This is a genomic window from Jeotgalibacillus sp. R-1-5s-1, from assembly GCF_004405105.1.
Lineage (GTDB): Bacteria > Bacillota > Bacilli > Bacillales > Jeotgalibacillaceae > Jeotgalibacillus.
Window position 1 is genome coordinate 55,170 of record NZ_SORW01000009.1, and the last position, 41,970, is coordinate 97,139.

The window sequence follows — 41,970 nt, forward strand, 5'->3', positions numbered from 1 at the left end:
GAGTACTCTTTATTTTTCATGTTACGCAGCACTTCTTTCAGTGTGGTGTCCTCATGAAAGGTCACAACGTCCTTGATAAATCGCTCCACTGTTGGCGGCACAACTAGCCGGCTGCGAATTTCTTCAATCAATTCAACCACATAATCGGTCGGCTCTGCCAGTACTTCCTCTGTGTATGTATGGACAATCGCATTTCGGAGCTCCGCAATTTCCTTCAAATCCTGCAAATAACGCTTTACGATTCTGTCATTACGCTGTGAGGCTTTATCAAGCAGCGCATGAAAGCTCATATAATTCCCTTTATTGTGCTTGTTCTTAAGGTAATTTTCAATTTCGTTAAAGTCTTTGAGAAATGCTCTTGAATTTGAAGAATCCATCCCGTCACTCCTTCTTTTTGTAAACGTGCGGTTTTCGGAGCCATTTAATAAAGAAGTACGCTGCGATCATATAGATTGAAAAACCGATCGACTCCATGATGTCCGATTCATCAGAAAGGATCGCACGAACCAGAATAATAGCAATAAAAGCAAAGATATAAAAGCTTATCGTTTGTGCACGAGATTTTTCTCTCACGATAAGATCCCCCTTCGTTTGTAAAATTATTTCAAAAAATGCTTTACTTTAAAAGTATAAAGATTTATTATATCTTTAAGATATATAACTAAAAGATATAGGTGGTGTTCATTTGGCCAAAGAGAATCATACCCCTTACGTGTTGCTTGGCATGATGACAACCGGCTGCAACACCGGATATTCAATGAAACAAATGATTGATAACAGCCTGAGCCATTTCTGGAAAATCAGCTATGGTCAGATTTATCCCTCTTTAAAAAAGTTGACAGATGAAGGCTTAGCCATTTCAAAAAAGGAACCGCAGACTGATAAACCGGACAAGATTATTTATGAAATTACTGATAAAGGACGTCAGGCATTGGAGGCGTGGCTTGTTTCACCGGTTGACAGCGGATTGCCTGTACAGAAAAATGAATGGCTGCTGAAGCTGTTTTTCAGTCGTCACGAGCCGGCCCAAACAGCGATTGCAAAGATCAAGCAGTACGAAACTCAACTTCAGGAACGGCTCTCTGTTTATCAGCAGATTGAACAAATGATTAAACGTTCATCCATTCGCTCTGAGGATGAACAATTCTGGTTATTCACTCTCCGTCACGGCTTTAAAACAACGAATGCAGCGATCGAATGGTGCCGGGAAGTCACAGAAGAACTTCAAAATGAGGAGGAATAACAATGGGTAAAAAGCTTGAGCAGGCGCGGTTTATGGCCACACATGGACAGGAAATGACCGTTTTTATGGTGGGAATGCGTATTAATAAATTCTGGGCAGTTCACAAATGGTTTCCGGTATTTATGGCAATGGGCCCAATGCTGCGCGAGCTTTATACACATAAGGAACTGGGCTTTTTATCAACAGAAACGTTGATGGGCTGGAGAACGGTCACGCTGATTCAGTACTGGAACTCTAAAGATCAGCTGTACGCTTACGCTAAAGGACAGGAACATATGAAAGCCTGGAAAAACTTTTACCAGAAAGCCGCCAAATCGGAGGCAGTTGGCATTTTTCATGAAACCTACGCAGTCGCGCCGGGAACATACGAAACAATCTACAACCGCATGCCGGCTTTTGGATTATCGAAAGCGATTGGGGTTCAGCCAGTTGGAAAGAAGATGGAGACCGCATCTGATCGATTAAAAGCACAGTAAATAGAAAAGCACCGCATCTGGACGCGGTGCTTTTTTGGTGCGACGTCACTACATCCAATTCACACCCCATAAACTTTGTATAACAGCCATATAAACGACCATCACAATACTCAATCCGAGAAATAGTGCAATTAATCCTTTGAATCGATCTGTTTTTTTCAAAGCCAATATGAATGTGATTAAAACGACTGCTGCTACAGCATAAAACACAAAAAACATGCTATAAATACTGAACGGGCCAAGAAATAAGCTAAGCACTGCGAGCTGCATCAAAAAAGCCGCCATTGACGTCGCAGCCCATTTAGAAGGACCTTTCGTAATGGTCGTATTCCAAACGGCGAAAATAAACAATGCTGAAATTAGCGTCCAATAACCCCATTCAAATAGACCAAATAAGCTTTCCTCGTAAACGGCGAGCATATATCCTGTAACAAACAGCGGAATAAATAACAACATAAGCCAGGCGTTTGTTTGAATTCTTTTCGTTTCGGTCATAATGATTGTACCCCCCTGCTAATAGAGGCCGGCTTTTCGATAAAGCCGGTTGTTTTATTTTGTAAGAGTCGATCCATAATAAAGGTGGCGTAACACATTGGAAACAAGCAGTGCCGGATCCTCTGTCCCATCAAGCACAAGATCAGCTGTTGGCATGACCTGCTCTTCCATATACACATAGGCCCTACGGCTTTTTGATAAATAATGCGCAAGCTCTTCCACGATACGCTTCTGTCCCCGCTGATCCCGAATGATCCTTCTGGCCATCGCAACATCCAGTGGTGTATGTACATAAATCGAGATATCAATGCGGGCTGAGATGTCAGGGTGAAGGTAACTGAATGGATAATCAAGAATGAGATAAGAAGGCGGGTGGTCTCCTGCGATTAGCTGTTCAATCTGATCAGACAGCGGGCTGAGATCCCATGCATGTGGATCAGCTCCGTCATCTACCCACTTCGTTAAATCTTCAGGAGCGTGCTTGAAATCAATATCATCAAAATGTATCGCCTCAGAATGAGGAAGTGCCTGCATCAAACGCTCTGTCAGTGTCGTTTTCCCTCCACCTGATACGGTCGCAATTGATATAATTTTCGTCATTTGTCACACCCCCTTTTACGGATTTGAACGATAAATATCTTTAATTTTGGAGGTTGTCAGCTGTGTAAGAAAAACAAGGATCACTACTATTAAAATCGAAAGACCTAAATTAGCAAAACCGCTAAAGACAAACCACCTGCCGATCGACAACTGCATAACCGAAAAATACAAAAAGAAAATAGCCCCGAACTGAAGAACGAGAAAAGCTTTTCTCAAAAAATACTCCATGGTTTACACCTCCTATTTTTGTAAAGCAACGTCTGTCCCAGGTTTAATCTTTCTCTGCAGCATCTGCAAATAAAATTCCCTGTCTTCCGGAAATGCCAGTGACAGCTGTACAATTTCATCGGCCGATTTCCAGGCGATATCATAAATAAGTTCATCCGGATCCTGAATGACAGCACTCCCTCCTGTACATTTAACAGTGTAGTAATGAACAAGAACATCAATATCATCCAGCGTAGTTTCTTTTGTGTGTAAAAAGGATTGTATCTTTGTCGTATAGCCCGTTTCTTCGAAAATCTCTCTTACACAGCATTCCTCAAAGGTTTCCATTTTCTCTTTCCCACCAGATGGAATTGTCCACTTCTGATCCTCACCTGGTGCCGCCTGTAACACCATTAACAGTTCATTTTTACCATTCACACAAACACCTGCAGCCCCTTGCCAGATCTTCATCATGCCCCTCATTTCTATATAGGTAATATCTAACATTATATCAGTTTTCTGAAAATTCATCTTATTTTTTCTCAAGTTTTCCAAAACAAAAAGACCAGGGTCACCCTAGTCTTTTCGCTTTGCCCACTCATTCGCTTTTTTCGCCAGCTCACTTACAAAAGGCTGCTTTCTGGTTTGATATTCCTCGTGCTGATCCGGGAATTCTTGTAGCAATTGAAGTTTCAACTCACCATATGCTTTCGCGTCAGTTGGATGCTCCAACAGGTAACGTTTAAAATTCAGGTGAATATCAATTTGCTCATTGCCCTTTTCATAAAGGTGCACATGATGCGTCCGCTCATTTCCACCCTTCGTAAAAAAGCGGCGTCCCGGGATCCCGTTCTCCCCGCATACCTCATAGCCAAGCCTCTCCATGTCAGCACTCAACCGGTCTGCTTCTGAAATATCCTCCAGCACACCTAAAATATCAATGACAGGCTTCGCATAACCAATCGCCGGAACCGAAGTGCTGCCCATATGATACAGAACAGCTCTTTCAAAAATATTCTTAATTGCATCCGACTCCCGCTCAAACTCCTCCGCCCATAACTCCGTATAAGGCATAATCGTTGTTTTTCTCACGTCATAATCCTCCTCTTATCGACAGTGTAGACAAGAGGCCTGTTCCTGAAGTCTACAGTAGACCTGGCGACAGACCCTGCCTCTACACTACCTTGCAACTGTACCCTGATGAAAAATCATCTGCCATTGATCTTTTTCTTTTTTCCAGATGGAGCAGCGGTTGGCTTTTTCGTTTGTTTGGTTATTTTTTGATTGATAGATTGCCTGCACGGTATCAGAAGTAAGGACCCGGATATCAAAGCCTTCTATTGTCACGTCAATATGTCCGGCTCCTTCTTCTCCCATCAGATCTTCTTTTCTCCAGGTCCCGCCTGACTTGCCGAACTCCAGAAAATCTTTATGGATCAGCCGATCGAGATCCTCATGAGATGTTCGAATTTCATTGTTTAACAGCTCTTGTTCATGAAATAATATCACTTGTTTTAATTCATCCATGCGCTCCATCTCCCTTTAAGTTCCAGCATATATAAAACCTGAATCTGTTTACTCCTGGCCCTGCAGCCACTGATCATATAATGCTTCCAGTTCACGCTCTGCACGCTGTTTGTCATTTAACAGCTGTTCATATGCCTCCCAGTCATCCTGAATGACCTGGATGTCGGCCTCCAGCTTCTGAATCTCTTTTTCAAGCTCATGAATGCTCGCTTCAATGTCTATCTCCTGCTTTTCCTGCTGTCTGGGCTTTTCCTGAGCAGGCTTTTTCTCAACTGAAGGTGCATCTCTGAGCTCAGGCCGCTTGGACTTCGCCCAGTCATAGTTACCGTTGTATAAAGTCAGTTCTCCATTTTCCAACCAGGCAGTTTTGTGGAACAGTGCATTTAAAAAATACCGGTCGTGTGAGATCGCTAAAATGGTGCCTTCAAACTGCTGAAGCGTATCCTCAAGCACCTCACGTGATTCAATATCCAGATGATTAGTGGGTTCATCCAGCACAAGCAAGTTGATTTCATCATGCATCAGCTGGGCAAGACGCAGCCTCATGCGTTCGCCACCACTCAAACTCTCAACTTTTTTAAATACGTCATAGCCGTAGAATAAGAACCTGGCCAGAACGTGGCGCGCTTCCCCTTCTGTCATCGATACATGCTCTCTGAAAACGTCAATGACGCGCATGGACGGATCACGGTAGGAGAATAGCTGTGACAGATAACCGACTTTTACATTACTGCCAATCCGGCAGCGCCCTTCATCCGGCTGGACATCACCTGTAATCATTTTGATCAGCGTCGACTTCCCTGTACCATTCCCACCAACGATGCCGATATGATCCTGCCATTTAACAGACAGATTTACGTCACGGAAAAGCCAGTGCTCATATCGCTTCCCAACATGCTCAAAGGTCACAACGTCTTTCCCGCTGCGATCACCTGTATCGAGCGAAAGATTCATCTTTTTAACCGTCACCGGCTTCTTAACACGCTCCATCCGCTCAAGTGCCTTCTCCATTGATTTTGCTTTTTTAAACAGCTTCGGATTTGGCGGATTCGCTTCGTTCGCCCACTGACGCAGACGACGGATCGCCTCTTTCATTTTCTTGATTTTTTTCTGCTGCTCCTCATACTCGTGGAACTCCTGCATGATGCGCGCTTCCTTCTCTTTTACATAGGCATCATAATTTCCTTTGTAGCTGTAGGTTTCACCATCCTCAATTTCAACGATGCGTGTCGCTGTCTGATTGAGAAAATGGCGGTCATGCGAGACCATCAGGATGGCTCCATGATGCGCCTTCACAAATACCTCGAGCCATTCAATCGCGTCCATATCCAAATGGTTGGTCGGCTCATCAAGCAGCAGTAAATCCGGGTTTTTCAATAAAAGGAAGCCAAGCATGACCTTCGTCTGCTCCCCGCCGCTTAACTGACGAAATGGCTGGTCAATAAAGCGGCTCAGCTTTAGTCCCTGGATAACAGCCTGAATCTTGGCATCACGTTCATATCCGCCTAGAGCGGTGAATTGTTCCTGCAAATCACCGTATTTCACAAGCAAACGTTCAAGTTGAACAGGATCAGCCTGACCCATTTCCTGCTCCAGCTCCTTCATCTGCTTTTCCATCGAGACAACTTGTTCGAACGCGGTTAATAACACATCCTGACCGGTCCAGTGTGACGGAAAGGAAGGAATCTGATGGAGGTAGCCAACTGACAGCCCTTTTTTCCGGATGATACGGCCTGCATCGACCGGCTCATGTTCAGCCATCAGCTTTAATAACGTTGTTTTGCCACAGCCATTCGGACCGACAAGCCCCACGACCTCGTTCTCTTTCACTTCAATCGTCAATGATTCAAATATTTTTGTACCGCCCATCATTTTGGCGATTTGTTCTGCTTTCATATACATACCCGGTTCCTCCAGTACAGCTGAAAGAACAATCTTTTCAAGACAAAAAAGGACTGCCTGATCAACAGACAGTCCTTTTGCGCACGGCGAAAAAGAATGGTTCATCAGCTGGATTTTATTCGTATTTTGCTAAAAAAGGGCAGACGTGTCCCGTTGTTCGCAAAATCATGAATTTGAGCATGTGTAAAATATAAGAAACTAACCTGTTTTTCACATGCTAATCCAGCAGACTTATTCATTCCTTTTCACCTCCGATCATATAAGTTGTCAAAATTATAGCACAACGCCATTCTTCAAATCAATACTGTAGATATAGGGGACAGACCCCATTTCTACAGTAGTTCCTTTGCTAGGCGTTTTTGGTCTCCCTGATTCTTAATGGTGATCAAGCGGCACTGAAGGTCCCCGCAAATCCGAATCACATTCGGCTTCCCGTTCTCTTCGAAGTAGCGGTCCCATTTGAACATTTTTTTATAAATTGTCCAGGTTGGATCGTAATGAACGGCTTCGAGCTTTAAGCGCTGTTTGATAAATCGTTTTGTAATTCTCCATTTCCGCACATTTCGCGGCGGATCCAGAAACACAATGGCATCGGCTTTTTCAAATGTGCTGTGTGTCCACTCTTCAGAATGTACACCCTCGACAATCCAGGAAGAACGATCCAGAATCTCACTTAAAACCAATTCCCTTTCCTCTTCCGTTCTCCTTCTATCCTCAAGCCCTTCCTTATTACGCTCCCACACTACCTGATCGAGCTCAACAAACGGCGTCCCGGATTGCTCAGATAGCCATCTTGCCAAAGTTGTCTTCCCACTGCCAACTGACCCGACAATACGGATTTTCATACGATCACTCCTTCAACTAGAAGCGGGCCTGTTCCTCTTCTCGACTGTAGACTTCAGGGACAGACCCATCTCTACACTCCCTGCCAGCTCTTCACATAAAATATTTAATGTGGCCTCTAAAAATTGTTCCCGTTCTATTCCGGTTTTCTTTACACCAGGTTCAATCCTGTCAAAGCGGAAGGCTCTTGTTAGCTGATAGAGAGGGACGATGAACGATTGTTCCAGCGCTGAAAGCTTCCGTACTTTCTGATAAGCAGCAAGAAAATGTAAGAAGCGATCATGTGATGATTCTTCTCCTGTGTATGGCATGATCCAGCTATGATAAATGCCGACTGCTACACATTCATTCACCAGCACTTCGTCTCCTGCAAGGTTCAGGTCATAAATGCCTGAGATGTCACCATTCTCATCAAACGTCATATTGTAATAACAAAAGTCGCCCTGCACCGGTCCTGTGGGAAGTTCAGGCCAATGCTTATTTAGCAACTGGCGTTTTTCATGCGCCAGCTGCAACACACGCTGACTCATCTCATGATCATACATTTTTTCCTCAAAGAGCTGGATCATCTGTTCATTTTCGTCATAGTCTCCAAGATTATCTGTTTGGTTCCCTCCAAACAATGACCAGGTCGTCCCGGTGTTAAACCTGAATGAAACGGACTCAGAAATCAGATGCTGCTTTGCGAGCGCTTTAGCAATTTTTTGAACGATCTCAATGGATCCTGATGATTTCTCATTTCCTGCGCATTTCTTTTCAAGCGTGAAGACCACACCCTTTTTCTCTATCGTCCATCCTGATTCGGACTGATGATAAGTCGGAAATGGAATACCTTTTCCAAGGAACATGTCAGCAAATTCACAGGCCCGCTCCACAAATGCCTGCCCTGATGCTTCCCCCTTCAGAAAATAAACAGTCTGACCTGATTCCACCTCAGCCAGTACTTTTACTTCCTTTCTAAAAACAGAGATTCTCTTAATGTTCTTCAGACCAAATTCATTCAGTACGTCTCTCAACTCTTCTTCAGACCAGCTCTTATGCCCCATATTCTGTGGCCTTCCCAAGCTCCTCAAACACCTTTACCGTCACTTCGATCGCCTGTTTCAATCCTTTTTCCTGATGGGATCCCATGACTGCTGCCTGAATCCAGTTGCGTTTCAACAGGTACTCACTCTCATAGCTGATCAGGACCCCCTGTTGTTTGCAGCGATCTCCAAATGCTCTGCTTGAAATGGCTGATGGCAACAGTGCAGTAACGATTCCCTGTGAATACGTATCATCCCCTAAAACAGCCAGGCCAGCTTCCTTCCACGCAGCTCTTACGTCGTAAACATTAGCGTTGTCCAGATTTAAGGCAGTACACAAAGCACTCACCAGGTTTGAAGAATGCGTATAAGGCGTTTCCTGTCCGCTGTACATGCCTAGATCGAGGTAACGCGGCAGTCCTGTATTCTGTTTTATTTCCTCACGATGCAACACAAACGCGAGACCCGGATAGGAGCCAAGCCCTTTCCCACTGACAGTCGAAGCTAAAAGTACTTCACTGTAATCTTCCTCCATTACACCCACACTGCTGCAGGCGTCCAGACATACATCCACATCAAAAGATCTGCAAACCCTTATCAGCTCCTGTAGATCCGTCGCATAACCGGTCGATGTTTCACAATGGACCGTCCACAGCCAGGTAATTGATGGATCCTCAGCCAGCTTTTCTGATACCTTTTTCAGGTCGAAAGGCACATTCCAATCTTCACGAATCCAAACCACATTTAAATCAAAACGTTCAGCATGATCCACCAGCCGCTCACCGAACTCACCATTGGACAGAATGAGCCCTCTTCCTTCCTTTAGAGAAAGCTGTGCAGCGACCAGATCGTTGGCCAGCGTTCCCGTCCCTACTGCAACAGCGGCAAACTTCGCCTGGGTTTTGTCACATAAGAGCTGCTTTACCTCACTAAGCTGCGCGCTGAATTCCTTACTCCGGTGAGAAATCGGCATCTGATTAAATGCTTTAACTACAGAAGGATCAAGCTGCACGGGTCCCGGAAGAAGAGAGGTTGGCTCCTTATGTTTGCGGATCATCAGACGTTCAAACGCTTTCGTTGACCGCTCAAAGCTCGCCTTCGTTAAATACATCGGCTGATAAAGTGCATCCTCCGTACCTACAAGATCAGCAAACGGTTCAAAGCCAATTCTTTTGTAAAGCTTCAGCTGCCTCACCGTTCCTGAAATCAGAGCAATCGTGAACCCCTTTTCCAGACAGTACGCCAAAAGCTGTTCACACAGACGGTAAAAAACCTGAGTGCTCCTCCACTCCTTGCGAATCGACAACAAACGAATCTCACAAGGTCTGGCTCCTTCAGGCAAATACGCATCAAGATCCCCAAGCTTCGCATCCAGCGAAAAAGGCCGCTTCGAACGAACCGCAATCATGCCAACCACCTGCGGCCCTTCCTTCGCAATCATATATGTATTTTCCTCGTGAAACCGATCCACCAGCAGCCTCTGTTCATTCGCATCATGCTGTGGAATCTCCTCCACAAACGTCTCATAATTCAGCGAATGAATCTGCTTCAATTCATTCGCATCCGTTGCCACCTTATACACCAGCGACCGCATCCAACTCCTCCTTACTGTAGACTTGGGATCTGTCCCCCAAGCCTGCACATTTCTATTTGTTATAAACCAGCAGCATGTATAGAAACATACCGCTCATACCGAGTGATACGACGGATATACCAAATTCGTAAAACAGGAAGCCGAGAACTGCGCCAATGGCGATGAAGCCTGAGATGGTGTAGCGTCTCGACAGCCCATAGACAACGGCCATGACGCCAGCCAGTACAGCCAGGATCAGCGGCTGCAGCCAGAATGCGCCTGCGAGAAAGACGACGATCCCTTTACCACCTCTGAATTGAAGATGGGCAGGGTATAGGTGACCTAATAATACGAAAGCAATTGCCACAACCTGCGGCCACAGCAGCCCATCAAACCAGACCGTAACCAGCCATAATGCCAGCCACGTTTTCACCGCATCAATCAATAAGGTCAACAGAAACCCCGTCTTCCCCATCACTCTCCCGGCATTCGTCGCGCCCGCATTTCCACTTTCAAGCTCCCGAATATCCTGCTTTTTCAGCCATTTTGTTAAATAATACGCACCATTGATGCATCCAAAAAGATAAGGAATCACAGCTGCCATTAAAATTGTCATTCAAACATCCTCTTTATCTATGTATTTCCAATAACTTCATTATATCGGACGGACCACCTTTGCGGATAGGTCGATTCTTTAAAATCGTATTCTTTCTCCATTTAAAAAAGCACCTCTTCTATGAGATGCTTTGATCACCTATGCAGGCACCACAATATAATAAATACTCGCCAGAAACACAAAAGCAAGCGCAACCGTCAGATACGCTTTTTTCGCATCAAACCCTTGAGTTGCTTTGACAACCTGAACACTGATCAAGTACATCCAGATCAGACCTGCCACTAAAAGCGCAATCATCAATCCATTTGCCGTTCCTGTTAGAAAAGGAACACTTAAAATACCCGGCAGCAGTGACACAGAGGTCGCTTTGCTGATCTCCCCGAGCACTCCCCTGCCTCCGAGACCGCGGGATGAAGCCCATAATAACAGCGACAAACCAAACCTTGTTAAGATCGCCATCAGCAATCCGAACAATAAAAAGATGCCCGGCACAACCACCCATCTGAGCGCCTGTGAGTCAAAATCACTGACATAAGCCCAGTTCGCCACAATCGAAATCAATCCATATCCCAGACCCACTGCAATCAGAAGCAGCCGGCTCCATACCGTTACTTTCGGAGACTGCAAAAAGGTCTTAAACGCTGTCTCATCTAACATCATCATTCTTGCGACCACTTTTCCATCCCCCATACAATCAGGCTGATGCGTTCGCACCAGCCCTTTTTTATTTACACGTTACATTCCCCAAGGCATCAATGCCCATACCGCAACCGCAAAACAGACAACAACGGTAACACCTGCACCGATTTTGCTGTTATAGCGATAAGGCTGAACATCCTTCCAGCCGTGAATCTGTTCGATCAGCTCGCTGTCCTGCTTTTTCGTTAAACGGCTGTCGAGTGAAGGAATCCGATTCGTGATATAAGACACGACAATCAGCAGAATGAAACTGATCGGAACCGCCAGCAGCGCGCCCGAAATCCCCATTCCATCTGTGACGCTGTGGCCTGTCAGTACAATATTCGGGAAGACAAACGGTGATACGATAATATAGATTGCTCCACCCACCACGGCAGCAGCCATCGCACCGTACTTGTTCGCTTCCTTCCACCACACACCTACAATAATCAGCGGTGCATTCGTCACACCTGCAAGACCGAATGCCCATAAAATACTGACCACGAGAAATGCCGGAGGTTCAACCGCTAAAATAATACTGATCACCCCACCAACAAAAATCGCGATATAGCCTAAACGAAGACTCGCTTTCTGAGAAATATTCGGCTTTAATGTTGCCACGATATCCTGAGAGAGAAGAGCACCAATCGCAAGCAGATTTCCACTAAGCGTAGATAATCCCGCTGAAATCGCACCTGCAATCACAAGTGCCGTCACCCACTCAGGGTTATACACAAGATTTAAAATAATCGTCAGCTTATCCGCATCTGCAGCTGAAACTTCAAGTCCCTGCGTGGCAGTTGCAAATACACCTACGAAGCCCATCGCATAAGTCGCTGAGAATACAAGTCCAAGAATAAATGCAAACCAGACCATCGCAGAGCGCGCACTTTTCAGACTTGAAGCCGTGTAAACACGCATTGCGAGGTGAGGCAATCCAAGTGCACCGATTGTCAGCGCTGGAATAATGGCAAAGTACCATTTAGGTGAAAATTGATAGTCAAAAAACGTTGGTACAGCTTCAAGCATTGCCGGCACCATATCCGCATACAGTAGCGGCGGGAAATACCATCCGTTGCCACCAACAGCCTTCATAATCGCAGCAAGCGGAACGATAAACATCAGTGCCATGATCACCATCTGAATCGCTGCATTATTCGTCGCTCCGGCCATTCCCCCAATGGTCACGTAACCGACAATAATCAATCCACCGACAATCAGACCCGTCATATACGGAATACCAAGCAGCGTCTCAAACGTAACCGCAATCCCAATCATCTGACCAAGCGCATACATAATCGATACAAGAATCATGAACAACGCTGCAATAATTGACGCCTTCACGCCATAACGATTACGGATGAAATGCGTTGGCGAGAAAGCACCCATCCGGCGAAGACTTGTTCCATAAATGATCGTAATTAGCGGAATCGCCAGGATCAGCTGAATCCACAATAAAATAAATGGTGCCTGAAGATTTAAGATAAGTGCAGTAATGCCTAAGAACGTAGCTAAACTCATATACGTTGAAGCCATTGCAAGCCCGTTTGTAATCGGCCCTACATTGGATTTACCAACGTACAATTCCTGAGCAGAAGCGCTTTTTCTGTTTGATATGTAACTGACCGCATAAAATAATACAAACGTTGCGACTACAACGATAATACCCATGACTGGATTAGATAGCTGCCATTGCATCCCTTACGCCCCCTTTGCTTCCTTAGATGACTCTTGCGCTTCATTTTCACGCTCAATTTCATCATCAATCCGATTTCCAATCTTTCCGGCAACAATCGTTAAGAAAAACACGCCGAACCACCCCATCAGAATCGGCACGATGTATTTCACCGGAAAACCGAACATCATCGCCTCTGTTGGAAAAATCGAAAAGATCAATCCAACATTCCCCACGAGGACAAATGCCGCTGTCATCCAGATCGTAAACTGAACTTCTTTTTTATAGGCTTTCATGTCATCCCTCCGTTGTAAAAATTTCTCCCATTTTGTTCGTTTGATGACTGAGCGTTCGTTCGATTGTTGCGACCGAGCGTTCGCTCATTTTTTAAATACAAACAACCCTCCTTCACATTTCTGTAACAAGTTGATTGTAAGCGCTACCATATTTTTGCGTCAACAATATTTTTAAATTTTCCGAAAACTTATTTTTGGATGTTATTTCAATAAAACATCATCTTGCTTCTGCGTTCTGAAATTGGTCTGACCAGTCTGCTTGTTATATGTCTCATGCAACAAAAGTCCGTTAATCATCATATTCAATTTCATTATGCTGGAAATCTTTTATTCAAAAGGTTTTTATGGCAATGAAAATGCCACCCTTTAGCAGGATGGCTTTGTTAGATGGCTTGTATGGTTTAAATAGTGAACAGCAATCTTACCAGACTCATCTTTCTCGAGAAGGTGAATGCCTGTATCCCCTGTTCTGAAATAAGCCGGATGACTGAATGGCATATTCAGCATGGATTCGATCAATCTTGAAATAACACCTCCATGAGCAACAATCATGACGGTCTCCTCCTGCTTCGAGCTGGCGAATATTTGGCTCAGCACCTGCTCACAACGTGCTCTGAATTCTATCTCACTTTCTCCCGTCACACCCCACTTTTCATGACGGTCATAACTGAAAGGAAAAGGAATTTCATCCAGCGGCTTACCTGCAATGTCACCATTTTTATGCTCCTGCAGATCCTCAAGGACTTCTATCGGCCAGCCTGTTATGTCTGCAATTTTCTGAGCGGTTTGTCTGGCACGTTTCAGTGAACTAACCCAAATTCGCTCTGGATTGAATTCCTTTGCCACGCGTTGTGCCATTTGTTCAGCCTGCCAATGTCCCATCTCGGTCAAGTTAAAATCTGCACTACCCTCATGGACATGCAAAAGATCCCCTTCAGATTCTCCGTGTCTGATCAGTACAATTTTCACTCTCTCATTCCTCCTTTTTTTGACAGAAGATCATTATACACAAAAAAACTTCCAGAAACGATTCATTTCTGGAAGCTTTTGAGCTTTATCATGATGGTAAGAGCCTGTTTGTTTAAAAGTGGTGTAGCTCATTATATTACTGGTGCCGTGAACGTTGTATCGGTATAGTACATAAGTAACTGAACTCACGAATTCTGCGAGAAGCTCACGAATCCGCTGCCGGAACTCACAAACCCTTCGGCTAACCTCACGAACTTTACCCGCAAACTCACAAACTCTCATTCCAACCTCACGTTCCCCGCACCTTACCTTAACGAATCCGGGAACGATGTCAGCTCAATGCCAAACACTAGTGGAAGCAACAGTGTAACAAATCCAACAAGCGCAATCGTTGCAAAAATATTCATCCAGATTCCCGCTTTTACCATATCCATCATTTTCAAGTAGCCTGATCCGAACACAACGGCATTTGGCGGTGTGGCTACCGGCAGCATAAACGCACATGATGCGGCAACGGCAGCTGGAACCATGACGGCAAATGGGTGCACATCCACAGCGAGCGCCAATGCAGCCATAATCGGCATGAGCATCGTGGCGGAAGCCGTGTTGGATGTGATTTCAGTTAAAAACACAACAACAAGTGATACAACAGTGATAATCACAATAAACTGGACACCATCAAGGACGGTTAAGCGTTCCCCGATCCACACATCCAGACCTGATGAACCGAATCCGCCTGCAATCGCAAGACCTCCACCAAATAATAAAAGGATGCCCCACGGTACATTTTTTGCAGTATCCCAGTTCATCAGTTTGACTCCCTGATATTGAAAAGAAGGAATTAAAAACAGTACAAGTGCTCCGGCAATGGCTATCATCGTATCATCAATCGCCGGGCTGATGTATTCCTGTAATACAAACGAACGTAAAATCCAGGCAAGAGCAGTCGCGCTGAACACAACTGCGACCATCTTTTCATCCGCACTCATTTTACCAAGTGCGTCACGCTCTCTTTTAATGACTTCTTTTCCACCAGGAATGTTTTTCAGCGTCATTGGGAAAGCAAATTTCACTAAATACACCCATGCAAACAAAATCATAATGACGGCAAATGGAACACCAAACAGCATCCACTGGGCAAATGACAGGTCAATGCCGTAAATGGCACGGAGCTGGGCTGCCAGGATCGTATTTGGCGGCGTTCCGATAATCGTTGCGATCCCACCAATTGAAGCAGAAAATGCAATTGCGATCATTAACCCTTTTGCGAAAAGGCTTTTTTGATGCTCTGCATCCTTTACAGAACCATCATCAATTAGTGATGACATTTGAAAAATGATGGCCGTTCCAATCGGCACCATCATCATTGCCGTTGCCGTGTTTGAAATCCACATGGACAAGAAGCCTGTTGCGGCCATAAAGCCAAGCATGATGCCACTTGTGCTTGTACCGACAAATGAGATAATGCCAAGCGCAATCCGTTTATGAAGATTCCACCGCTCCAGAGCCAGAGCAATAATAAATCCACCCAGGAATAAAAATACAAGCGGATCCCCATAGCTTGGTGTTACGTCACCAACACCAACACCCGCGACCAGCGGAAATAGAATAATTGGCAGCAGTGACGTTGCCGGAATTGGAATCGCTTCTGTGATCCACCACGTTGCGATCCATACTGTTGCAGCTAAAACACCAAGTGCTTCAGCCGATAATCCCTCTGCCCGGAAAAACAGCAACAAAATAATAAACAGGGCAGGTCCAAGAAAAAGACCAACTTTCTGTTTCGCAGAATAATCCCTTCCCTCAGGTGATGGCTGTCTAAAGGTACCAGTCAGCTTACCTGACGCCTTCGCCATACGATCCGGATCATCACTTTTCGGACCACCCGGGTTCATATTCATTCTAAATAAAAGCAGTTCTTTAATCCGGTCATGACTATCCCATGACCTTTCCCACAATCTCTTAACCGTATCCAAATCCTCACTCCCCTTCATTAAAGCGCTTTCATAATTATGCATTATAACAGTATTTTTTAGGAGAGCGAAAGGAAAGTGCCGCACAATTCTAAAAATAGGCTTTTTTCCTATGTAGAAAAAGGGTCTGTCCCTAAAGTCTACGGGAGACTTATAGACAGACCCTTTTCTTTCCTTCCTCACTTATTCAAATGGGATAAATCTCGCTTTTTCAAGCATGGATGGCGGCAGCAGCGGCTTGACGATGTATGTGCAGTCGGGCTGAAAGCGGAGGATATTTAAGAGTTGAGAAGCCATCTGAGCCGGTGTTTTCTGATAGTTCGTTTGGATCCAGTGTGTGATGAGTCCTGTGATGGCTGTTGAATGATAAATGGAATAGAGCTGCTGATCAATGTCGATTGCCTGCAGCTGATAATCAGATAAAATCATGGATTGAATAGCTTCTGAGAGTTTTTGCTGAAAGACTGGAAGGAGAGATGAGTAAACAACGTTAGTGAAAAAATCCCGACGTTCATAGATTGATCGAAACAAAGTTATTTCTGAAGATGATAAATCCTTTAATTGAAAGGATGGAAGGTTCGCATAAGGTTCGCGATAGGCTTTAACAAAGCGGGTTAACTCATACGATAAAGTCTGTTCAATCAAATGATCCAGGCTATCATAATGGTGATAAAATGTACTGCGATCAACGCCTGCAAGTTTAGTCAGACGGGTCACTGTTAACTCATCAAAAGTCAGATCCTGCATCGTCAGTAAAAGAGCATCCATCATCTTTTGACGCGTCCGCACGACACGTTTATCCGGATAAAGATTGTTCATCAGTGCGCCTCCTGTTATTTTATTCGACAAAATACGCCAAACTGTAGAATAACAAATGACAGGCCTATCGTCCCCACCCTTATTTCTTATTATACTATAAGTACACAGCATTTCTGCATTCGACAAATTTCGGCAGGCATGCTGTAAAAAAAGCGAATACATTAAGGGAGGGTTTCAAAAAATGGGACGTCTTGATGGAAAAGTCGCGTTAATTACAGGTGGTGCCCGCGGAATGGGTGCTTCACATGCCAAAGCCTTTGTTGCAGAAGGTGCGAAGGTCGTGATTACAGATGTACTGACAGAAGAAGGCGAAAAAACAGCACAGGCACTTGGCGATCATTGTGTATTTTTCAAGCACGATGTGACAAGTGAGGAAGAATGGAAGGATATCGTTCATAAAACCGAGGAACATTTCGGACCGATCAGTGTTCTGGTGAACAATGCCGGAATCGTGATCCAGGAGCCGCTTGAAAGTCTGAGCCTTGAAAACTACCGGAAAGTGATCGACATCAATCAGGTGGGCGTATTTTTAGGGATGAAATCAGTGCTCCCGTCCATGAAGAAGGCTGACAAAGGCTCCATCATAAACATTTCATCGATTTCCGGTATGGTCGGTCAGGCGATGACGCTTGCTTACAACGCCTCTAAGTTCGCCGTGCGTGGCATGACCAAATCAGCAGCCGTTGAACTCGGACCACTCGGCATTCGCGTCAACTCCATCCATCCGGGTATTATTAAAACACCTATGACCCAGACACCGGAGCTTGAAGCCGTGCTTGAGCAAATGCTTGCCACCATCCCGCTCGGCAGGCAAGCCGAACCCGAAGAAGTATCCGCTCTTTGCGTATTCTTAGCCTCTGATGAATCCAGCTACTCATCAGGATCTGAGTTTATTATTGATGGTGGAATGATTGCAGGATAACAATATGAATGGGGTCTGCCTTAGATAGAGACGGACCCCAATTTCTTTTAGTGGGACATGTTAGCGGAATTCCTTCACTCGGGGGAGTTATTCGATCGTTTGAAATTTTTATTCACTCGTTTCAAAAATGATTTCATTCTTATGGAAAATTAATTCCATCAAAACCTCTTGGCCGGACTCTTTTCCCTTCACAAGGCCCGGTGATTCCTTCATTCCACTCCACGAATTCCTTCATTCACACTCACTTTTCCATCACATCCAAATGAGCGTACTTCTCCACCTCCAAGCCACCTTTTCCAGATCATATGATGAGCACCCTGCCCCCAGTAGTCCCTCAGCAACACATCTGCATTCCCAAAACGACTCACCCAGTATTGCTGAGAGCTTTTAAACCCGGCATCGAGATAATAAAAGTCGTGCCCGAGACGTAAAAGCTCATCTTCTGCAAATGCCAGTAAGGATTGAGCGACTCCTTGCCTCTGGTGATCAGGGTGAATATATACACCCCCCACTTCTAAACAGCCGGGTTCAGGAGTCAGCCCGCATCTCACGAGATCACCCGGTTCAAACAGCGCAATCGTTCCTACAACTGAATCCCCTGTAAAAGCCGCATAAAATCTGATCCGGTCATCTGTCAAAGACTCTCGCACCATTCGCTCCAGCCGCCTAACCTCCTCATCAAAAAGCTGCTGATCATGACTTAACCCCTCGCGTTTCAAAAGATCACGGAGGCATTTCTCAAAAAGTTTATCGGTTTCTTCAAGGTGACTACTTTTTAGTTCTCTTATCTCTATCTTCATGACCTTTATTCCCACTCCCTCAATACCTTCTCCAACTCTCTTAAATCCATTATCACATCATCCGCATCTTCATCCTGTTGAATTACACTCTGGACCAAAACAGCCTTCATCCCAACCCGCTTCGCTGCCTGAATATCATTTTCAGGATGATCCCCAACAAACACAGCCTCTTTAGCTTCTACATCAAGCTTTTGAAGTGCCCGCAGAAAAATCCGGCTATCAGGCTTTCGGAGCTTTTCCCATTCAGATATCAGAATGACATCAAAGGCTTCCTCAATCCCAAGGGCACGAATATTCGCCGTTTGAAAATCCCCAAATCCGTTTGTAATCATACCGATTTTATACGCGTTTCTTTTTAAATGTTCCAGCATTTCATATAACCCTTTTACAGGAATACAGTGATTCGGAAACTCATGCAGATAATCCTGTAACAATTCTTCTGCAGTCATGTTAATCTGTAATTCCTCCACAAGTTGCGCATAAACCCGGTCTTTCCACACATATCCATGAGCATCCAGCTCAATAAAACGATTCACATATGTATCCCGATCAACGTTTACATTCACTTGCTTCAAACGCGCATACTGATCAGCAATAAACGCTGCAACAGAAGCATCACGATCCAAAAGTGTTCCATCAAAATCAAACAACACTGCCCTCATCCGATCACATCCTTTGGATAATTGTACCATAGAGTGTAGAAATGGGGTTTGTCCCTGAAGTCTGCGATAGACTTTAGGAACAAACCCCAACCCTACAGAAAAACACCGCCGCGGCGGTGTTTTTTTAAAATGTATAGATTTCTCCGTCTTCAGGAACCAGGAGTTTTTCGTCCGGAATGTGTGCTTTTAGTTCATCACGTGTGAGGACGCAATGGTTAAGGGCCTCAAGGTGAACGGCGATTACGGTTGCCGTTGTTGCTGTGTCGAGTACTTTTTTTACATCATGCTGATCCATGATGATCGGACCGCCTTCAAGGAACTGTGCTGCTCCAGCATTTAATACAATAACGTCAGGCTGCTCATCTTTCAGCACCGCTTCTACTTCATCGCACCAGATCGTATCACCTGCGATGTAGAGCGTCTGTTCATCCTGATGTTTGAACACTACACCACATACGGCTCCCATTCGCTCTTCAATCTCACCTTTTCCGTGATGTCCTGCAGTTTTACTCAGCTGAATTCCTTCAAAATCTGAACGTTCTCCCAGAACAGAAACGTGCTGAAAACCGGCTTCCTGAATTACTTTGGCATCTGCTTCATTTTGCGCGAAAACAGGTGTTGCTTTTGGCAGTGCCTGTTTAGCCGCTTCATCAAAATGATCGGCATGCAGGTGAGTGACGATCACCGCATCAGCTTTTGAAAGATCATCAACCTTTACCGGCAATTCAACCGTTGGATTGGATAAACCCTGATTCGGCGTGTTCGGAAACGGCGGCAGTGAACCTTTTTCAGCAAAAAACGGATCTACTAAAATCGTTTTACCTGCATATTCCACTACCATCGTTGCGTTACGAATATGTGTCAGCTTCATCTCATCACTTCTCCTTTTCGGATTGTTCCTGTTTAGGATAAACTTTAAAGAAGGATGATGTACATAATCTAAATCAAGTAATGTGTTGATTTCACTTGATTTTTGAAAGGATGTTATCGAATGGATCAGACAGACTACCTCATTTTACAAGAGCTTGAACAGAATAGCCGGATCACCATGAAGGAACTCGGTCGAAAAGTCCATCTGACCGGACAGGCGGCAACAGCACGTGTACAAAAACTTGAGGATCAGGGCATTATCGATAAATATACAGTGCGAAAAAGCTACGAGAAGCTCGGCTTTCCCGTTCATGCCTTCATCCAGGTATTTACCCAAAGCCCTGATCACGCTAAATATCTTGCCTTTATCGAAAAGCAGTCAACAAACATTGTTCAGCATGTCAAAACCACCGGTGAAGCCTGTTATATGCTTGAAACAAGATTCACAAGCCACGATGATCTGAATACTTTTTTGGAAAACCTGAGCAGCTATGCTCAATATAAGACTGCGACTGTTATTAAAGCATTACTGTAAACCCGGGTCTGTCCCGGTACTGCGGTAGAAGATGGTCTGACCCTCTTCTGCCCTGCGCAGTGATGCAGTCAGGACAACAGCGCCAGCTACCATGATGGCACCGATCCATGGTGTGTGGATGAGGCCGATTCCGTCTACGATGAGGCCTCCAACGAAGGAACCGATGGCGATCCCAACGTTAAATGCGGCGATGTTAAGTGCTGAAGCAACATTGACCGCTGATGGTACATATTTTTCAGCCAGATTTACAACGAGTACCTGAAGTCCCGGTACATTCATGAATGCAAATAATCCCATCAGAAAAATCATGATTAGGCCTGCTGCTTTAAATGGTGCTGCCAAGCTTAGCAGTACGAGTACGATTGCCTGAAATATGAACATCCACATTAATGCTTTAAGCGGATTACGATTGGCCGCTTTTCCGCCAATCATATTTCCAACAGCGACAGCTACGCCATACACAAGTAGAATCACGCTGACCCATTTAGCGCTGAATCCTGTGACATTTTCTAAAAGCGGTGTTAAATACGTAAAGGCAACGAATGTTCCACCATATCCGAGTGCAGTGATAGCGAAAGCAAGCATTAAACGCCCATTATTTAAAATTGCAAGTTGATCTTTAAATGAGGATGGTGGTGCTTCCTTCAGATTTTTCGGTACAAGCAGGGCACTGGCAACCATCCCGATCAGTCCAAGAATGGCCACACCCCAAAATGTCGCTCTCCAACCAAAAGCCTGACCAATAAACGTTCCAAGCGGCACACCTGTCACCGTGGCAACGGTTAAACCTGTAAACATAAAGGCAATGGCACTGGCACGTTTATGAGCCGGAACCAGATCAGCTGCAATCGTTGATCCAATTGAAAAGAATATGCCGTGAGAAAAAGCGGTAATAAAACGGGCCACGATTAAGAAAGCAAAGCTGTCAGACAGCGCTGCAGCTGCATTTCCAACAACAAATACCGCCATTAACGCCATGAGAAGCGTTTTGCGGCTCATTTTTGCTGTCAACGCCGTTAAGACCGGTGCGCCAATCGCCACCCCGATCGCATATCCAGAAATTAATAATCCCGCTAATGTAATTGATATTTGAAGATCCCCTGCAATGGATGATAAGAGTCCAACCGGAACAAATTCAGTCGTTCCGATTCCAAATGCACTGATTGCCAGTGCAAGTAAAGCAAGCATTCCGCCTTTTTGCTGCGGAGGCTGATTCATTTTAGTCGTCATGATTTGATTCCTCCCTATGAAAATAAACACGAAGGCGCCTTTCGTGATGTTGAACAATTGTCAGTATGAACCCGTTTATTTCTTTTGGGAAGTACGTACTTTAAAGTGCGATAGGCACCAAAAAGTACCCTATCATGCCTTTCGGACGGTTTCATCGCAATCATCTTTTCAATGCTTTTAGCCTGTGCTATTCTACTTACAAATTAAAGGAGGAGTTACGTATGCCTTACAACATTCCTGTTGAAGCCACACTCGAAGTCATCGGCGGAAAGTGGAAAGTCGTGATTCTTTGTCACCTGGATAAAGGGGATAAGCGAACGAGTGAACTTAAAAAGCTGATGCCGAATATCACACAAAAAATGCTCACTCAACAGCTTCGTGAACTTGAAGCAGATGGTGTCGTAAAACGCACTGTCTATGACCAGGTTCCACCAAAGGTCGTTTACTCACTCACTGAATACGGCTGGTCACTGAAGCCCATTCTTGATGTAATGTGCAGCTGGGGAGAAGCCCATATTGAGGCAACCGGTGAGGAGCTGGCGCAATAAAAAAGTGCAGAACCCGAGTTATGCGGTTCTGCACTCTCTTTAATAAATATGCTTTGTTGACCTGACCTGTCCATGTATTACCTCACTATGTTATAATTCCACTACCATTTAGTATCCAGGAGTTGGTGACATGGCTACTTTTGTACAAAACGCACTATATTTATTGGGAAGTATATTTATCATTACTAGTGCTCTTTTCATCTTCATGAGCTTGTTTTCTTCTGGAGGTAATACGAGTTTGCTCATTCCGTTCTTTGCCATTTTAAATGGATTTATCGCAATTGCGATTGGGGAAATTCTTAGAACATTAAAGGAAAAAAGTATGTAGTCACGCTGTTTCTTCACTACTTTCCTCCTGCTCCAAACGCTCCTTTCCGTAGAGGCTGACTGCTAAAGAAGCAATCCATATAAGAACACCCAGAACCAGTAAGATCGCTCCGAACACAATAAAAACAGTGATATATCCCTGATATATATATTCAAATGAACCCATGGAATTACTTTGTGCTACCCACCAGTCCGCAACTCCACTGCCAATACCAGGAGCGAAAAAGAGAAAAATTCCTCCCGCGATCATACTGAACAAACCCCAAAGCCTTGCCGTTATTAAATGATTTTCCTTCATATTGCAACCCCCTACTATTGTTTATATTCATAAAGTGAAAGCAGCCTTTCTAATGAAAGACTGCTCTAGTGTAAACTTGGGGACAGCCCCCGAAGTCTACGCTTTACTCTTTATCCTTTGATGCTGCGGCTTCGTCTGATTTTTGGTTTGTGACTGTCTTCTGAGCCGGTGCTTCTCCACTGTTGTTGACCACAGTGTGCGTGTTACCGCGGTTTACCATATCAGAAAGCAACTTGGAAACGTCAATTCCTGTTAGCTCTTTAAGTGGTTCCTGGAGTTCAACCATGGTTTGGGTGATGCTTTTGCCGTAAGATGCGACTCCGTTCCCACCACCCGTATCAAGAATTTTAACGGATTCGATATTTTCAAGCGGTTTAGCAATTTTCTCTGCGTAGATCGGCAGCATGTCGATCAGTTTCTCGGCGAGGATGACTTCACCGTGCTCTGATATCGCTTCTGTCAATAGACGTCTTGATTCGGCTTCCGCCTTACCGCGCTCAAGAATAACCTGAGCCTCTGCCAGACCGGCTTCACGTTTGATACGTGCCTGGGCTTCCCCGTCAATTTCCGCTTTACGCGCTTCTGCTTCCGCCTGTCGGGTAACGGAGTAGTAATCTGCATCGGCTTTCGCCTTGCGGATCTTGTTTTCTTCCTCTTCAATCTGCACCTGACGTGAACGCTCAAGTTGCTGGATTCGCAGTTCTTCTTCTTTGCGTTTTGCGACCAGCATCAGTTCTTCTTCCTGAACCTCTTTATCAAGCTTAGCTTTTTCAAGTGTGTACGATTGCTCGGATTTCGCCCGTGCACGTTCTGTTTCTTCTTTGATCGCTGCATCTTTTAGATCCTTTTCTTTTTGTGCAGCGGCAATTTCAGTCTGACGTTTGTATTCTTCTTCTTTCGCCTCTTTATCAGAGTTTGCACGCTGTATACGTGTTTCTTTTTCTGAGTTGGCTTCGGCAATTTCAGCCAGTTTACGAACTTCTGCAATACGTGGACGGCCAAGGTTCTCTAAATAACCATTTTCACTGTCAGCATCACGAAGGTCAGTCAGACCAAGAGATGTAATACGGAATCCCATATCATCAAGCTGCTTTTGTGCAACCTCTGTTACTTGAGCGTTAAATGATTCGCGGTCTTCATTGATTTGCTCAACCGTCATTTTTGAAAGGATGGCACGAAGATTCGCACTGAGTACCTCTGCAATTTCTTCTTCAAGCTCTGCTGATTTCTTCCCAAGGAACTGCTCGGCATAGTTGGCGATCCCTTTCAGCGTGTCTGCCACCTTTACCATTGCAACCGCATCAGCCACGATCGGCACACCGCCATTTGTATAAACGCGTGGCGTTGTCAGCTTCAGCTGAAACGATGTCAGTTCAACCGGTGTTGCTGTCTGGTGCATGCGGAGAAGATGCCCGCCACCACGGATGATTTTCATCGAACGGCCTTCATTGTCCGTGAAAATATTCGTTTCTTTCTTCGGATCACCTAGTTTAGGTCCTGTAATAATGAGTGCCTGGTTGGAACGCGCTGTTCTGTAGCGGATCTTGTAATAAACAAACACAACCGCACCAACGATCGCAAGCACGACCAAAATCGGAATGATGATTGATAACGCTGCTAAGATTTCCATTTATGTATTCCTCCTTAAAATAAATTGATTATTCCAACTATATGTACGTGCAGGATTGGAAAAGGTTCCAGAAATCTTTTAAAAAAGGTGAAGGAATCCAGAAATGAATTTTTCCGGCCGGCATCTATCTTTCTATTAATCAATCAACCGGGTACACTAATTCATTAGATTAACGATTTGATGTTCAAGATATGATCTCGCTGAGTCTTCATCTATCTTAAAAAACAGTGCCTGGAGAAAAAACTTTAAAGACGTTTTAACACGGTAGCGCTCCAAATCTGGTAGAGAATCTGAATGAAAAACCACCTCTCTGATAAGCTCCTGCAAATCTATTAACCATCCGTCTAACTCAAATCTTGTTGTGTATGCTAAAAAGGCGATTGCCAGTCTTTCCTCTTCTTCATCATGATAACCAGGCGCAGATGTTAAGAAGTGCGCAACACCTTTGATTACCAACCCTAGCTCGCCATCACCCGTTAACGGATGCAAAGCAATCGCCTCCAGCAAATCAGCTGCATGGGCAGCCGCATGAGCCCAGCCTTTATCCGGCACATACCCTCTTAAATCATTCTCAGATGAAACATAGTACTGGACCACATCGACAATCCGCTCATAATAATCCTTCGAAAGGAATCTGCGTTCATGATCCTGCTTTAGCAATAAAGCAAAAATGAGTGCACTGAACGAACGGGTGAATAAGTCATCAGAGACAGATTGATTGATTCCGCTCAGTAACTTCTTCTGTGTCAGCAGTTGTTCAGTGATTAAATGCAGCTGCGAATCACTGAATCTATTCTCTGTGACGTATATACCAAATGCCTGGTAAATCAGTTCATCCCTTAAAACCGGATCCGTTGAACCAATGTGAGTAATCATATGTAAAATAAGGTTATCCGATAGTTCACCCTTGTTTTTCAATGTCATCATTAAAATTTCTTTCAGCTCTTGCTCAGTCACTTCACCACCGGCCCTTTCACACCCAAATGCCAATCCTCAATGAAAGGTGCCTGATGAGGATTGATGTCTTCAGGCAGATGTCCGCGATGAAAAAAGACAAGCTCTTTACTCTCAAGGCTCTTAACCGGTTTTGGATTGTTCAATTTTGCCTGGAAAATAATTTGCACACTGTACACCTTATCTCCATTCTCATATTCCGAAAATCCATTGACACCAGAATAAATACCATATAATTGGATCTCCGCAAGGTTAAGCCCGGTTTCCTCAAATACCTCACGCCTTACCGTCTCCTCAAACGTTTCACCAATTTCAAGAATGCCACCCGGAATGCCCCATTCAGAAAAGTCAGACCTTCTTTGCAGCAAAAGCCGGCCATGCTCATCCTCCAGTAAAACACCACATCCGACTGTCAGAAGTGTTGAGGAGCCAATCATTTGTCTCATCGTTTGGATGTAATGGTTCACTTCACCACCCCTTTAAAATCCTAAAGCAATCAACTCAAGATGCGTTTCAAACCTCCCACAAAGGAAATAATAACCACAAGTACTCTTTTTCAGTTTAACAGAATGGGGGCATGTCTTCATGAAGATTTTGGGAATGATTTTGGTGCTTTCCATATTTCTTACCGGCTGCAGTGAGCCCGTCTCGATGGATGGCAAGCTTGGCGGGTCGTTGTCTTCATTTGTGGAGACGTATGGGGAAAATCAAAAAGCTGAAGATGATTTGCTTTATGATTATATTTCAGATGAAGGTGTAGCTGCGGTCTTTATGGAGGATCAGGCTTCCGTAATCACGATTGACTTAACATCTGAAGGCCAGGAGTTATTATCGATTGAGGATGCGGGCGAATACGCGCTCAGCTTTGCGCCTTCTGATGCAGATGAAGTGGAAAGAACACAGGATCCCTAATCTATTGGACAGGTCATCGTTTTTGAGAGTAAAAGTCTTGGAGAGGTTCAAAGCAATGATCGATTTTCTATGCAGCTGCTTTCTGAGGACGGCAGGATTGTCACATTTATTCATTTACGGACAGAGCCGGATGAGGAATGATCAAGTCCATACCTCATCCAGCCTTGATTTATAAAAGGTCAGTGCCTTTTCATAGGCTCTGATTGACTCATCACTTGTCGTTTCGAGTAAGCTGGTCAACAGAAGCTCCATCGCATCATGATGTTCCCCGAGATTATATAGACTTAGCGCATAAAAAACGCGTATGGCATGCTCATTCGGGAAAAGTTTGATGCCTTTCGACAGGACTTTTTTTGACTTATCATATTCCCCAAGTGTGCGGTAAGTACTGCCTAATCCAAGATAAGCTCCCTTTAACTGGTCAACAGTCAACCCTGCTTCGATCGCTTTTTCATAATGTGGCACGGCAGCGGCTTCAAGTCCCAACACATCTAAACTCCACGCACATTGATAACGGACCTCCGGATTCTCAGGATAGGCTTCTGCAAGCCGGATCAACAGCTCATTAGACTCTTTCAGCTTCCGTTCATCACGTAGCTGAACCGCCTGTTTCACGGTCTCTTCAATGTTCATACTTGCTCTCCTTTTTCCAGATATTCTTCTTTTAAATGTGGATCTCTATAACGAGCCATTCCCGTCACCACTTTTTGGAACCCGGTTTTCTTATAAAATTTTTCATTACCTGTGGTTGAAATCAGATGAATACAAGACAGGTCACCAAGCTCATGGATGAGACGTTCCATCATTTCCTGCGCAATCCCCTGACCCTGATATTCCTGATGTACCACGACATCATAAATCGCTGCATTAAAAACACCATCTGACAGCGCTCGACTGAAGCCAATAATGCGATGATCATGTTTGGCAAGAATGTAATGCGTGCTCGCCTGAAATACCCGTTCAATCTGCAGCTCAGTGTGCTTCATCCAGCCCACTGATTCATAGACCTCCTTCATCTGACTGCACACGCGTGGCCCCTGCATTTGATAAGTAATCACAGCACTCAACCTCTTGCCTCCCACTCCTCAAAACTCATCATGTTAAAATCCTCTTCAACATCGAGCCGGATTGGCGTAATCAATTCAAGTGAGTTTCCGTCCGGGTCGTCAAAGTAAATGGCAGCATGTGCCTGAGGGTTATTTGGCAGTACAAGCGGCTGACGTGTTTCATCAAAGCCAAACATGGTTCTGACTTCAATTCCACGTTCATTCAGCCAGTGTTTCGCCCTCAGGATATCTTCTTTCTCAGCATGAAACGCTACATGACGGATAGAAGCATGGTAAGGAATCTTCACCTGTTCTGTCTCCCACAACCCCAGCCAGCTCTCACCCTTCACAATCCACATAAAAGCAATTTTCTCCTGCTCATGCGCAAGTTCAAGTCCGAGCTTTTCGTAAAAAGTAATCGAAGCCTTCAAATTACTTACCGGTAAATGCGCCTCGTACAATCCTTTTATCATCTTGATCACCTCACCCTTACCATATCAAATTTGACAATGTTTCTTTTCAGCCGTAAGTCGGAAATCCACTTAAACATTCGTTTGTAAATAACCTCCCCTTTCTTTAAATTTACAGGAAAACGGTTGAAATTTTCAGTTTATTTCGGCATCCTTATATACATACTCTTACCTATAAAGGAGATGCGATGTTTATTCGAACGATCTTACTGACCGCCATTACTGTTTTATTGCTTATTTTTCTCTTAATAAAAATTGTTCCGTTTTTATTAAAAAAGAAAAGCTTTCCTAGAAAAACGTCCCTTATTTTCGCCACTTTTCTATCACTGACAGCTGTGCTGTTTTTTTATCAAAGCTACTTCTTCACATTTGATCAGACAAACGGAACACGATATAAAGGTCCTGTTGAATCACCAACAGGCGACTATACAGCAACCTCTTATTTTAAGGAATATGGAGGTGCTGCCGGCGGTGTACATGTATGGGTTGATATCACCTTTCATGACCACGACAATAAAGACAAAACAATTTATTTAAGTGATGCGAAAGGTATGTTTTCTTTATCCTGGAAAGACGATGCAACATTGTCCATTGTGAATAAGGACGAGTTTGAAGACACCAGCACGTTATTAAACGTGGAATCAGACATTTATCACGATACCGGCTTAGCGTGTCAGAGTTTGATCATTAAAGATGAATATGAAAATTGTTACGCAAATGAAAGCTGACCAACACAAAGACACTCAGATTATTTGAGTGTCTTTGTTACTCTCCCTTCAAAAAAGGAAGTAAGCGACTGCTTTCTATCCCCAAAATACCATTCCTTATAATCCGCGAACACGGCTTGGATATTCCCCTGATACACGCCTTCAACGAGGTGTTTTACCAGCAGATAACTCCTCCGGTAGTCAAAAAAGATACTGGCCAGCGATGCATCGTAGGAAGCTGTACCAAAATCATCAAGAGGCCGATGTCCGTAGTCATCCTGAAAGGCTTCAACCAGATGTTTTTCAACAGAAGTCGTTTTCTCAAACTCTTCATCCCCGAGCATCAGCTTCCTTGGAAGATACTCACACATCCCTTCCTCAAACCAGATACTGTTCTCCCGTTCATCTTCAAAATCGTCGTAAAACAAGTCCAGATGATGTGTAAGCTCATGCCCTAAAATCGCCAGCAGATGCTGCCCTGAAAAGTTCCTGAAAAAATTATGAATATCAATCGGCAGATCTTTCCCCTGTAATTGCGATAAAAACATCTCGCTCCACCATGTCAGATCAGGTGAAAGATAGATCAGATCTTTTCTTGTAAAGGCGGGGATTGGAGTATCGCTGAAAATTTGAGTCGCAGCCTCAGACGTTGTCCATATGACTGCTTTCGGTGCATCCTTTAATTCAAACTGCTCCTCAAGCACGCGTTGGTAATCTTGTATTTTCACTTTAAAATCATTAATCATTTCTTCATACTGCTGTATTTCGTCAGCAGTCTCAAACGCATAAAAATGTTTCATGGTTAACTCCTTTCATTCCCCCTCCACAAATGCACGCTGATACCCTGGCTTCCACACGAGCATAGAAAAGGCTGAAGCGGTAACGAGCATGAGCAATGAAGCAGTGACAATGGCTTCCCGTAACGAGAAGAAATCTGCAGCAAGCCCCAGCAGTAACACAAACATCACCTGGAAAGCACTCTGGATTAATTCGAACACGCTGGTCACACGGCCCATGATCTCAACGGGCACATTATTCTGATAAAACGTTTCAATCCCTGAATTGAGGAATGACATGAAAAAACCGAGAATGATAAAGCCGGTTGCGATCGATGCGAACGACCAGGCAAACGAATAGACGAGATAACCCGTTGTAACCATCAAAATCCCGATCGTCATCATCATCCGAATCGACAGCCGGTCTGCCAGAACCGAAAGAACAAACCCACCAACAATGGCACCAATGCCCGTAATACTGATGAGCATACTGTATTCAAACTCTGACAATCCCACCACTTCCCTTGAGAAAACAACCTCCTGAGCATCCATCGCAAACGTAAACAGCATCACTGCGAGAAAGCTCATATAAACCATCGCCACATAAGAATGCGCTTTGACAAACTCCATCACCACACTGAAATCAGCTCCAACCTGTTTCATCGTGAGTTTCGGGATAGATGCCCGATCAATCTCCTCTTTGTCAGGCAGGCCAATAAACAGTAAAGCTGCCAGCACAAAAAGAATGGAAGTGAGCCAGATAGTCAGATCAACGGAAGAAACCAAAATCATGACACCTGCCAACGCCGGCCCTAAAATAAATGCCCCTGACATCGTGAGCGCGCGGATTGAATTAAACCTTTTTCTCATCGTAAGAGGAACAAGCATGGTGATGTAAGTTACAGAGGAAGGACCAAAAAATGATTTCGCTACACTTAACAAAATCAACAATAAATAAACGATCATTACATTTGGTGCAAATGGAATCAGTGCAATGAACAAGGCTCTGACCCAATAAGTTGTGATGATCACTTTTCGTTTACTTCTGTAATCAATGAAGCTACCTGTCCAGAATTTCATGACAATATTCGTCAGCGGTCCAACAATCCATAACCCTGCAACTGCCGCAGCTGATCCTGTCATATTAAAGACAATCAGATTAATCGCCACCAGATAAATAAAATCCCCCAGTGACGAGATGCCGGTTGATGCTAAAAGCAGACCCGGAGCCCGCCACTTTTGATTTGAAGTCATGTCATCACTCCATTATGTATAAAATTCCATATGTTCTTTATCCTGCCTGTAATAATCAAGCCGATCCTGCAGTGACCCTGTATGAAGTTCAAACTTATGACCATCAGGATCTGTAAAATAGACCGACTCCCGATCCCTGTCATCTCTTTTTCTTCCGTTCAGGATATGAACATTCAGTTCCTTCAACCTTTTCAATTCATTCTCCAGATCCTGTTCATCCAAGGTGAAAGCAATATGAGTATAGGAATCATGTATCTCTGAACGTGGAATCTCTTTTTCCTCGTTTAACGCCAGCCATATTCCGTTCAAGTCAAAATAAGCTGTCGTATTCCCTTTCACAAGCAGTTTTGCATTAAATACTGTTTCGTAAAATGAAATAGATGCTTCCAGATTTGAAACAGAGAATAAAAGATGGTTAATCCCTTTAATCTTCATTTGTCAGCTTCCCTCCATCGTTCCAATTCCCATACATTTTGCCCTTCTTTGTCTGCTGGATAAAGTTTGCTAATCTCCTTTCAAATTCAGGATGACCCGGCCGGAATTCCTGAATATAACCAATTCTCACCCGCTTGTAGAGATCAGGCAGTGCTTCAAATCGGCTCTTTACATGTTCATCTTCGATTATTTTTTTGTACACCTCAGGCTGGATGACAAAAGACTTCTCATCTAAATCCGGACATACTGAATATCCTGATGGATGCATTTTTCCAAGGCGGATTAATCTTCTGGCTCTTTCTTTGTTTAGCTCAGTCCAGTTACTATTCTTTTTCCTTGGAGTGAACCTCTGAAGCATGTGACTCTCTTCTGATTTTTTTGCAATGCCATCAATCCAGCCAAAACAAATGGCTTCTTCCACTGTTTCGATATAATCAAGCATATAACCATTTTCTGTTCGTGGATTTTCAAGCCAAACTTCCCGTTCATTTAGATGATTTTGCTCTAGCCACTTTCTCCACTCGATGATTGATGCAACACGCAACGTCTTCATCACCAAGCCTCCCATCAATGAATGATGTGATCGATTAAACCTCTTTTACATAACCATAAAGCAGATAATTTCTTCTTTATTATCTCTAATATAATATCCCTCTTTTAATGATCATAAGTTCAAATCCTTCTCATATCTTTTATTGATTGTCTCTATCGACTGAACTGCATCAGGTATTCTATTTTATTCCGATCATACTCACGACAAGGCGGGAAATGATGAATTTTTTACATAAAGGAATTGCTATCTTTTTTGGAAGCTTATTAATTGCTATAGGAGTAAATCTTTTTTTAGTCCCAGCGAAGCTACTCGACGGAGGTGCGGTTGGGATTGGCTTAGTTTCGCATTACGTTACTGGCGTTCAGATCGGTCTCGTTGTGCTTTTAATCAATATTCCAATTTTTGTTTTATCCTGGTATAAAAATCGTTCCTTTTTTTATAACGGCCTTCACGGTATGATCTTATCTTCTTTCATGATTGATCTGTTCTCGCCATTACAGTTTTCTGAATGGTCAACCTCTGCTTCTTTTATAAACGCTATTCTCGGTGGGATAAGTGTTGGAATCGGCATTGGAGGAATGCTGCAACGAAATATCAGTATTGGAGGAACCGATCTTTTAGGTCTCCTGTTTGCCAGACGACATAACATCAATCCAGGCTTCACCATTTTTATCATTGATTTTGTGATCGTTTTTACCGGAAGTCTGATCCTTGGAGGAGACTCTCTGTTCATGTCCTGTTTGACAATCTTTTTTGTAGGCATCACGACCAGTCTCATGTCATCAAGAATATGGTCGAAATAACCCACGGTTGAACTCAGCTAAACTCTTTCACATACCCATAAACCGGCACGACCCTGTCATGGTCAATCTGATCAATCCCATGCTCGTCATAGGCTTCATAAATGCTGTCCACCAGAGCAAACCTGACCGGCTTCCCGTCACTTTCAGCCAGCACTCTTCCCTCTCCAGGCTTTACACTCACCGGCTTACGCAGACCTTTCTCCACCCCAAAAACGTCGTAGTACTTAACCGACTGAACAAAGCCCTGTTTTTCATAAAAGCGGTTCGCCGCCTCATCATCACGCGTATAAAGCTCAATGAAAGACAAGTTCTCATATTGGTCTAGTCTTTTTATCGCTTCATTATATAACGCCTGTGCAATGCCGCTTTGCTGATGGTCAGGATGAACAGCAATCGTGGCGATAAAAGCACCGTGTTCTTTTCTCAAAAAAGTAAGCTTATTCTCAGGATCATCGAGTACCACATCTATTAATCCAATGACCTCGTCATCCTGTACCGCGATCAGTTCAATCGATCGATTAGAAAACACTGGTTTTTCACGTACTACGTCCTCATAAAAGGCAGAATAAAAATAAGAAAGCAGCCTGCATCTGAGCCAGCTCTGCTCGAATTGTTTTTCATAGTTTAGAATCTTCATTTTAAATCCCCTAACATGTAAAAGATGAAATCCTCAACACTTCCCGTGAACCCCTCAACCTCCGGCAAATGATAAAACGTACTCGTCTGGTCAAAATCCCACGCACGTTCATCTGGCGCAACTAAATAAATCTTCTTTCTTTGAGCAAGGGCAAGCCCCATTTCAATAAGTGTTCCTTTCCCGCCAGGCAACAGCACGATCAACAAATCAGCCGCTAAAACTGCATCACGTTCCAGTTCTCCAATCTCCCGCAGCATGTCATAACTGCTCGCCCGCTCATTTTTTGTCCAGTCATATGTATGAATCCAGCCATTTGTTTTCAGTGATTGACTTACGTGCTGAACTGCATGTTTATTTTGAAAGCCGGATGCGATGTAGAATTTCATAGTTTTCTCACCACAAATGTAACGGCCCTTGTATTAAGTTGAACGGCCAGACCGTTTCTCTCAATTTCAAACGTTAACACTTTTATGTGATGATCTAATACATCCCATCCCTGATATCCGCTAGTCAAAATAGCATCTAAATCTCTGGTAGACAAATCGACTTCTAACTGGACATTCAACTGTTTCCCTGTGGTCATATCAATCTCTTCCATATCCGTATTAATAACCAAATAGTGTATACCTCTCTCTCTTGTACCAGCTCTCATATTTGAAAGAATTTCTTTGAAATCATTCAAACTGGCACAATGCTCAAGGCTCGAGACAGCTACAATATAATCATATGTATGTTCAGCGATCCTAAAGTCTTCGATCGTTGACTGGACACTTATTATTTGATTCTCCACTCCATACTTTCGACTGTACTCCCTCAGTTTCACAATCGCCGACTCCAAAAGATCTACACACGTCACCATACCACCTGAACTTTGAACCTTCTGTGCAATGGGAATACTGTTCCTTCCTACACCTGAACCGATATCCAATACATTGATATTCTTATAGTCAAACAGATCTACTGTCTGAATAACAGATCGAACTGGACTCACAAGCCAGGATCCAGGTTCAAACAAAACCGATTCCTCGTAAACCTTGTCATGATAGGCTTTTTCTTCTTTTCTGATTTCCTTTACCCTTGCATCCAACCTCACACCTCCATCCTCATCACCCGCTGATCACCTATGGGTCCGCCGATTCGCCTTCCTGTGTCTTCGAATCCGACTTTGCAATACAAATCAAATGCGCGGTCGTTTTTCAGGTTCACCGAAAGCACGACCTCTGAATAACCCGGTAACGCCTGCCTGACCCAGTCAGATAACAGCCGTAAGCCCGCTGTACCATACCCTTTCCCCTGATGATCAGCCGACACTGAAAAGGATCCGAGCAGAATGGCTGCCGGATGATCCGTTAACGTCCTGACGAACTCATTCGTATGTAAGATGAAAAAACCAACCGCCTGCTCATTGGCTGTTATAACGACTGGATGCTGGCCTTCCTTTAACTCCGCTAATTTCTCAAGCGGCATTGCCGTAAACGGGAGCTGTTCAGGAGGCAGCACATATCGCTTCAAATCCTCAGCATATTGGTCTGAATAATGTACAAGGCGCACCTTAGCGCTGTGACTGTTGTCCAACGATGAGTTCTTCACGAAAAACCTCCTGTATTTTAATTAAAAATCGTTTGGCGTCCGAATGCTCACCCAATGTCTCCTTCAGCCAGTCGCCTTCTCTCTCTAAATATAAAAGAATCTCATCAGCTGCCTGTTTATGATGACCGGGTGTCAGCTTCGATAAAATGGAACGAAACTCAGCCACTTGAACTTCTGGAAGCTCTTTCTCCATACACTTCAACCCAAGCTGTGCCCGATCAGGCCTGTATTGATGCAGCACGACCTTTGCCAGACTTTTCGTAACCGCATGTAACAGTTCAACCGCCAACACGTCATTGCCGCGCTTGCAAGCTTTTCTGTATTGAAAAAGAAACCATGCTACACCGTAAGCCTCCCCCTCAAACTCTTCTTCAGATAGCGTCAAATGCTGCCTCGAAACAAACTGATCCATGATGTTATCCTGGTCATACAGTACCTCAAAGAAATCCGACGTTTTAAACGTTTCCTCTGTCACTGTAAACAAGTCAACATGTAGAAGATTGTCATACACAGCAATGATCTGAGGAGCAATAATAAAGCAATCCTCATAAAAAAGAATCGGTCTGTAAGCTTCAAGATGCCGGATACGGTCCTTTAGAAATCGTTCCGTATCCTCTTTCTCTACAAAGCAATACAGATCGACATCCGAAAAATCGTCTCCCTCTCCTCTTCCCAGCGAGCCTTTTAAAATGACTGCTTTCACTAACGGATTCCCGCTCAGAGATTCCGTTAATGCACGAACCGCTTCTGTCTGGATTTTCATTTACTCACTTCCCTTCTTTCTCACCTTCAAGCTCCGCCACGCGGTTTTCCAGATAGCGAAGACGCTTGTGGATTTGATAAAACATCGGTGCATAAAATAGAGCAATTAATAGAGCCCATCCCATCTGTTTCACCTCACTTGAGTGCCTTTATCAGTTTCCGCTCAAGCCTCTCTGCATATTTTTCATCTCTCATGGCCCGATCCGGATTCGCTTTGCCAATCACACATCGTACCGCGTCATCCTTCTCAACCTTTTCCGAATGGTCCTGAAAATAAGGCTGAAAGCGGGCACTCCGGCTCAGCATGTTTCTATTCTGGTCCACGACATCATCTGACGGTGTACTGCGAAAAAACATCTGTAAACTCATCCCTAAATCCGCCAACACATCTATCCACATTTACAGCATCCTCTCTGCATTAAAAAACCCTGTCCATTACATTTATTGTAACGGACAGGGTTTCCATACACTACCTTTTTCGATTATTCACACAATAAAATAAGTCCAGACGGACAACAAAATTGAGACTGTTAAAATAACTAAAAATGGCTTCATAGCACGGTCACGAATGTCCTCCAGACTGACATTCAATCCAAGCCCCACCATTGCGGCAGTCAACAGCCACGTCGTCAGATCAGAAATAAAGTCCAACACCTGATCTGACATAGGAATAACCGGACCGATCACATACGTTCCAATCACACTTAGTAATAAAAATCCTACTAAAAACCACGGAAAAGCAATCTTTGCTTCAGCAGATTCTGAAGCCTCTGTTTTGCGGTTGACCCAGTAAACGAGAATCAGACAAAGTGGGATTAATAGAAATACACGGCCAAGCTTTGCAAGCAGCGCCATCGCCAGTCCCTCTTCACCCGCAGGTTCTCCGGCAAGCGCTACATGGGCAATCTCATGAAGACTTAATCCAACCCACATGCCGTACTGCACATCATCTAAAGGAAGAATAGGGCGCAGCAATGTATAAGCTAATGCAAAAATCGTGCCGAGTAAAGCGATCATGCCAACTGCGATCGCAGTATCCCTTTCTTTCGCACGGATAATCGGTGCCACAGCTGCGATCGCTGCCGCACCACAAACGCCCGTTCCAACCGCCACCAGCATCGAAATACTTCGATCAGCACGGAGCTTTTTCGCCAGCCATATGGTCGCAAAAATCGCGAAGATAATAACAGCAGCATCCCTCGCAAGTAATCCAAGCCCATCATTCAGCACAATCTCAATATTGAGCTTCAATCCATACAAAACGATCGCCACACGCAACAGGCGTTTCGTGGAAAAAGTGATACCTGAACGGATCTTATCCGGATAACCGAAAATCTGACGGTAAAACACCGCCAGTACAATCGCTCCAGCCAGCTGACCCACACGATCAAAGCCTGGTACCAAAGCAAGTAAATACCCGAGAAGGGCGATAAAAAAAGTAAAAAGCACGCCGCTAAGCCATGCCTGTTTTGATGATAACGTCATGATGCGTCACTCCTCTATTGCACATCATACGCCCAAACTGTTCATAAGAAAAATTAATATTTATAATAATAACAATAAGTAAAATGATAATTGAGGTGATCCCGATGGACCAACAACTGCAAATCTTTATCACTGTCGCTGAACAAAAAAGCTTTTCTAAAGCCGCATCAACCCTTCACATGACTCAATCCGCCGTCAGTCAGCATATCAGAGCATTTGAAGAAAAAATGGGTTCAAGACTGCTCGAACGCACGAATAAATATGTGCGGTTAAATCAGGCCGGTGAAATTGTTCTCCATCACGCAAAAGAAATGGATCGACTTTATCAGCACATGAGGCGTCTTGTTGATGACGTCACCAATCAGGCAAGCGGCCCACTGACGATCGGTGCGAGCTATACCTTTGGTGAATATGTGCTGCCGCCGATTATTGCAAAGCTGCATCAGCTTTATCCCGACATACAGCCATCCGTTGAAATCGGCAATACGGCTCATATCGCCGATCTAGTCAGTCGCAATCATCTTGATATCGGCATTGTGGAAGGTCATTTCAAACAGGAGAAGTCATTATCGACTACTAAACATTCCAACGATGAAATGGTCATTGTGGCTTCAAGCAGGCATCCTTTAGCGAAAAGAAAAAGACTGGGGGCTTCATTGCTGGCTGATCAGCTGTGGATCTGCCGGGAGGAAGGTTCAGGAACACGCGAAGCAGCAGAACATGTTTTCAAGCTGCTTGATATTTCTCCATCTAACATGATGATCTTCAGCAGCACACAGGCGATTAAGGAAGCGGTTGAATCCGGACTTGGCGTCACCCTGTTATCGAAATGGGCCATCAAAAAAGAGCTGGCCCGCGGCGACCTTGTTATGTTGCCTGTTAAAGGTTTACCGTTTAAAAGAGAATTTTCAATCGTCACCGCTTCTTCCTTTCAGACAAAGGCACTTCAGGTATTTATATCATTGTTGGTTTCAGAGGACGGAAGTGTGATGTTGAGCGATTCAATTGTAATTGAATAAGATGGAGTTGAGGTCGATTGACCCGACTGAGTCGATGATTCTATTTGTTTCTGAAGCTGCGCAATCTGATTTTGCAGCTCCTGAAGCATTCTGTTTTGCTCATCCTGTCTTTGCTGATCTTCAATATTACTTTGAATTTCCTCTTCTACTGCGCGGACTGCGGCAACCGTTCCAATCGCGTCTGCAATCGTTGTCAGAACCGCCGCCACTACGGCAAGCCTGGATGCCGACAAGCCGCTGCTGCTATTGATGCTATTGCCCGGGTCAAATGGAAATAAAGGATACGACATACGCTGTGCCTCCTTTAACGAGGGCATGATTTGGTTTAGTTTAGTGAATGCAGAGGTGGGTGGATTGGTGACGGGGTTTTTGAATCATTTGTGTGGGATGGATATGGGATTCGGGCTTCAGCAGGGATTCCTTCATTCCGTTTCGTTTTTCAATCTTTCTGGATTTTTTATCCTTCTTTCCAGAATTGAATTGCTTCTTTCCAGCACTTTATTCCTTCACCAGCCTCTTCACGCACTCTTTTCCCTTCATTCTGGTCTTCTGTCAATAAAGTGGACACTAAATAAACCTTCTTATCTTTTGAAGCCTAGCGCGCTTTGCTTGCTCAACCAGCCATCACCATCGGTTCAAAGGCGAACCGATGGTGATGGCTGGTAACGTTTAAGAAACCGTCTTCCGTGAGGAGGCTTGATGCTTTTTTTCATAAGCCACTGGTGATAAATAGCCAAGTGTTGAATGACGTCTTCGTAAGTTATAGAATTCACCAATATAACGACTGATCTCTTTTCTTGCTTCTTCACGTGTGCTGAAGTGATGTCGATACACCAGTTCTTTTTTCAATGTCGCATGAAACGATTCGATGCAGGCATTGTCATAAGGATCGCCTTTTCTGCTCATGCTGATTTGGATCTGATGACGATCCAGCTCTTTTGTGTAGTCATCCGCGCAATACTGGGATCCACGATCAGAATGATGAATCAGAGGTCCAGTCGGATTCCTTAGTAATAGTGCTTGTTGAAGCGCATCAAGCGGCAATTCTTTCTTCATGGTGGAATCTAAGCTCCAACCAACAATTTTACGGGAAAACAAATCCATGACACTTGCGAGATAGAGCCACCCCTCTCTTGTTCGGATGTAGGTGATGTCCGACACCCAGGCTTCATTAGGCGCATCAACATCGAACGTGCGATTCAGATGATTAGGATAGACATCTTGATCGTGATTCGAGTCTGTTGTCACGACGAATTTTTCTTTTGGCGATGCACTCAATCCCATCTCTTTCATGAGTTTACCAATTGTCCGTTCGGACACCGAATAACCCCATGATTTAAGATCCTGATGAATACGAGGACTCCCATATAAACCATAGCTTTCATAGTAAGATCGTTTGATCTTCTGTTTGAGTTCTTCCTGCCAAGCTTGACGTGCCCGTCGTTTCTCAGAGTTCTGTTCCTGACGCCATTTGTAGAAGCCGCTTTTTGACACCTCCAGTACTTTGCACATCTTCACTACGCTGTATTCACCAATATGATTTTGGATAAATACATAGACTACGTTCGGCTTTTGGCGAAGACATGCATGGCCTTTTTTAAGATTTCAATCTCCTCATCTCGCTCTTTCAAGGCTTTCTCTGCTTCGTGTAGTCGCTGCTCGATCTCTGTTGGCGTCAACAATGGGGCATCTGGCGTTGCTGGACTCTGTTTTTTCAACCGGTAGGCTTTTCCCCATTCCCGCACAGTTGTCGGGTGCACATCGTACTCATAAGCCAGGTCCGTTGCTTTTCTTCCTTCTTCAATATACAGCTTGGCAATATACTCTTTCTCTTCTGGTCTTTTTTGTTTCCGCATGTTGAACACGTCCTTTTTATTGGTATCCTCAGTATGATAAAAAGGATATCTACGTGTCCACTTTTTATTCTAACTTCACTAGTGATGGAATCATTTTTTCAAACGAATGAATTAATTTCCAGAAAGAAGGGATTTATTTTTCAAACGATTGAATAACTCAAAGCAATGAAGGAATTCTCATCGGCAGCCTTGTCTTCTGAAATTAAACACCATTTACCCAACCCCATCCATCCGCGAAAACACCCCTATGCACCACATCATCAATCTTCCGCGTCAAACTCCGCTCTCCAAACATCAAAAAACCGAAACAGCATCACCTGTCCCGGTCTCATCAAACCTTTAGTTTTGCGTTCTTCTACGAACAGCGAATACGCCGCCTGCTGCAAGAGCCATCACGCCAAGTCCGGTCCACAGTGCCATATCAGAATGGCCGGATGTCTGGCTTCCACCTAAGCCTGCATTTGGCATATCGCCAGGCATTTCACTGCCGAACTGATCAGGGAACTGGGCTGCAATGGCTCCCCCCAATGCTTCTCCAACACCATACATGTACTGGTAGCCTTCACGCAGCTTCATCACTGCCGTGTCGTAGTCTCCATCTGCATAAGCCTGTGCTGCTTCCTGTTTCAGTTCTTCATGACCTAAAACAGCTGCCTGTGCATCAGCTGTTGGCAGGTTTTCTTCTGTTGCCGCTCCAAGGAATGCACCGAAGTCGTTTGCAAACGTTGTGAACTGATCTTTCGCAGCATTTACTGCTTCTTCATCGCCTGCAGCAAGACCTGCCGCTAAAGCACCTTCTGCTTCAATATGGTTAGCAGTCCATACACTTTCAAACTGACCGGCTGCTTCATCTCCGTAAATAGAAGCAATCGCTGCTTTGAAATCCTGTGTATGCATATCTTCTGCCCATGTAACAAAATCATAATCCGCAGTTCCTTCAATACCGCTGATCATACCCATTACCGCTAATGCATGGTGTTCTCCAGCCAGACTGTTCAGTGTTGAACGGAGATCAGATGCGGCTGATGATACGTCTCCTCCAAATTGATCCGGATATTGTGTTGCGATCGCACCGGATAATGCTTCAGAAATCACAAACATATGATCATAGCCTTCACGGAATGCTTCAAAGGCACCTACATAGTCTTCTGCCACATAAGCGTCAAAGAAGGCAAGTACGTCTTCTTCATGAGCACGAATTGCTTCCTCTGCTGCATCCTGTGGAAGGTTACCTTCAGTTGCTGTAGCTAAAAATGCTGAAAACTCAGTGACAAATGCCTCTACTTCTTCCTCTGCTGCCGCGCGGGCTGCATCATCTTCAGCCTGTGCAGCTGCTACGATATCCGCCGTGTAATCATTATGCCCACGGAAGATCCGCTCAAATTCAGCAGCCCCTTCTTCACCGTAAATTGATGCAATGGCAGGCGTCATATCCGCTGCATTCTGATCAAGCGCTTGAATAAACGCCTCTTCATCCGGCGCATCCAGATAATCCTTTACCATTGCGTTAGTTGCCAGTACGAAGTGCTCTGATAATAAGTAGTCAAGGTCAGCGCGAAGATCCGCACCTGAGCCTGTTTCTTCTGCTGATGCTGCAGTTGGCATTAATAGCGCCATTCCCAAAATCGGAGCGGCTGCTTTTTTCAGTTGTTTTTTCATGTTGCTCACTCTCCTTGTTTTGACCGTTTAGGCAGGAAACGGAGCAACGAGAGAAATGGATCAATTTTTTTATGAATTTGTTTGAATCATTCATTAAGAAAAATAAAAAAACAGCGCAGAGGCTGTTTTTTAAATCGGCTAAATCAAATTCATAAACCGCGCAGAGGACATCCTTCGCTTTCCGTTGTCCAGCTCCAGCGGGCAGGGACTAGCAAACTTCCCGTCCTCTCGTTCGATAAGTCAACATCGGTTCACTTCGTTCACCGTGTTTCCTTTATCTTCGTCGAGGCCAGTCCAGTTTGTACGTCCCTAA

At 44.3% G+C, this 41,970-nt stretch carries 56 protein-coding genes (1 of these 56 cut by a window edge); 9 read left to right on the plus strand and 47 right to left on the minus strand.

Annotated elements, in window-relative coordinates:
• A protein-coding gene (locus tag E2491_RS04735) for a CBS domain-containing protein (protein ID WP_134373461.1) crosses the window boundary here: on the minus strand, nt 1-377 show its 5' portion. 322 nt of this gene lie to the left of the window's left edge; 377 of the gene's 699 nt are visible here — the first part of the coding sequence; the start codon lies at nt 375-377; its stop codon lies beyond the left edge, outside the window.
• A 4-nt stretch (nt 378-381) separates the two neighbouring features.
• The gene (locus E2491_RS04740) at nt 382-573 is read right to left on the minus strand and encodes a hypothetical protein (protein WP_134373463.1); all 192 of its coding nucleotides are present in this window, start codon (nt 571-573) and stop codon (nt 382-384) included.
• Between the two features lie 112 nt (nt 574-685).
• Between E2491_RS04740 and E2491_RS04745 the strand changes: the two genes are divergently transcribed.
• Nucleotides 686-1,243 (plus strand): PadR family transcriptional regulator, encoded by a 558-nt coding sequence (locus tag E2491_RS04745; RefSeq protein ID WP_134373465.1) that lies wholly within the window; start codon nt 686-688, stop codon nt 1,241-1,243.
• A 2-nt stretch (nt 1,244-1,245) separates the two neighbouring features.
• The gene (locus E2491_RS04750) at nt 1,246-1,719 is read left to right on the plus strand and encodes a DUF4188 domain-containing protein (RefSeq protein WP_134373467.1); all 474 of its coding nucleotides are present in this window, start codon (nt 1,246-1,248) and stop codon (nt 1,717-1,719) included.
• Nucleotides 1,720-1,767: 48 nt separating this feature from the next.
• Here E2491_RS04750 and E2491_RS04755 read toward each other — a convergent pair whose 3' ends face one another.
• From E2491_RS04755 to E2491_RS04835, 18 genes are all read right to left on the minus strand, one after another.
• Nucleotides 1,768-2,214 (minus strand): hypothetical protein, encoded by a 447-nt coding sequence (locus E2491_RS04755; protein WP_134373469.1) that lies wholly within the window; start codon nt 2,212-2,214, stop codon nt 1,768-1,770.
• A gap of 54 nt (nt 2,215-2,268) precedes the next feature.
• Entirely contained in the window at nt 2,269-2,814 is a 546-nt protein-coding gene (locus tag E2491_RS04760; RefSeq protein ID WP_134373471.1) for a nucleoside/nucleotide kinase family protein, read from the minus strand.
• 15 nt (nt 2,815-2,829) lie between these two features.
• A complete protein-coding gene (locus E2491_RS04765) occupies nt 2,830-3,042 on the minus strand; it encodes a hypothetical protein (RefSeq protein WP_134373473.1) in 213 nt (70 codons plus the stop codon).
• A 12-nt stretch (nt 3,043-3,054) separates the two neighbouring features.
• Nucleotides 3,055-3,492 (minus strand): NUDIX hydrolase, encoded by a 438-nt coding sequence (locus tag E2491_RS04770; RefSeq protein WP_134373475.1) that lies wholly within the window; start codon nt 3,490-3,492, stop codon nt 3,055-3,057.
• Between the two features lie 105 nt (nt 3,493-3,597).
• Nucleotides 3,598-4,113, minus strand: a complete 516-nt coding sequence (locus tag E2491_RS04775) for a GrpB family protein (protein WP_134373477.1) — start codon at nt 4,111-4,113, stop codon at nt 3,598-3,600.
• A gap of 87 nt (nt 4,114-4,200) precedes the next feature.
• Nucleotides 4,201-4,548 carry a nuclear transport factor 2 family protein gene (locus E2491_RS04780; protein ID WP_166805788.1) on the minus strand — a complete coding sequence of 116 codons (348 nt, stop codon included), beginning with the start codon at nt 4,546-4,548 and terminating at the stop codon, nt 4,201-4,203.
• A 48-nt stretch (nt 4,549-4,596) separates the two neighbouring features.
• Nucleotides 4,597-6,450, minus strand: a complete 1,854-nt coding sequence (abc-f, locus tag E2491_RS04785) for a ribosomal protection-like ABC-F family protein (protein WP_134373481.1) — start codon at nt 6,448-6,450, stop codon at nt 4,597-4,599.
• A gap of 104 nt (nt 6,451-6,554) precedes the next feature.
• Nucleotides 6,555-6,689 (minus strand): RAxF-45 family protein, encoded by a 135-nt coding sequence (locus E2491_RS17785; RefSeq protein ID WP_305778189.1) that lies wholly within the window; start codon nt 6,687-6,689, stop codon nt 6,555-6,557.
• A gap of 93 nt (nt 6,690-6,782) precedes the next feature.
• Nucleotides 6,783-7,295, minus strand: a complete 513-nt coding sequence (locus E2491_RS04790) for an AAA family ATPase (protein WP_134373483.1) — start codon at nt 7,293-7,295, stop codon at nt 6,783-6,785.
• A gap of 12 nt (nt 7,296-7,307) precedes the next feature.
• Nucleotides 7,308-8,339 (minus strand): phosphotransferase, encoded by a 1,032-nt coding sequence (locus E2491_RS04795; RefSeq protein ID WP_134373485.1) that lies wholly within the window; start codon nt 8,337-8,339, stop codon nt 7,308-7,310.
• Entirely contained in the window at nt 8,329-9,912 is a 1,584-nt protein-coding gene (locus E2491_RS04800) for an aminotransferase class V-fold PLP-dependent enzyme (protein WP_134373487.1), read from the minus strand. Before E2491_RS04800 ends, E2491_RS04795 begins: the two co-directional genes overlap by 11 nt.
• A gap of 52 nt (nt 9,913-9,964) precedes the next feature.
• Complete coding sequence (locus E2491_RS04805; protein ID WP_134373489.1) at nt 9,965-10,507, minus strand: glycerol-3-phosphate acyltransferase; 543 nt, start codon at nt 10,505-10,507, stop codon at nt 9,965-9,967.
• A gap of 138 nt (nt 10,508-10,645) precedes the next feature.
• On the minus strand, nt 10,646-11,170 hold the full coding sequence (locus tag E2491_RS04810) for a YIP1 family protein (protein ID WP_244093884.1): 525 nt from the start codon (nt 11,168-11,170) through the stop codon (nt 10,646-10,648).
• Between the two features lie 72 nt (nt 11,171-11,242).
• Nucleotides 11,243-12,883, minus strand: coding sequence for a sodium:solute symporter family transporter (locus tag E2491_RS04815; protein WP_134373493.1), 1,641 nt, complete (start codon nt 12,881-12,883; stop codon nt 11,243-11,245).
• Nucleotides 12,884-12,886: 3 nt separating this feature from the next.
• A complete protein-coding gene (locus E2491_RS04820) occupies nt 12,887-13,156 on the minus strand; it encodes a hypothetical protein (protein ID WP_134373495.1) in 270 nt (89 codons plus the stop codon).
• A 366-nt stretch (nt 13,157-13,522) separates the two neighbouring features.
• Complete coding sequence (locus E2491_RS04825) at nt 13,523-14,125, minus strand: histidine phosphatase family protein (protein WP_134373497.1); 603 nt, start codon at nt 14,123-14,125, stop codon at nt 13,523-13,525.
• 305 nt (nt 14,126-14,430) lie between these two features.
• On the minus strand, nt 14,431-16,101 hold the full coding sequence (locus tag E2491_RS04830) for an SLC13 family permease (RefSeq protein ID WP_244093885.1): 1,671 nt from the start codon (nt 16,099-16,101) through the stop codon (nt 14,431-14,433).
• A 180-nt stretch (nt 16,102-16,281) separates the two neighbouring features.
• Nucleotides 16,282-16,917 (minus strand): TetR/AcrR family transcriptional regulator, encoded by a 636-nt coding sequence (locus E2491_RS04835; RefSeq protein WP_166805789.1) that lies wholly within the window; start codon nt 16,915-16,917, stop codon nt 16,282-16,284.
• 181 nt (nt 16,918-17,098) lie between these two features.
• On the opposite strand from E2491_RS04835, the gene E2491_RS04840 reads away from it, so the two are divergent.
• Nucleotides 17,099-17,839, plus strand: a complete 741-nt coding sequence (locus E2491_RS04840; protein ID WP_134373503.1) for a glucose 1-dehydrogenase — start codon at nt 17,099-17,101, stop codon at nt 17,837-17,839.
• Between the two features lie 209 nt (nt 17,840-18,048).
• Here the strand turns inward: E2491_RS04840 and E2491_RS04845 are convergent, their stop codons facing one another.
• The 3 genes from E2491_RS04845 to E2491_RS04855 form a co-directional block, all read right to left on the minus strand.
• On the minus strand, nt 18,049-18,639 hold the full coding sequence (locus E2491_RS04845) for a GNAT family N-acetyltransferase (protein ID WP_134373505.1): 591 nt from the start codon (nt 18,637-18,639) through the stop codon (nt 18,049-18,051).
• Nucleotides 18,640-18,644: 5 nt separating this feature from the next.
• Complete coding sequence (locus tag E2491_RS04850; protein WP_134373507.1) at nt 18,645-19,301, minus strand: HAD family hydrolase; 657 nt, start codon at nt 19,299-19,301, stop codon at nt 18,645-18,647.
• A gap of 124 nt (nt 19,302-19,425) precedes the next feature.
• Nucleotides 19,426-20,172, minus strand: a complete 747-nt coding sequence (locus E2491_RS04855) for an MBL fold metallo-hydrolase (RefSeq protein WP_134373509.1) — start codon at nt 20,170-20,172, stop codon at nt 19,426-19,428.
• Nucleotides 20,173-20,292: 120 nt separating this feature from the next.
• On the opposite strand from E2491_RS04855, the gene E2491_RS04860 reads away from it, so the two are divergent.
• Nucleotides 20,293-20,706: an Lrp/AsnC family transcriptional regulator gene (locus E2491_RS04860; protein WP_134373511.1), complete on the plus strand. Its 414-nt coding sequence runs from the start codon at nt 20,293-20,295 to the stop codon at nt 20,704-20,706.
• Here the strand turns inward: E2491_RS04860 and E2491_RS04865 are convergent.
• Nucleotides 20,698-21,936, minus strand: coding sequence for an MFS transporter (locus E2491_RS04865; protein WP_134373513.1), 1,239 nt, complete (start codon nt 21,934-21,936; stop codon nt 20,698-20,700). The genes E2491_RS04860 and E2491_RS04865 overlap by 9 nt on opposite strands.
• A 221-nt stretch (nt 21,937-22,157) precedes the next feature.
• On the opposite strand from E2491_RS04865, the gene E2491_RS04870 reads away from it, so the two are divergent.
• Nucleotides 22,158-22,484 (plus strand): winged helix-turn-helix transcriptional regulator, encoded by a 327-nt coding sequence (locus tag E2491_RS04870; protein WP_134373515.1) that lies wholly within the window; start codon nt 22,158-22,160, stop codon nt 22,482-22,484.
• A gap of 108 nt (nt 22,485-22,592) precedes the next feature.
• Here E2491_RS04870 and E2491_RS04875 read toward each other — a convergent pair whose 3' ends face one another.
• From E2491_RS04875 to E2491_RS04895, 5 genes are all read right to left on the minus strand, one after another.
• On the minus strand, nt 22,593-22,829 hold the full coding sequence (locus E2491_RS04875) for a hypothetical protein (protein ID WP_134373517.1): 237 nt from the start codon (nt 22,827-22,829) through the stop codon (nt 22,593-22,595).
• Complete coding sequence (locus tag E2491_RS04880) at nt 22,813-23,109, minus strand: hypothetical protein (protein ID WP_134373519.1); 297 nt, start codon at nt 23,107-23,109, stop codon at nt 22,813-22,815. The genes E2491_RS04875 and E2491_RS04880 overlap by 17 nt, the downstream gene beginning before the upstream one ends.
• Before the next feature lie 103 nt (nt 23,110-23,212).
• Nucleotides 23,213-24,739 (minus strand): flotillin family protein, encoded by a 1,527-nt coding sequence (locus E2491_RS04885; protein ID WP_134373521.1) that lies wholly within the window; start codon nt 24,737-24,739, stop codon nt 23,213-23,215.
• A gap of 156 nt (nt 24,740-24,895) precedes the next feature.
• Nucleotides 24,896-25,696, minus strand: coding sequence for a DUF2785 domain-containing protein (locus E2491_RS04890; protein ID WP_134373523.1), 801 nt, complete (start codon nt 25,694-25,696; stop codon nt 24,896-24,898).
• A complete protein-coding gene (locus E2491_RS04895; RefSeq protein ID WP_134373525.1) occupies nt 25,693-26,160 on the minus strand; it encodes an NUDIX hydrolase in 468 nt (155 codons plus the stop codon). The genes E2491_RS04890 and E2491_RS04895 overlap by 4 nt, the downstream gene beginning before the upstream one ends.
• Before the next feature lie 118 nt (nt 26,161-26,278).
• Here E2491_RS04895 and E2491_RS04900 point away from each other — a divergent pair, with 118 nt between their 5' ends.
• The gene (locus E2491_RS04900; protein WP_134373527.1) at nt 26,279-26,605 is read left to right on the plus strand and encodes a hypothetical protein; all 327 of its coding nucleotides are present in this window, start codon (nt 26,279-26,281) and stop codon (nt 26,603-26,605) included.
• Nucleotides 26,606-26,746: 141 nt separating this feature from the next.
• On the opposite strand, the gene E2491_RS04905 is transcribed toward E2491_RS04900, so the two are convergent.
• Genes E2491_RS04905 through E2491_RS04915 form a run of 3 tightly spaced genes read right to left on the minus strand, consistent with a single transcriptional unit; the run spans nt 26,747 to nt 28,124 of the window.
• The gene (locus E2491_RS04905; protein ID WP_134373529.1) at nt 26,747-27,238 is read right to left on the minus strand and encodes a tetratricopeptide repeat protein; all 492 of its coding nucleotides are present in this window, start codon (nt 27,236-27,238) and stop codon (nt 26,747-26,749) included.
• Complete coding sequence (locus E2491_RS04910; protein ID WP_244093888.1) at nt 27,235-27,648, minus strand: GNAT family N-acetyltransferase; 414 nt, start codon at nt 27,646-27,648, stop codon at nt 27,235-27,237. Before E2491_RS04910 ends, E2491_RS04905 begins: the two co-directional genes overlap by 4 nt.
• 20 nt (nt 27,649-27,668) lie before the next feature.
• Nucleotides 27,669-28,124 carry a VOC family protein gene (locus E2491_RS04915; RefSeq protein ID WP_134373531.1) on the minus strand — a complete coding sequence of 152 codons (456 nt, stop codon included), beginning with the start codon at nt 28,122-28,124 and terminating at the stop codon, nt 27,669-27,671.
• A gap of 185 nt (nt 28,125-28,309) precedes the next feature.
• Here E2491_RS04915 and E2491_RS04920 point away from each other — a divergent pair, with 185 nt between their 5' ends.
• Nucleotides 28,310-28,849 (plus strand): DUF5412 family protein, encoded by a 540-nt coding sequence (locus E2491_RS04920; protein WP_134373533.1) that lies wholly within the window; start codon nt 28,310-28,312, stop codon nt 28,847-28,849.
• 20 nt (nt 28,850-28,869) lie between these two features.
• Here the strand turns inward: E2491_RS04920 and E2491_RS04925 are convergent, their stop codons facing one another.
• Genes E2491_RS04925 through E2491_RS04940 form a run of 4 tightly spaced genes read right to left on the minus strand, consistent with a single transcriptional unit; the run spans nt 28,870 to nt 31,846 of the window.
• A complete protein-coding gene (locus E2491_RS04925; RefSeq protein ID WP_134373535.1) occupies nt 28,870-29,628 on the minus strand; it encodes a collagenase in 759 nt (252 codons plus the stop codon).
• A gap of 12 nt (nt 29,629-29,640) precedes the next feature.
• Nucleotides 29,641-30,858 (minus strand): MFS transporter, encoded by a 1,218-nt coding sequence (locus E2491_RS04930; protein ID WP_134373537.1) that lies wholly within the window; start codon nt 30,856-30,858, stop codon nt 29,641-29,643.
• Between the two features lie 12 nt (nt 30,859-30,870).
• Nucleotides 30,871-31,293: a metallothiol transferase FosB gene (fosB, locus tag E2491_RS04935; protein WP_134373539.1), complete on the minus strand. Its 423-nt coding sequence runs from the start codon at nt 31,291-31,293 to the stop codon at nt 30,871-30,873.
• The gene (locus E2491_RS04940; RefSeq protein WP_134373541.1) at nt 31,283-31,846 is read right to left on the minus strand and encodes a YdeI/OmpD-associated family protein; all 564 of its coding nucleotides are present in this window, start codon (nt 31,844-31,846) and stop codon (nt 31,283-31,285) included. The genes fosB and E2491_RS04940 overlap by 11 nt, the downstream gene beginning before the upstream one ends.
• A gap of 215 nt (nt 31,847-32,061) precedes the next feature.
• Between E2491_RS04940 and E2491_RS04945 the strand changes: the two genes are divergently transcribed.
• Nucleotides 32,062-32,649 carry a YitT family protein gene (locus E2491_RS04945; protein ID WP_244093886.1) on the plus strand — a complete coding sequence of 196 codons (588 nt, stop codon included), beginning with the start codon at nt 32,062-32,064 and terminating at the stop codon, nt 32,647-32,649.
• A gap of 13 nt (nt 32,650-32,662) precedes the next feature.
• Here the strand turns inward: E2491_RS04945 and E2491_RS04950 are convergent, their stop codons facing one another.
• The 7 genes from E2491_RS04950 to E2491_RS04980 all read right to left on the minus strand — a co-directional run bounded on the left by E2491_RS04950 (nt 32,663) and on the right by E2491_RS04980 (nt 37,123).
• On the minus strand, nt 32,663-33,286 hold the full coding sequence (locus E2491_RS04950; RefSeq protein ID WP_134373543.1) for a GNAT family N-acetyltransferase: 624 nt from the start codon (nt 33,284-33,286) through the stop codon (nt 32,663-32,665).
• Entirely contained in the window at nt 33,283-33,672 is a 390-nt protein-coding gene (locus tag E2491_RS04955; protein ID WP_134373545.1) for a nucleoside 2-deoxyribosyltransferase, read from the minus strand. The genes E2491_RS04950 and E2491_RS04955 overlap by 4 nt, the downstream gene beginning before the upstream one ends.
• Nucleotides 33,669-34,373 (minus strand): class I SAM-dependent methyltransferase, encoded by a 705-nt coding sequence (locus E2491_RS04960; RefSeq protein WP_134373547.1) that lies wholly within the window; start codon nt 34,371-34,373, stop codon nt 33,669-33,671. Before E2491_RS04960 ends, E2491_RS04955 begins: the two co-directional genes overlap by 4 nt.
• A 2-nt stretch (nt 34,374-34,375) precedes the next feature.
• Nucleotides 34,376-34,876, minus strand: a complete 501-nt coding sequence (locus E2491_RS04965) for a GNAT family N-acetyltransferase (protein WP_134373549.1) — start codon at nt 34,874-34,876, stop codon at nt 34,376-34,378.
• Nucleotides 34,839-35,639 carry a nucleotidyltransferase domain-containing protein gene (locus tag E2491_RS04970; RefSeq protein WP_134373551.1) on the minus strand — a complete coding sequence of 267 codons (801 nt, stop codon included), beginning with the start codon at nt 35,637-35,639 and terminating at the stop codon, nt 34,839-34,841. Before E2491_RS04970 ends, E2491_RS04965 begins: the two co-directional genes overlap by 38 nt.
• 134 nt (nt 35,640-35,773) lie before the next feature.
• On the minus strand, nt 35,774-36,007 hold the full coding sequence (locus E2491_RS04975) for a hypothetical protein (protein ID WP_134373553.1): 234 nt from the start codon (nt 36,005-36,007) through the stop codon (nt 35,774-35,776).
• Nucleotides 36,008-36,124: 117 nt separating this feature from the next.
• Nucleotides 36,125-37,123: a YeiH family protein gene (locus tag E2491_RS04980; RefSeq protein WP_134373555.1), complete on the minus strand. Its 999-nt coding sequence runs from the start codon at nt 37,121-37,123 to the stop codon at nt 36,125-36,127.
• A 104-nt stretch (nt 37,124-37,227) separates the two neighbouring features.
• Here E2491_RS04980 and E2491_RS04985 point away from each other — a divergent pair, with 104 nt between their 5' ends.
• On the plus strand, nt 37,228-38,142 hold the full coding sequence (locus E2491_RS04985; RefSeq protein WP_134373557.1) for a LysR family transcriptional regulator: 915 nt from the start codon (nt 37,228-37,230) through the stop codon (nt 38,140-38,142).
• Here the strand turns inward: E2491_RS04985 and E2491_RS04990 are convergent.
• From E2491_RS04990 to E2491_RS05005, 4 genes are all read right to left on the minus strand, one after another.
• Nucleotides 38,070-38,432, minus strand: a complete 363-nt coding sequence (locus E2491_RS04990; protein WP_134373559.1) for a hypothetical protein — start codon at nt 38,430-38,432, stop codon at nt 38,070-38,072. The two genes, E2491_RS04985 and E2491_RS04990, sit on opposite strands and share 73 nt — an antisense overlap.
• A 379-nt stretch (nt 38,433-38,811) precedes the next feature.
• Nucleotides 38,812-39,690, minus strand: a complete 879-nt coding sequence (locus E2491_RS04995) for an IS3 family transposase (RefSeq protein WP_244093889.1) — start codon at nt 39,688-39,690, stop codon at nt 38,812-38,814.
• Nucleotides 39,691-39,701: 11 nt separating this feature from the next.
• Nucleotides 39,702-39,998, minus strand: coding sequence for a transposase (locus tag E2491_RS05000; protein WP_134373563.1), 297 nt, complete (start codon nt 39,996-39,998; stop codon nt 39,702-39,704).
• Nucleotides 39,999-40,337: 339 nt separating this feature from the next.
• Nucleotides 40,338-41,657, minus strand: a complete 1,320-nt coding sequence (locus E2491_RS05005; protein ID WP_134373565.1) for a copper amine oxidase — start codon at nt 41,655-41,657, stop codon at nt 40,338-40,340.
• Nucleotides 41,658-41,970 lie beyond the last annotated feature (313 nt).

Bases quoted from the DNA above. Each gene is read 5' to 3' on its own strand.
- E2491_RS05005 (WP_134373565.1), bottom strand. From the start codon at position 41,657: ATGAAAAAACAACTGAAAAAAGCAGCCGCTCCGATTTTGGGAATGGCG.
- E2491_RS04845 (WP_134373505.1), bottom strand. From the start codon at position 18,639: ATGAAGATAGAGATAAGAGAACTAAAAAGTAGTCACCTTGAAGAAACC.
- E2491_RS04900 (WP_134373527.1), top strand. From the start codon at position 26,279: ATGAAGATTTTGGGAATGATTTTGGTGCTTTCCATATTTCTTACCGGC.
- E2491_RS04975 (WP_134373553.1), bottom strand. From the start codon at position 36,007: ATGAGTTTACAGATGTTTTTTCGCAGTACACCGTCAGATGATGTCGTG.
- E2491_RS04880 (WP_134373519.1), bottom strand. From the start codon at position 23,109: ATGAAGGAAAATCATTTAATAACGGCAAGGCTTTGGGGTTTGTTCAGT.
- E2491_RS04925 (WP_134373535.1), bottom strand. From the start codon at position 29,628: ATGAAACATTTTTATGCGTTTGAGACTGCTGACGAAATACAGCAGTAT.
- E2491_RS04870 (WP_134373515.1), top strand. From the start codon at position 22,158: ATGCCTTACAACATTCCTGTTGAAGCCACACTCGAAGTCATCGGCGGA.
- E2491_RS04850 (WP_134373507.1), bottom strand. From the start codon at position 19,301: ATGAGGGCAGTGTTGTTTGATTTTGATGGAACACTTTTGGATCGTGAT.
- E2491_RS04840 (WP_134373503.1), top strand. From the start codon at position 17,099: ATGGGACGTCTTGATGGAAAAGTCGCGTTAATTACAGGTGGTGCCCGC.
- E2491_RS04980 (WP_134373555.1), bottom strand. From the start codon at position 37,123: ATGACGTTATCATCAAAACAGGCATGGCTTAGCGGCGTGCTTTTTACT.
- E2491_RS04760 (WP_134373471.1), bottom strand. From the start codon at position 2,814: ATGACGAAAATTATATCAATTGCGACCGTATCAGGTGGAGGGAAAACG.
- E2491_RS04790 (WP_134373483.1), bottom strand. From the start codon at position 7,295: ATGAAAATCCGTATTGTCGGGTCAGTTGGCAGTGGGAAGACAACTTTG.
- E2491_RS04855 (WP_134373509.1), bottom strand. From the start codon at position 20,172: ATGAAGCTGACACATATTCGTAACGCAACGATGGTAGTGGAATATGCA.
- E2491_RS04930 (WP_134373537.1), bottom strand. From the start codon at position 30,858: ATGACTTCAAATCAAAAGTGGCGGGCTCCGGGTCTGCTTTTAGCATCA.
- E2491_RS04780 (WP_166805788.1), bottom strand. From the start codon at position 4,548: ATGGATGAATTAAAACAAGTGATATTATTTCATGAACAAGAGCTGTTA.
- abc-f (WP_134373481.1), bottom strand. From the start codon at position 6,450: ATGTATATGAAAGCAGAACAAATCGCCAAAATGATGGGCGGTACAAAA.
- E2491_RS04805 (WP_134373489.1), bottom strand. From the start codon at position 10,507: ATGACAATTTTAATGGCAGCTGTGATTCCTTATCTTTTTGGATGCATC.
- E2491_RS04765 (WP_134373473.1), bottom strand. From the start codon at position 3,042: ATGGAGTATTTTTTGAGAAAAGCTTTTCTCGTTCTTCAGTTCGGGGCT.
- E2491_RS04755 (WP_134373469.1), bottom strand. From the start codon at position 2,214: ATGACCGAAACGAAAAGAATTCAAACAAACGCCTGGCTTATGTTGTTA.
- E2491_RS04950 (WP_134373543.1), bottom strand. From the start codon at position 33,286: ATGAAGATTCTAAACTATGAAAAACAATTCGAGCAGAGCTGGCTCAGA.
- E2491_RS04860 (WP_134373511.1), top strand. From the start codon at position 20,293: ATGGATCAGACAGACTACCTCATTTTACAAGAGCTTGAACAGAATAGC.
- E2491_RS04955 (WP_134373545.1), bottom strand. From the start codon at position 33,672: ATGAAATTCTACATCGCATCCGGCTTTCAAAATAAACATGCAGTTCAG.
- E2491_RS04750 (WP_134373467.1), top strand. From the start codon at position 1,246: ATGGGTAAAAAGCTTGAGCAGGCGCGGTTTATGGCCACACATGGACAG.
- E2491_RS04915 (WP_134373531.1), bottom strand. From the start codon at position 28,124: ATGATAAAAGGATTGTACGAGGCGCATTTACCGGTAAGTAATTTGAAG.
- E2491_RS05000 (WP_134373563.1), bottom strand. From the start codon at position 39,998: ATGCGGAAACAAAAAAGACCAGAAGAGAAAGAGTATATTGCCAAGCTG.
- E2491_RS04865 (WP_134373513.1), bottom strand. From the start codon at position 21,936: ATGACGACTAAAATGAATCAGCCTCCGCAGCAAAAAGGCGGAATGCTT.
- E2491_RS04990 (WP_134373559.1), bottom strand. From the start codon at position 38,432: ATGTCGTATCCTTTATTTCCATTTGACCCGGGCAATAGCATCAATAGC.
- E2491_RS17785 (WP_305778189.1), bottom strand. From the start codon at position 6,689: ATGAATAAGTCTGCTGGATTAGCATGTGAAAAACAGGTTAGTTTCTTA.
- E2491_RS04835 (WP_166805789.1), bottom strand. From the start codon at position 16,917: ATGAACAATCTTTATCCGGATAAACGTGTCGTGCGGACGCGTCAAAAG.
- E2491_RS04920 (WP_134373533.1), top strand. From the start codon at position 28,310: ATGTTTATTCGAACGATCTTACTGACCGCCATTACTGTTTTATTGCTT.
- E2491_RS04810 (WP_244093884.1), bottom strand. From the start codon at position 11,170: ATGATGATGTTAGATGAGACAGCGTTTAAGACCTTTTTGCAGTCTCCG.
- E2491_RS04800 (WP_134373487.1), bottom strand. From the start codon at position 9,912: ATGCGGTCGCTGGTGTATAAGGTGGCAACGGATGCGAATGAATTGAAG.
- E2491_RS04985 (WP_134373557.1), top strand. From the start codon at position 37,228: ATGGACCAACAACTGCAAATCTTTATCACTGTCGCTGAACAAAAAAGC.
- E2491_RS04945 (WP_244093886.1), top strand. From the start codon at position 32,062: ATGATGAATTTTTTACATAAAGGAATTGCTATCTTTTTTGGAAGCTTA.
- E2491_RS04820 (WP_134373495.1), bottom strand. From the start codon at position 13,156: ATGAAAGCCTATAAAAAAGAAGTTCAGTTTACGATCTGGATGACAGCG.
- E2491_RS04770 (WP_134373475.1), bottom strand. From the start codon at position 3,492: ATGAAGATCTGGCAAGGGGCTGCAGGTGTTTGTGTGAATGGTAAAAAT.
- E2491_RS04970 (WP_134373551.1), bottom strand. From the start codon at position 35,639: ATGAAAATCCAGACAGAAGCGGTTCGTGCATTAACGGAATCTCTGAGC.
- fosB (WP_134373539.1), bottom strand. From the start codon at position 31,293: ATGAAGATTAAAGGGATTAACCATCTTTTATTCTCTGTTTCAAATCTG.
- E2491_RS04905 (WP_134373529.1), bottom strand. From the start codon at position 27,238: ATGAACATTGAAGAGACCGTGAAACAGGCGGTTCAGCTACGTGATGAA.
- E2491_RS04940 (WP_134373541.1), bottom strand. From the start codon at position 31,846: ATGAAGACGTTGCGTGTTGCATCAATCATCGAGTGGAGAAAGTGGCTA.
- E2491_RS04815 (WP_134373493.1), bottom strand. From the start codon at position 12,883: ATGCAATGGCAGCTATCTAATCCAGTCATGGGTATTATCGTTGTAGTC.
- E2491_RS04795 (WP_134373485.1), bottom strand. From the start codon at position 8,339: ATGGGGCATAAGAGCTGGTCTGAAGAAGAGTTGAGAGACGTACTGAAT.
- E2491_RS04885 (WP_134373521.1), bottom strand. From the start codon at position 24,739: ATGGAAATCTTAGCAGCGTTATCAATCATCATTCCGATTTTGGTCGTG.
- E2491_RS04910 (WP_244093888.1), bottom strand. From the start codon at position 27,648: ATGCAGGGGCCACGCGTGTGCAGTCAGATGAAGGAGGTCTATGAATCA.